General features: G+C 60.1%; 63 protein-coding genes, 1 other RNA gene and 1 riboswitch (2 of these 65 only partly in view). Of the genes, 20 read left to right on the forward strand and 44 right to left on the reverse strand.

Annotation, left to right across the window (positions count from 1 at the left end):
* The 8 genes from lafS to lafA (M2366_RS12565) form a co-directional block, all read right to left on the reverse strand.
* Nucleotides 1–389, reverse strand: partial view of a lateral flagellar system RNA polymerase sigma factor LafS gene (lafS, locus tag M2366_RS12530; RefSeq protein ID WP_042041830.1) — the 5' portion only. 322 nt of this gene lie to the left of the window's left edge; only the first 389 of its 711 coding nucleotides appear in the window; the start codon lies at nt 387–389; its stop codon lies off the left edge, out of view.
* Nucleotides 390–396: 7 nt separating this feature from the next.
* Nucleotides 397–855: a lateral flagellar basal body-associated protein LafF gene (gene lafF, locus M2366_RS12535; RefSeq protein WP_042041832.1), complete on the reverse strand. Its 459-nt coding sequence runs from the start codon at nt 853–855 to the stop codon at nt 397–399.
* Between the two features lie 31 nt (nt 856–886).
* The gene (locus M2366_RS19850) at nt 887–1,987 is read right to left on the reverse strand and encodes a flagellar hook-length control protein FliK (protein WP_310508871.1); all 1,101 of its coding nucleotides are present in this window, start codon (nt 1,985–1,987) and stop codon (nt 887–889) included.
* On the reverse strand, nt 1,978–2,316 hold the full coding sequence (locus tag M2366_RS12545; RefSeq protein ID WP_259269874.1) for a LafX: 339 nt from the start codon (nt 2,314–2,316) through the stop codon (nt 1,978–1,980). Before M2366_RS12545 ends, M2366_RS19850 begins: the two co-directional genes overlap by 10 nt.
* Before the next feature lie 125 nt (nt 2,317–2,441).
* The gene (gene lafC, locus M2366_RS12550; protein ID WP_259236835.1) at nt 2,442–2,834 is read right to left on the reverse strand and encodes a lateral flagellar export chaperone LafC; all 393 of its coding nucleotides are present in this window, start codon (nt 2,832–2,834) and stop codon (nt 2,442–2,444) included.
* A 39-nt stretch (nt 2,835–2,873) separates the two neighbouring features.
* On the reverse strand, nt 2,874–4,157 hold the full coding sequence (gene lafB, locus M2366_RS12555) for a lateral flagellar capping protein LafB (RefSeq protein ID WP_259269875.1): 1,284 nt from the start codon (nt 4,155–4,157) through the stop codon (nt 2,874–2,876).
* Nucleotides 4,158–4,276: 119 nt separating this feature from the next.
* Nucleotides 4,277–5,143, reverse strand: a complete 867-nt coding sequence (lafA, locus tag M2366_RS12560) for a lateral flagellin LafA (protein ID WP_259269876.1) — start codon at nt 5,141–5,143, stop codon at nt 4,277–4,279.
* A 172-nt stretch (nt 5,144–5,315) separates the two neighbouring features.
* Nucleotides 5,316–6,176 (reverse strand): lateral flagellin LafA, encoded by an 861-nt coding sequence (lafA, locus tag M2366_RS12565; protein ID WP_259236832.1) that lies wholly within the window; start codon nt 6,174–6,176, stop codon nt 5,316–5,318.
* Nucleotides 6,177–6,412: 236 nt separating this feature from the next.
* Between lafA (M2366_RS12565) and fliB the strand changes: the two genes are divergently transcribed.
* Nucleotides 6,413–7,585, forward strand: coding sequence for a flagellin lysine-N-methylase (gene fliB, locus M2366_RS12570; protein WP_259236831.1), 1,173 nt, complete (start codon nt 6,413–6,415; stop codon nt 7,583–7,585).
* A 77-nt stretch (nt 7,586–7,662) separates the two neighbouring features.
* Here fliB and M2366_RS12575 read toward each other — a convergent pair whose 3' ends face one another.
* The 12 genes from M2366_RS12575 to lfgB form a co-directional block, all read right to left on the reverse strand.
* Nucleotides 7,663–8,667, reverse strand: a complete 1,005-nt coding sequence (locus tag M2366_RS12575; RefSeq protein ID WP_259236830.1) for a hypothetical protein — start codon at nt 8,665–8,667, stop codon at nt 7,663–7,665.
* 18 nt (nt 8,668–8,685) lie between these two features.
* Nucleotides 8,686–9,585, reverse strand: coding sequence for a lateral flagellar hook-associated protein LfgL (lfgL, locus tag M2366_RS12580; RefSeq protein ID WP_224431910.1), 900 nt, complete (start codon nt 9,583–9,585; stop codon nt 8,686–8,688).
* 77 nt (nt 9,586–9,662) lie between these two features.
* Nucleotides 9,663–10,982 (reverse strand): lateral flagellar hook-associated protein LfgK, encoded by a 1,320-nt coding sequence (lfgK, locus tag M2366_RS12585; protein ID WP_042041847.1) that lies wholly within the window; start codon nt 10,980–10,982, stop codon nt 9,663–9,665.
* A gap of 61 nt (nt 10,983–11,043) precedes the next feature.
* The gene (locus tag M2366_RS12590) at nt 11,044–11,436 is read right to left on the reverse strand and encodes a rod-binding protein (protein WP_042041849.1); all 393 of its coding nucleotides are present in this window, start codon (nt 11,434–11,436) and stop codon (nt 11,044–11,046) included.
* Between the two features lie 9 nt (nt 11,437–11,445).
* Nucleotides 11,446–12,552 carry a lateral flagellar basal body P-ring FlgIL gene (gene fgIL / locus M2366_RS12595; RefSeq protein ID WP_042041851.1) on the reverse strand — a complete coding sequence of 369 codons (1,107 nt, stop codon included), beginning with the start codon at nt 12,550–12,552 and terminating at the stop codon, nt 11,446–11,448.
* 8 nt (nt 12,553–12,560) lie between these two features.
* The gene (gene flgH, locus M2366_RS12600; RefSeq protein WP_042041852.1) at nt 12,561–13,232 is read right to left on the reverse strand and encodes a flagellar basal body L-ring protein FlgH; all 672 of its coding nucleotides are present in this window, start codon (nt 13,230–13,232) and stop codon (nt 12,561–12,563) included.
* The gene (gene lfgG, locus M2366_RS12605; protein WP_042041854.1) at nt 13,232–14,017 is read right to left on the reverse strand and encodes a lateral flagellar basal-body rod protein LfgG; all 786 of its coding nucleotides are present in this window, start codon (nt 14,015–14,017) and stop codon (nt 13,232–13,234) included. Before lfgG ends, flgH begins: the two co-directional genes overlap by 1 nt.
* Before the next feature lie 66 nt (nt 14,018–14,083).
* Complete coding sequence (gene lfgF / locus M2366_RS12610; RefSeq protein WP_042041855.1) at nt 14,084–14,818, reverse strand: lateral flagellar basal-body rod protein LfgF; 735 nt, start codon at nt 14,816–14,818, stop codon at nt 14,084–14,086.
* A 9-nt stretch (nt 14,819–14,827) separates the two neighbouring features.
* Nucleotides 14,828–16,030, reverse strand: coding sequence for a lateral flagellar hook protein FlgEL (gene flgEL, locus M2366_RS12615; protein WP_259269877.1), 1,203 nt, complete (start codon nt 16,028–16,030; stop codon nt 14,828–14,830).
* 18 nt (nt 16,031–16,048) lie between these two features.
* On the reverse strand, nt 16,049–16,726 hold the full coding sequence (locus M2366_RS12620) for a flagellar hook assembly protein FlgD (RefSeq protein ID WP_224431908.1): 678 nt from the start codon (nt 16,724–16,726) through the stop codon (nt 16,049–16,051).
* Between the two features lie 2 nt (nt 16,727–16,728).
* On the reverse strand, nt 16,729–17,151 hold the full coding sequence (gene flgCL, locus M2366_RS12625; protein ID WP_042041861.1) for a lateral flagellar basal body rod protein FlgCL: 423 nt from the start codon (nt 17,149–17,151) through the stop codon (nt 16,729–16,731).
* Between the two features lie 2 nt (nt 17,152–17,153).
* Complete coding sequence (gene lfgB, locus M2366_RS12630) at nt 17,154–17,543, reverse strand: lateral flagellar basal body rod protein LfgB (protein ID WP_042041862.1); 390 nt, start codon at nt 17,541–17,543, stop codon at nt 17,154–17,156.
* A gap of 169 nt (nt 17,544–17,712) precedes the next feature.
* On the opposite strand from lfgB, the gene flgA reads away from it, so the two are divergent.
* The 3 genes from flgA to M2366_RS12645 all read left to right on the forward strand — a co-directional run bounded on the left by flgA (nt 17,713) and on the right by M2366_RS12645 (nt 19,203).
* Entirely contained in the window at nt 17,713–18,408 is a 696-nt protein-coding gene (flgA, locus tag M2366_RS12635; RefSeq protein ID WP_259269898.1) for a flagellar basal body P-ring formation chaperone FlgA, read from the forward strand.
* 79 nt (nt 18,409–18,487) lie between these two features.
* A complete protein-coding gene (gene flgM, locus M2366_RS12640) occupies nt 18,488–18,760 on the forward strand; it encodes a flagellar biosynthesis anti-sigma factor FlgM (RefSeq protein WP_224431907.1) in 273 nt (90 codons plus the stop codon).
* The gene (locus M2366_RS12645) at nt 18,757–19,203 is read left to right on the forward strand and encodes a flagellar protein FlgN (RefSeq protein ID WP_042041866.1); all 447 of its coding nucleotides are present in this window, start codon (nt 18,757–18,759) and stop codon (nt 19,201–19,203) included. The genes flgM and M2366_RS12645 overlap by 4 nt, the downstream gene beginning before the upstream one ends.
* A 24-nt stretch (nt 19,204–19,227) precedes the next feature.
* Here M2366_RS12645 and M2366_RS12650 read toward each other — a convergent pair whose 3' ends face one another.
* From M2366_RS12650 to rsmI, 16 genes are all read right to left on the reverse strand, one after another.
* Nucleotides 19,228–19,638 carry a flagellar FliJ family protein gene (locus tag M2366_RS12650; RefSeq protein WP_042041867.1) on the reverse strand — a complete coding sequence of 137 codons (411 nt, stop codon included), beginning with the start codon at nt 19,636–19,638 and terminating at the stop codon, nt 19,228–19,230.
* Nucleotides 19,639–19,647: 9 nt separating this feature from the next.
* Nucleotides 19,648–20,982 (reverse strand): lateral flagellar FliI-like assembly ATPase LfiI, encoded by a 1,335-nt coding sequence (gene lfiI / locus M2366_RS12655; protein WP_042041869.1) that lies wholly within the window; start codon nt 20,980–20,982, stop codon nt 19,648–19,650.
* Entirely contained in the window at nt 20,975–21,667 is a 693-nt protein-coding gene (locus tag M2366_RS12660; protein WP_042041870.1) for a FliH/SctL family protein, read from the reverse strand. Before M2366_RS12660 ends, lfiI begins: the two co-directional genes overlap by 8 nt.
* A gap of 12 nt (nt 21,668–21,679) precedes the next feature.
* Nucleotides 21,680–22,708: a lateral flagellar motor switch protein FliGL gene (gene fliGL, locus M2366_RS12665; RefSeq protein WP_042041871.1), complete on the reverse strand. Its 1,029-nt coding sequence runs from the start codon at nt 22,706–22,708 to the stop codon at nt 21,680–21,682.
* Nucleotides 22,695–24,374: a lateral flagellar M-ring protein FliFL gene (gene fliFL, locus M2366_RS12670; RefSeq protein WP_310508872.1), complete on the reverse strand. Its 1,680-nt coding sequence runs from the start codon at nt 24,372–24,374 to the stop codon at nt 22,695–22,697. Before fliFL ends, fliGL begins: the two co-directional genes overlap by 14 nt.
* Nucleotides 24,375–24,448: 74 nt before the next feature.
* Nucleotides 24,449–24,775 (reverse strand): lateral flagellar hook-basal body complex protein LfiE, encoded by a 327-nt coding sequence (gene lfiE / locus M2366_RS12675; protein WP_084218181.1) that lies wholly within the window; start codon nt 24,773–24,775, stop codon nt 24,449–24,451.
* Nucleotides 24,776–24,786: 11 nt separating this feature from the next.
* The gene (locus M2366_RS12680; RefSeq protein ID WP_370736605.1) at nt 24,787–26,052 is read right to left on the reverse strand and encodes a sigma-54-dependent transcriptional regulator; all 1,266 of its coding nucleotides are present in this window, start codon (nt 26,050–26,052) and stop codon (nt 24,787–24,789) included.
* 246 nt (nt 26,053–26,298) lie between these two features.
* A riboswitch (cyclic di-GMP riboswitch) is annotated at nt 26,299–26,386 on the reverse strand.
* Nucleotides 26,387–26,581: 195 nt separating this feature from the next.
* Nucleotides 26,582–28,657 (reverse strand): lateral flagellar biosynthesis protein LfhA, encoded by a 2,076-nt coding sequence (gene lfhA / locus M2366_RS12685; protein ID WP_224431905.1) that lies wholly within the window; start codon nt 28,655–28,657, stop codon nt 26,582–26,584.
* Between the two features lie 3 nt (nt 28,658–28,660).
* Complete coding sequence (flhB, locus tag M2366_RS12690) at nt 28,661–29,797, reverse strand: flagellar biosynthesis protein FlhB (protein WP_042041878.1); 1,137 nt, start codon at nt 29,795–29,797, stop codon at nt 28,661–28,663.
* Entirely contained in the window at nt 29,794–30,576 is a 783-nt protein-coding gene (gene lfiR / locus M2366_RS12695) for a lateral flagellar biosynthetic protein LfiR (protein WP_042041879.1), read from the reverse strand. Before lfiR ends, flhB begins: the two co-directional genes overlap by 4 nt.
* Nucleotides 30,573–30,842, reverse strand: coding sequence for a flagellar biosynthesis protein FliQ (gene fliQ, locus M2366_RS12700; protein WP_042041880.1), 270 nt, complete (start codon nt 30,840–30,842; stop codon nt 30,573–30,575). The genes lfiR and fliQ overlap by 4 nt, the downstream gene beginning before the upstream one ends.
* A gap of 2 nt (nt 30,843–30,844) precedes the next feature.
* On the reverse strand, nt 30,845–31,576 hold the full coding sequence (gene fliP / locus M2366_RS12705) for a flagellar type III secretion system pore protein FliP (RefSeq protein WP_224431903.1): 732 nt from the start codon (nt 31,574–31,576) through the stop codon (nt 30,845–30,847).
* Complete coding sequence (lfiN, locus tag M2366_RS12710; protein ID WP_042041883.1) at nt 31,576–31,953, reverse strand: lateral flagellar motor switch protein LfiN; 378 nt, start codon at nt 31,951–31,953, stop codon at nt 31,576–31,578. Before lfiN ends, fliP begins: the two co-directional genes overlap by 1 nt.
* A gap of 7 nt (nt 31,954–31,960) precedes the next feature.
* A complete protein-coding gene (locus tag M2366_RS12715) occupies nt 31,961–32,833 on the reverse strand; it encodes a FliM/FliN family flagellar motor switch protein (protein ID WP_224431902.1) in 873 nt (290 codons plus the stop codon).
* A gap of 219 nt (nt 32,834–33,052) precedes the next feature.
* An RNA gene (gene rnpB, locus M2366_RS12720) (RNase P RNA component class A) lies at nt 33,053–33,438 on the reverse strand.
* A gap of 195 nt (nt 33,439–33,633) precedes the next feature.
* Entirely contained in the window at nt 33,634–34,476 is an 843-nt protein-coding gene (gene rsmI / locus M2366_RS12725; RefSeq protein ID WP_259269878.1) for a 16S rRNA (cytidine(1402)-2'-O)-methyltransferase, read from the reverse strand.
* Between the two features lie 79 nt (nt 34,477–34,555).
* On the opposite strand from rsmI, the gene M2366_RS12730 reads away from it, so the two are divergent.
* From M2366_RS12730 to dolP, 4 genes are read left to right on the forward strand one after another with little or no spacing between them, the layout of a single operon-like run.
* Complete coding sequence (locus tag M2366_RS12730; protein WP_259269879.1) at nt 34,556–36,499, forward strand: penicillin-binding protein activator; 1,944 nt, start codon at nt 34,556–34,558, stop codon at nt 36,497–36,499.
* Nucleotides 36,411–36,812, forward strand: a complete 402-nt coding sequence (locus M2366_RS12735; RefSeq protein WP_042041886.1) for a YraN family protein — start codon at nt 36,411–36,413, stop codon at nt 36,810–36,812. Before M2366_RS12730 ends, M2366_RS12735 begins: the two co-directional genes overlap by 89 nt.
* A 9-nt stretch (nt 36,813–36,821) precedes the next feature.
* Nucleotides 36,822–37,412 (forward strand): SIS domain-containing protein, encoded by a 591-nt coding sequence (locus tag M2366_RS12740; protein WP_005891102.1) that lies wholly within the window; start codon nt 36,822–36,824, stop codon nt 37,410–37,412.
* Nucleotides 37,413–37,416: 4 nt separating this feature from the next.
* A complete protein-coding gene (dolP, locus tag M2366_RS12745) occupies nt 37,417–37,995 on the forward strand; it encodes a division/outer membrane stress-associated lipid-binding lipoprotein (protein ID WP_042041887.1) in 579 nt (192 codons plus the stop codon).
* Between the two features lie 66 nt (nt 37,996–38,061).
* On the opposite strand, the gene M2366_RS12750 is transcribed toward dolP, so the two are convergent.
* The 8 genes from M2366_RS12750 to zapE all read right to left on the reverse strand — a co-directional run bounded on the left by M2366_RS12750 (nt 38,062) and on the right by zapE (nt 44,230).
* Nucleotides 38,062–38,487: a ClpXP protease specificity-enhancing factor gene (locus M2366_RS12750; protein ID WP_042041888.1), complete on the reverse strand. Its 426-nt coding sequence runs from the start codon at nt 38,485–38,487 to the stop codon at nt 38,062–38,064.
* Nucleotides 38,484–39,113, reverse strand: coding sequence for a stringent starvation protein SspA (sspA, locus tag M2366_RS12755; RefSeq protein ID WP_005891096.1), 630 nt, complete (start codon nt 39,111–39,113; stop codon nt 38,484–38,486). Before sspA ends, M2366_RS12750 begins: the two co-directional genes overlap by 4 nt.
* Before the next feature lie 87 nt (nt 39,114–39,200).
* A complete protein-coding gene (locus M2366_RS12760; protein ID WP_224431899.1) occupies nt 39,201–39,935 on the reverse strand; it encodes a cytochrome c1 in 735 nt (244 codons plus the stop codon).
* Nucleotides 39,932–41,149 carry a cytochrome bc complex cytochrome b subunit gene (locus M2366_RS12765; RefSeq protein WP_042041891.1) on the reverse strand — a complete coding sequence of 406 codons (1,218 nt, stop codon included), beginning with the start codon at nt 41,147–41,149 and terminating at the stop codon, nt 39,932–39,934. Before M2366_RS12765 ends, M2366_RS12760 begins: the two co-directional genes overlap by 4 nt.
* Nucleotides 41,150–41,151: 2 nt before the next feature.
* Nucleotides 41,152–41,742: a ubiquinol-cytochrome c reductase iron-sulfur subunit gene (gene petA, locus M2366_RS12770; RefSeq protein ID WP_042041892.1), complete on the reverse strand. Its 591-nt coding sequence runs from the start codon at nt 41,740–41,742 to the stop codon at nt 41,152–41,154.
* Between the two features lie 288 nt (nt 41,743–42,030).
* Complete coding sequence (gene rpsI, locus M2366_RS12775; protein WP_005891084.1) at nt 42,031–42,423, reverse strand: 30S ribosomal protein S9; 393 nt, start codon at nt 42,421–42,423, stop codon at nt 42,031–42,033.
* A gap of 15 nt (nt 42,424–42,438) precedes the next feature.
* On the reverse strand, nt 42,439–42,867 hold the full coding sequence (gene rplM, locus M2366_RS12780; protein WP_042019612.1) for a 50S ribosomal protein L13: 429 nt from the start codon (nt 42,865–42,867) through the stop codon (nt 42,439–42,441).
* A gap of 268 nt (nt 42,868–43,135) precedes the next feature.
* Entirely contained in the window at nt 43,136–44,230 is a 1,095-nt protein-coding gene (zapE, locus tag M2366_RS12785) for a cell division protein ZapE (RefSeq protein ID WP_259269880.1), read from the reverse strand.
* A gap of 139 nt (nt 44,231–44,369) precedes the next feature.
* Here zapE and M2366_RS12790 point away from each other — a divergent pair, with 139 nt between their 5' ends.
* From M2366_RS12790 to M2366_RS12845, 12 genes are all read left to right on the forward strand, one after another.
* Entirely contained in the window at nt 44,370–44,750 is a 381-nt protein-coding gene (locus tag M2366_RS12790) for a YhcB family protein (RefSeq protein ID WP_259236819.1), read from the forward strand.
* Nucleotides 44,751–44,831: 81 nt separating this feature from the next.
* On the forward strand, nt 44,832–46,190 hold the full coding sequence (locus M2366_RS12795; protein ID WP_042041895.1) for a DegQ family serine endoprotease: 1,359 nt from the start codon (nt 44,832–44,834) through the stop codon (nt 46,188–46,190).
* 110 nt (nt 46,191–46,300) lie between these two features.
* Nucleotides 46,301–47,425 carry an outer membrane-stress sensor serine endopeptidase DegS gene (gene degS / locus M2366_RS12800; RefSeq protein WP_042041896.1) on the forward strand — a complete coding sequence of 375 codons (1,125 nt, stop codon included), beginning with the start codon at nt 46,301–46,303 and terminating at the stop codon, nt 47,423–47,425.
* 328 nt (nt 47,426–47,753) lie between these two features.
* Nucleotides 47,754–48,125: a transcriptional regulator gene (locus M2366_RS12805; protein ID WP_042041897.1), complete on the forward strand. Its 372-nt coding sequence runs from the start codon at nt 47,754–47,756 to the stop codon at nt 48,123–48,125.
* Nucleotides 48,126–48,491, forward strand: coding sequence for a glycine-rich SFCGS family protein (locus tag M2366_RS12810; protein WP_259269881.1), 366 nt, complete (start codon nt 48,126–48,128; stop codon nt 48,489–48,491).
* A complete protein-coding gene (locus tag M2366_RS12815; RefSeq protein ID WP_042041898.1) occupies nt 48,491–48,787 on the forward strand; it encodes a DUF4312 family protein in 297 nt (98 codons plus the stop codon). The genes M2366_RS12810 and M2366_RS12815 overlap by 1 nt, the downstream gene beginning before the upstream one ends.
* Nucleotides 48,788–48,811: 24 nt before the next feature.
* Nucleotides 48,812–49,588: a DUF4311 domain-containing protein gene (locus M2366_RS12820; RefSeq protein WP_042041899.1), complete on the forward strand. Its 777-nt coding sequence runs from the start codon at nt 48,812–48,814 to the stop codon at nt 49,586–49,588.
* A 10-nt stretch (nt 49,589–49,598) separates the two neighbouring features.
* Nucleotides 49,599–50,249 (forward strand): DUF4310 family protein, encoded by a 651-nt coding sequence (locus M2366_RS12825; RefSeq protein ID WP_042041900.1) that lies wholly within the window; start codon nt 49,599–49,601, stop codon nt 50,247–50,249.
* Between the two features lie 50 nt (nt 50,250–50,299).
* Nucleotides 50,300–51,436 carry an amidohydrolase/deacetylase family metallohydrolase gene (locus M2366_RS12830; protein WP_259269882.1) on the forward strand — a complete coding sequence of 379 codons (1,137 nt, stop codon included), beginning with the start codon at nt 50,300–50,302 and terminating at the stop codon, nt 51,434–51,436.
* Nucleotides 51,420–52,535, forward strand: coding sequence for a DgaE family pyridoxal phosphate-dependent ammonia lyase (locus tag M2366_RS12835; protein WP_259269883.1), 1,116 nt, complete (start codon nt 51,420–51,422; stop codon nt 52,533–52,535). Before M2366_RS12830 ends, M2366_RS12835 begins: the two co-directional genes overlap by 17 nt.
* Complete coding sequence (locus tag M2366_RS12840; protein WP_259269884.1) at nt 52,535–53,275, forward strand: 2-dehydro-3-deoxy-phosphogluconate aldolase; 741 nt, start codon at nt 52,535–52,537, stop codon at nt 53,273–53,275. Before M2366_RS12835 ends, M2366_RS12840 begins: the two co-directional genes overlap by 1 nt.
* 125 nt (nt 53,276–53,400) lie before the next feature.
* On the forward strand, nt 53,401–55,001 hold the 5' portion of the coding sequence (locus M2366_RS12845; RefSeq protein ID WP_259269885.1) for a transcription antiterminator. It continues 304 nt past the right edge of the window; the window shows 1,601 of its 1,905 coding nt (coding positions 1–1,601); it begins with the start codon at nt 53,401–53,403; its stop codon lies beyond the right edge, outside the window.

Consider the following 55,001-nt stretch of genomic DNA (forward strand, 5'->3'; position numbering starts at 1 on the left):
TCGGCCAGCTCTTGCTCGGTCGGCGCGCGCCCTGCGCTATTGTGCAGCTCGCGCTGGGCCTGGTTGTAAACATGGACCTGCTGGCGCAGTTGGCGTGGTCGCCAGTCGAGACGACGCAGCTCGTCGAGCATGGCGCCACGGACGCGCTTGAAGGCATAACTCTCGAACTGCTGATCCGGCTCACCATCATAGCGACGCCAGGCCTCCAGCAAGCCCATCATGCCCACCTGCTCCATGTCATCCTGATCGAAACTGGCAGATACCTGGCTACGCAGGTGACTGGCCGCCCGTTTGACCAGGGGCAGATAGCGCATCAAGATGGCCTGCTCGCCTAAGATGGGCCTCTTGGCGGCGAAGACATCTGGCTGCTCCCACTCCGAATGACTCATCGCGGACCTATTGCACCAACACCTTGGTGATCAGCACTTCATCCAGATAGGTCTGATAACCATATCCCTGTAACGTCGTGGTCAACTTGCCAAGCAGCGAGCTCTGCAGGACGCTGATGTTCTGCAGCTCCTGCCGCACGTTCTCCAGGGTCCGATGGCTGAAGTACTGCACCATGGCGTTGCGGATCAGGGGTTTGAGCTCTTCCAGCACGGTCAGTTGGGCCGGATTGTGGGTCACCAGGGCCAGTTCCAGTACCAGATAATGGGTCTGGGCCCCGCCCTCCAGGCTGATGACGAAACGCTCCATGGGTTTGAACAACGGCGTCGCACTGAGTTCAGGCTTGGCCTCGGTCAGACCGAGCCAGACCCCGATCTGCTCCCGCTTCAGATAAGCGCCATAAGCTAGCACCAGCAGTAAGCAGCAAGCCGCCACTATCACCATCAACCACTTGAAAAATCGCCGCATCGTATCTCGTTACCTTGTTGTTCGGTTGCTATCAGACCAGGGTGTTGAGCCAATCTCGGCCCCGGGTGTCGGTCGGTGAGGGTTCATCGGCCCAGTCGCGCCGCCCGGCCAGTACCTCGTCCTGAGTCCAGGCCTGACGCCGCTCCTGCTCGCCCCCCTGACCCACATTGACCTCGACCCCACCGGCATGATGGGGTGCCAGGCTCATGCGCAGCCGTTCCATTGACTGGATAAGGGCGTCACGCACCGCCGGATTAGCCACATTCAGCTGCACACTGAGCTTGTCGCCCTCCATCCGAACCGTGAGCTCAAGGCGCCCCAGCTCAGGGGGGTCCAGGCGAATATGAGCCTGCTTTATCTGATGGTTGACCTGCATCTCGACCTTGTCGCGGAGCAGATCGACCAGTTGCTGGCCCCATTGAGACTGGTTGTCTGCCAGCTTGGCCGGTGCCCATTGATACTCGGGACCGCGAGCCAGCTGCAGGGTGGTGAGGGTGGGCACCTGCATCCCTTTCGATTCGACCCCCTCCCCTTTGGGCAGATCCCCCCCCAACGCAGCGATCAGGGCGGGAGGCAAAACGGGTAAGGGACGGGCGGTAACGGCTTCACCGGCGCGGGTTGTCGCGGGAGTCTGATGCTCAGCCTGGCTGGCTTGACCGGCCAGATCGGCGAAGGCACCTTGACGCAGCTTGAGCCTCGCCTGCAGCGTCTCGAATGCGAGCGATGGTACATCCGGCAACAGCGGCCGATCCTCCCGAGTAGAGACAAGTGCCTGGGTTACCTGCGTCGGGCGCGACTCCGCGCTGAAAGTCAGTGTCTCCACCCCGGCACTGCGCCGGGAGAAGCCGCTGCTCGTGGATGCTGTGAAACCTGTCATGGGGTCTTGCTGCAGGAAAACAGCGAGGGCGGCGGCCAGCGCCTCCTCATCATGGTGACCTGCTTCCGGCGGGGCCTCCTCATTACCTTGTTCTTGAGACAGCGTTGGCAAAGGAAGAGGCGATACCTCAGCGTGGGGGCTGTCGAGCGGCAGGTAACCCTGTTCGGGCTCCACCGGCTGGCGACTACGAATAGTGCCCTGCTCTGGGGACGCGGCGGCCAGTGTCGCCTGCTCCAGATGGCGGATCACAGCCATGACTGCACCTCGTCATAGGCTTGCATCCCTTCGCGCCCCTGACTGAGTCGTTGCCACTCTTGCTGACGGGTCTCCAGCTCGGCCCGGCACTGGGCAAGCGCCTCGCCATGCCAGGCCTTGACCTGCTGACGGACAGGCTGCAGAGCCTGCCAAAGGGAGGGCGAGTTCGCCAGTGCGCCGCAAAACTGTGCCAACCGCTGATCGGTCAAGCGCACCGCATCCCACTGACCGGCCTGGGCCTGCTGTTGCAACTGACGACCCAGAGCCAGCAGCTGGCGCTGGCGAGTCTCATACTCGATGCCGGGTATCGATGGCTTTTTGACGGGCATGGCAAGGGCCTTAATGAGTGGTAGCACATAGCCACTAGCAAGGAGTGGGCCATAAAATAAATAATAATTATCAATGGATTAGGATGTCGACATGGGAATGGCGGGAAGTGCTGCTTCCGCCTGCTTCACCCCTTGTGAGCCGCCATGGCTTCCCAGCCCTGTTTTAGCTCCTGCAGAATGCGTCGTACATCGGCGAAACCAGCCAAATCATTGCTGACGCTGATCTCGAACAGGCGCTGGCCGCAGTAGTCATAGAGACGGTGCAGGTTGGCCGCAAGCTCCCCCCCCTTCTCCATGTCGAGGGCGCTGTCGAGGCCACCGAGGATCTGCAGGCACTTGTTGATGGCCTGCCCCTTGCGCTCATACTGCCTGGCCTGGATATGGCCTTCGGCCCGGGCTATCTCATCGAGCAGGCCATCCATCAACATCAGCACCAGCTGATGGGGATCGGCGCTGGCGGCCTTGGCCTGAGTGGCGGCAAATTGATAGGCATCGTAGCCATCTTGGTGTTCAAACATGGAAAACTCACTTAGTCAGAATAAAGCGCGGGCATCGACTCACAAAGAACCCATGGTCTGCATCATCTGGTTCATGGTGGTGAATTGATTGAGGTAGCGCTTATACGTGGATTCCATGCGCCGATCCAGTGCCTCCATCCGCTCGTCCAGACGGCGCTGGTTGTTCTCAAGACCCGTCTTGCGTCCTTTGAGCATCCCATCCCGCTTGGTGTAAGGATCCATGGCGTTACTCATCCGCTTGAGCAGACCATCATCCCCCATCAATGCCTTGCCAAGCAGCTCGGGATCCTTCTCCAGCGCCTTGTTGAAGTCAGTCTCGTTGAACGCCAGCTTGCCCGCCTTATCCGTCTTGATCCCCAAGCTATTCAGGGTCAGGCCATTGGGCAGATCCCGTACCTTGGCAGCCAGCAGGCTCTTGAGGCCGCGCACCCCACTGTCCGAGGCAAGGGCTCCCGGCGCCTTGGGATCGCTGGCGGTCATCTTGGCCAACTCGCCCACCAGCTCGTTGTAGCTGTCGACAAACTGCTTGAGGGAGCCGGTCACGGCCTCGGTATCTTGACCAATGGTGACCTGCATCGGGGGATCCCCGGCCGCCTGCACCTTGGTCAGCTCCAAAGTGAGACCATCGACCACATTCTCTATCTTGTTGCTGGCAGAGGTGATAGTGAGCGGGCTATCCCCCCCCATCCGCAACTTGGCATCCTGCGCCTTGGTGATGTCGGTGCGAGCCGCCAGCGCAGTGGCAAAGGCACTGGCCGGATCGCCGCTGTAACTCAGATTGATGACGTTCTCCTCCCCCGTCTCCTTGCCGGTCAGTACCAGGTTGACCTTGCCATCGGTGCGCACCAAGGTCGCCTTGACCCCGGGGTTGTCCGTGGCATTGTTGATGTGGGTGACCAGATCCTTGACGGTCGCCCCCGCCGGCAGGGCGGCCAGGTCCACGTTCAGGGTCTTGCCCTTCACCGCCAGAGAGAGAGTGCCACTCGCCGGCAGGAGATCCGTGTCGCTGCCGAGCTGCACCCCCAGCTGATGAGCCTGAGCCAGCTGCTCGACGAAGAAACTGTATTGACCCGAGCTCGCCTTGCCGTTGCTGGTGACCGTCATGAAGCCCTCCTGGGACATGGTCGCCTTCTGGGCCTGCAAGGTGGAAGCCTTGTTCAAGTCCTTGAGCATGGTCTGGAAGGTGGAGAGCTTGGTGTTGAGCGCGCTCAACGCCGTCTGCTGCCCCTTGACGCTCGCCATCTGGCGATTGAGCAGGGCATCCATGTTCTGACGCTCGGCGGCAACCAGCTGAGAGGCCATGGAGGAGGGATCTATCTGCATCTTGTTACACCCTTGAGACTAGGTTCATCCGGCATGTCGATTGGAAAACACAGGCACCTGCTTTCCGATGGACAGGCGATAAAAACAGGCCGCCCGGACAGGGCAGCCCGTTAACACTATTAACGCAGCAGGGAAGTGACCATGCCGGTCATCTGGTTGGAGTTGGAGAGCACGGACATGCCAGCTTGCATCAGCATCTGGTTCTTGGTCATGTTGGTGGTCTCCTGGGCGAAGTCGGCATCCATGATGCGGCCGTTCGCCATGTCGGTGTTCTCTTTCATATTGGAGAGGTTGTTGACCGTGTGCTCCAGACGGTTGATGTTGGCACCGAACTGGGAACGGGCGGTACCGATGGCGTCCAGGGCGTCTTCCATCTTGGTGATCTGCGCATTGAAATCGGTGGACTTCAATACGGTAGCGGCCACATCGGCGTCCTTAAAAGCAGTTTCAGTATCATCGATAGCTTTGTTCACTGCTTTAACATTGGTGCTGGCATCAACATCCAGTTTCTCCCCAGCAGAGCCACCAATCTGGAAGGTCACAGCGGCAGCGCCAAACTTGCCAGCATCGCTGATCAGGTCCTGGCCGCCAAACTTGGTGTTGTCGCTGATGTTCTTCAGTTCGGCGGTGAGTTCCTTCATCTCTGTCCCCATGGCCAGGCGATCTTCCGCACTCGAGGTACCGTTGGCGCCCTGGGTGGCCAGATCCTTCATGCGCTGGACGATATTGGTCATCTCGTCCATGGCCCCTTCGGCGGTCTGCATCATGGAGACGGCATCCTGAGCGTTGCGCATGCCGACCTTCTGACCGTTGGACTGGGCTTGCAGACGGGTAGCCATCTGCAGACCGGCGGCATCATCGGCGGCGGAGTTGATGCGCAGACCGGTGCCCAGACGCTGCATGGCGGTGCCCAGCATCTTGTTGGTGGTATTGAGCTGGCTCTGAGTGGTCAGAGAGGCAAAGTTGGTGTGAATGGACAAACCCATGATGTACTCCTCGAAAAGCTGCGATGCAGCGGGTAACCCTGTAGGGAGGAGAAGCGACCGGGGGCGGCCAAGACTTGAATGGATTACTGAAAAAATACGGGAAAAGCGGAAACGGTCAGGAGGGGAGGAAGTGGAAAAAGGCACTCATCCCGGGGGATGAGTGCCACAGGTATCAACGCAGCAGGGAGGTGACCATGCCGGTCATCTGGTTGGAGTTGGAGAGCACGGACATGCCAGCTTGCATCAGCATCTGGTTCTTGGTCATGTTGGTGGTCTCCTGGGCGAAATCGGCATCCATGATGCGGCCGTTCGCCATGTCGGTGTTCTCCTTCATGTTGGAGAGGTTGTTGACCGTGTGCTCCAGACGGTTGATGTTGGCACCGAAGGAGGAACGGACAGAGCCGATTTGATCAAGCAGGTTAGTTGTGGCGGTAATCGCATCACTGGCTTTGGTTTGATCACCTATACCAGCGACAATATCAGCGTCCGCAATACCCTTAGTTGCTGTAGTGCCGGTCAGATCCTTCATGGCGGTTGCTACATCAACCTTCAGTGTTTCAGTGCTAGAGCCACCAATCTGGAAAGTCACACCAGTGGCAACCTCAAACGACCCACCCTTCAACAATTTCTGGCCACCAAAGCTGGTGTTACCAACAATATTACCCAACTCCTTGGTCAGTTCGCCGAACTCGGCGTTCAGGGCGGTGTAGTCTTCGGCGCTGGTAGTGCCGTTGGCACCCTGGGTGGCCAGGTCCTTCATGCGCTGGACGATATTGGTCATCTCGTCCATGGCGCCTTCGGCGGTCTGCATCATGGAGACGGCATCCTGGGCGTTGCGCATGCCCACTTTCTGGCCATTGGATTGGGCTTGCAGGCGGGTAGCCATCTGCAGACCGGCGGCATCATCGGCGGCGGAGTTGATGCGCAGACCGGTGCCCAGACGCTGCATGGCGGTGCCCAGCATCTTGTTGGTGGTATTGAGCTGGCTCTGAGTGGTCAGCGAGGCGAAGTTGGTGTGAATGGACAGACCCATGGTCGTTTCCTTGAGTGAGATGCTGCCGGGCAGCTGATTGGTTGACTCCCTTCAAGAGCGACCGCCCGGCGGTGAAAATGAAATGACGGCCGCACTTTTTTAAAATTTTCACCCGCCCAAGCCTGGGTGCATCGCTTGCCACTTCGGGCACCCTTCTTGCAGTACGTCGGCCACAGCGATCGATGCGGGCAGCCGCCCGTGCGATCATGAGGTTCAAGCCACGCAAGGAGATCAGAATGGCCCATACCCTGCTTACCCCCAGGTACTATCAGCAATTCCAGTGCATCGGCGATCGATGCGAAGACAACTGCTGTCATGGTTGGACCATTTCCATCGACAAGCAGACCTATCGCCACTACGTCAGCCACCCTGATCAACTCATCCAGAGCACCGCCAAACAGCATATCCAGAAGGTGAAAAAATCCGATGCTCATTGGGGCACTATCCGCATGGATAAGACGGGAGCCTGCCCCTTCCTCGACGGAACAGGATTGTGCAATGTCCACAAGCAGGCGGGCCCCGAAGCCCTCAGCCACACCTGCAAGAGCTACCCCAGGCAGCAAACCCAGTTGGGTGATCAGCACAGGCGCAGTCTGATGCTCTCCTGCCCCGAAGTCAGCCGCCGGGTGTTGCTCGACCCCCAGGCCATGGCGATGGAGGCAACCCCCTTCATCGGCAAGGGCAAGCCCAAGGCCATCGCTCCTGCCCAGGCCTCCTTGCACATGTTGAGCATCGACGTGCTGCTGGCCGATGCCATGACGGTGGAAGAGCGGCTCTGGTTGATTGGCATGCTGGTACACAGAGATGAGAGCAAGGTATCCAACCAGGCCTTCCTCGAGCAGATGGTGCCTATGATAGAGCAGGGCCAACTCGCCACGGCCTTCGCCCAGCTCCCCTTCATTGGCAAGATCCAGTGGTGGGCGCTGCGCACCCTCACCCATCTGCTGATGCTCAACAACCAGCACCAGCAGCGCCGTGGGCGCGTGACCATGAGCCGCTGTCTGGAGACCATCAATCGGGTGCTGGAGGGCGAGTATGATGAACACAAACTCGCCAGCCTGCATCAGTGCTGGCATGAACGGGTTGCCCCCTTCCTGGCCGAACGACCCCATATTCAGCAGAACCATCTGCTCTATTACGTCTATCACAACCAGTTCCCGGCCCAGGGACAGAGTCCGCAGCTGGCCTATCGCCTGCTGATCGCGGACTACTTCCTGCTGCGCAGCTACCTGTGCCTGCTGGCCATGGGGGATGCGCCCCTGACCGAGGGGGATGTCACGGACCTCTTCTACAGCTATCACACGGTTCGCCAGCACAACGCGACCTTCCTGAGCACCCTGGAGAAGGGGTTGGAAGATTCCGGGCTCGCCAGCGACCTGACCCTCTACGCCTTGCTCAAGACGGGATAATCCGGGAGCGGGGATGCCAGAAACGACAACACCCCGGGTCACGGGGTGTTGTCTGTGTCACCAAATGCACGACGCGATCAGGCCAGCAGCGCCACCACATTCTGGCGGGAGACATTGGCCTGGGCCAACAGGCCCGCCATGGTACCGGCAAAACCGCCATCCTTGAGCTGGCTGCTCAACTTGCTTTGCAGCTGTTCCAGCTCATCGAGCTTGAGACTCTGGCTGCGGGATTTCACCTTGTCCAGCTGCTGGACCATCTTCTGGCGGAACTGTTTGAGTTCGCGAACCGACTGCTCTATCTCGCCGAGCAGCTTGTGCAATCTGCGCTGCTCCTGCTTGATCTCACCGCGCCCCAGCCCCTCACCCAGCAGGCTCAATTGACCAGGGTGCTGCTTGAACTTGACCGGCACCGGGTTACCGGCCGGGATCCGGATCCCTTCACCACTGATGAGGACAGGTTCATCCAGTTTGCGTCTCTGCGCCTCAGGCAGACTCAGCTCCAGCTTGCCCTGCTCACTCATCCTGGCCTGGATCTGCTCCTTGTTCAGGGCCTGATCCAGCCGCTTGATCACCTCTTGTCCCTGGGCTCCCGCCGGAATCAACACTTCCACCGCGCTGTTGCTGACGGGAAAGGCCAGTACCAGTCGCTCGGCCGTCGGTTTGGCCGTCAGCAGCTCCAGATGATCGACCCCATAATGAACCCGGCTGCCCGCACCATTCAGCAACCTCGGCTTGAGGGCATCCGTCAAGGGGGCATCCTGACTGGTCAGTTTCTCTTCGAGGGCGCGCAGACGCTGGACTATCTCCCCCCCGGCACTCGTGGTCTGCGAGAGCTGCCGCTCCAGGCGCTTGAGCTCGCCCCACACCTGACCGAGGGCCTGCTCGCCACCCTGAGCATGGGCGATACGTTGCTGGGCCGTGCCAATCAGCGCCCAACGTTCCAGCCTCGCCACATTGGGGTGACGATCCATGGCGACCGGCTGGCGACTCTTGTTCTTCCCCTGAACAGATGCCTGACCGCGCAACTTGAGCTGGGCGGAGGCTTCGGCCACACCGCCCGGTCTGGTCTGCTGGATCTGCATCTTGGGTCCTTATCCGGGTCAGGGAATGTAGTTGAACAGGCTCAGGCCATTGACCTTGGCAAACGCCTGCTGCTGGACCTGAAGAGCCATCAGCACATGGGCTTGCTTGGTCACCGCCTCGGCATAATCGAGGGACTCTATCTGATTGCTCACTTCCTTGCTATAGATGGTCTTCTCGGCATGGCTCTCGTCGATCTGGTCGAGCAGATTGATGCGGGCGCCTATGCCGCTCACCATCTGGCTGATCTCATCTTGCAACAGCTGACTGCGATCCAGCATGGCACCCGCCTCTGCATTGGTATCACCGGTCGAGCTCTCCAGCAGCGTCACCAGATCGTCCAGCTGTTTGAAGAAGTCCCCGCCCTGAATGAAGAGGCTATCGGCGGTGTGATTGAGGCCGACCGTCACCCCCTTGGCCACCACCACCTCCCGCACCAGGGCATCCCCCTGATAGAGGTAGTTGCCACCCGCATCCTTGACGATGGCGGTCTTGTCGACCTGACTGCCCGCAAACAGGCTGGAGCCACTCTCGTTGCGGCCATTGGCCAGATCGAGCAGACCCTCCTTGAGCACCGCCAGCTCGCTGGCAACCGCAGCCCTGTCATCGGGGGACATGCTGCCGGTGGCCGCCATCTGGGTCAGGTCTCGCAACCGCATCAGCATGTTGGTCATGGTGTCGAGCTGCTGCTCCCCTTGGGATAGCTGGCTCTTGGCATTGAAAATGTTCTTCTGGTACTGGGCCATGGCCGTCTGCTCTTTGTGCAGCCCCTGCAGGCGCACGCTGCCGATGGCGTCATCCGATGGCTGCAGGATCCGCTTGTTGCTCGCGATCTGACGATCGAGCCGCGCATAGTCACCGAAGCCCTGTTGCAGGTTGCCGAGCATGCTGAGCTGGATCTGGTTGGTACTGACACGCATGGAGAGTTCCTCAGAACATGTTCAGGAAAAAGGTGAAGAGCGGGTGCTGGTCGGCGCTGACAATCATGGACTTAGCCTCAGAACATATTCAGGAGAGAGGTGAATAGTTGATCCGAGGTGCTGATCACCTTGGCATTGGCCTGATACGCCTTGGTGTAGGCCATCACCTTGACCCCTTCCTCATCGGTATTGACGCCGCTGACACTGCTCAGCTTGAGGGAGAGTTGTTGCTCCAGGTTGGCGTTGGCATCCAGTTGGGCCTTGGCCTGGCCGCTCTGCACCGCCATCTGGCCAAGCAAACTGCCGTAGGCGTCATACTGGCCATCCTTGATGGTGATCAGCGCCTGCAGATTACGGTTGTCGCCCGGGCCCCCTCCGACCTGGGCGAAGGCGAGATCGTCCCCTTTAAAACCCGACGCCAGCTTGAGCGTGCCGGCAGGGTCCAGCGGGTCATAGACGAACAGCGGCTTGCCGGTGCCGCCATTGAGGTCTATGCCGTTCATCTGCTTGGCATTGAATTCATCGGCCAGCTTGCTGGCTATCTGGCCCAGCTCATCCCGGGTCGGACGCAGTACCTCGGCACGGTAAGCGAGCATGCCGGCCAGGGTGCCGCCACTGAGCTTGGGCACCTCGAACGTCTGGGGGCCAAAGCTCAGGGAGAGCTGGTCACCCTTGATGGTGAGGCTGCTGCTGCTCGCGCCCAGCACCAGGGGTTGTCCCTGAGGCAGGCTGAGTGCCACGGATCCATCGCTCTGGCGGTTGACCCTGACCTCCATCAGGGTGGAAAGCTCGCGGATCACCTGATCCCGACTATCTTCCAGCACCGAGGTATTCACCCCTTTCGAGGATTGATCGCCGATCTGCTTGTTGAGTTCGGCCACCTGCCCCAGGTAACTGTTGACCTGACTGACGCTGCCGTTGAGCTGATCGTCGATCTGCTTCTCCTGAGTCAGCAGGCTCTCGCTTAGCTGATTGAAACGGTTGGCAAGCGCACCGGCCGAGCTGACAATCTGACTGCGCTGGGCCGGGGTTTCCGGACTGTCCAGGGCCGCACTGAGTGAGGCAAAGAAACTGTCGAGTCCCTTGGCAATATTCATTGATTCGCTGCCAAGCAGTTGCTCGGTGGTATTGATGTATTGATGAAAGGAGTAGGCAGATCCCAGGGAGGAGCCGGCACGCCAGTGCTGGGCCACCAGATAGTCGTCGGTGATGCGGCGCACTCCGACGACTTCAACCCCCATGCCGTTATCCAGCCGACCAAAACCAGACAGGCTGCCCATCATGGCCTCCTGGCGCGAATAGCCGGTGGTATTGGCGTTGGCAATGTTCTGGGCGCTGACATTCAACGCTATCTGGGCGGCGTTGAGACCACTGAAGCCGATATTGAGCAGTGACATCTGTCAGCGTTCCTTCTGTTGGCAGGTTGGCGATAGGGATAGAAGCGGGTATGCCTTGGCATCACCCCGGTTTCTTCATCCGGGTCAGGGGTTGCTGGAAAGCCACCAGGCCCTGTTCCTGTGAAGCGACCATGGGCTCGGGATTCTTTAATGCGGGATCCAGTTGCCTGACCATCTGCTCCTTGAGCCCCAAACCACCGCGCTGCACCAGGCTCATGGCGAGCTGACTGTCATACATGTCGCGATAGAGCCCCTCGCCCTTGATCAGCTTGTCATCCTCGTCTTGCAAGGCATCGGTCGCGGCTCGCATGTGCTTGAGCACCGTCTGCAAAAAGCCAACCTCGAACTGGCCGGCGGCCGCCTCCAGGGCGGCCCGCTGATCCGGGTTGCTCTTTATCTGCTGCAACTCATTGAGATCCTGATAAAAACCAGGTTCTGATGTGATTCTAGTCATGATAGGTCCTCAGATGACCACCAGCTCGCCTTCGAGGGCTCCCGCCTCATCGAGGGCTTGCAGTATGGCCATGACATCATCCGGGGTGGCTCCCAGGGAGTTGACTGCCTTGACGATCACCTCGAGGGAGGTGCCTTCCGGCCAGACAAACATATTGTTGCGCTCCCGATCAACCTGGATCTGGGAGTTCGGTGTGGTGGTGGTCTGCCCATTGGAGAAGGCGTTGGGCTGACTCACCGTCTGGCTCTCGCCTATGGTGACAGTGAGACTACCATGGCTGACCGCCGCCTTGCGCACCTTGACCCCCTGCCCCATCACCACGGTGCCGGTCCGGCTGTTGAACACCACCCTGGGCCGCGCCTTGCCAAGGTCAATCTGGATGTCCTCGAGCAAGGCCATGAAGGAGATACGCTGGCTCTCATCCTTGGGGGCCGCCAACTGGATGCGGCCCGCGCTCACCGCCCTGGCCACCGGCCCCAACTGGGCATTGATGGCGCGCTCCACGTTGCGAGCGGTGCGGAAGTTGGGTTGATGCAGGTTGAGGGTCACTTCAGGCTTGTCGGCGAAGCTGTTGACCGCCTCCCGCTCTATGATGGCGCCATTGGGGATGATACCTGCGGTCGGGACATTGATGGTGACCGAGGAGCCGGACTGGCCTTCGGCCTTCACCCCGGCGACCACCAGATTGCCCTGGGCGACCGCATAGACTTCACCGTCAATACCCCGCAGTGGCGTCAACAGCAAGGAGCCGCCACGCAGGCTCTTGGCATCGCCGATGGAGGTGACTGTCACGTCCACCAGCTGGCCCTTGCCCGCCAGGGCAGGCAGGGTCGCCTGCACCGACACCGCGGCCACGTTCTTGAGCTTGGGATCGATATCGTCAGGCAGCTGCACACCGAACTGCTTGAGCATGTTGGCCATCGACTGACCGGTGAATTTGACCTGGCTGCGATCCCCGGTGCCGGACAGACCGACCACCAGGCCATAGCCCACCAACTGGTTGGGGCGCAGTCCCTGCACGTCCGCAATGTCGAGCAGAGCACGTTTGCTGGCCGGTGCCGCCGTCGCAAGCAGGGGCAGAACCAGGCAGAGCAGGGCAGGAAGCCACTTTTTCATAAGAGTCCTCAAAATGGCGCAAAGGCTGAGCTGAAGAAGCGGCTCAACCACCCCATCTGGTTGCTGTCTGCCAGGGCACCTCGCCCGGCATAGGTGATGCGGGCGTCGGCGATGCGCTGGGAAGAGATGCGATTGCGCTGATCGATGTCTTCGACCCGCACCATGCCGCCGAGCCGCACATACTCGTCCCCCTGGTTGAGACGGATCCACTTCTCGCCGCGGATCCCTATCACCCCATTGGGCATCACCTCTGCCACTGTGACCGTGATGGCACCGGACAGGGTGTTTTGCTGGCTGGACGTCGCGCCGCCGTCAAAATCCCGGTCAGCGCTCAGGGTCGCCCCCCAGTCGGTGCGCACCTCACCGCCGATGGACGGGGCCGGTACATTGAGACTGCTGCTCTTGCTGGTACTGGTATTGGCCTTCTTGCTGGATTGGGTTCGCTCCTCCAGCATGACGGTCAAGATGTCGCCGACCCGATAGGCGCGCCTGTCCTGAAACAGGGTGAACATATAGTTGTCGCGATAGAGGCTGCCATCCTCGCCACTGGCCGCCACGGGCAGATTGGGACGCGAGGGGGCCCACTGCTCTTCACCCGGCTCGGGGGCGCGCAGCTCATAGGTGGCGCAGCCACCGAGCAGCAACACCAGCCAGAGGCTCTGCCTGAACACGCTCATCATCACAGGGCCTGGGTCACGAACTTCAGCATCTGATCCGCCGCCGAGACCACCTTGGCATTCATCTCATAGGCGCGCTGGGTGGTGATCATGTCGACCATCTCTTCCACCACATTGACGTTGGAACTCTCCAGGGTGTACTGCTTGATGGCCCCCATGGCATCCTCGCCAGGCACCCCTTCGATCGCCTCACCGGAGGCTCCGGTGGCCCGATACAGGTTGCCGCCCAGCGCCTCCAGACCGGCCGGATTGGCGAAGTTGGTCAGGGTGATCCGGCCGAGCTCCACGTTCTCCTGCTGACCCGGCAGAGTGGCACTGACGGTGCCATCTGTGCCGATGGAGACCTTGGTGGCATTGTCCGGGATCTGGATCTGCGGCAGCATGGGCAGGCCATCGGCATTGACCAGCAACCCCTCGGCGCTGCGATGCCACTGGCCATTGCGGCTATAGGCGGTTTCACCATCCGGGCGCTCGACCCCGAAGAAACCCGCCCCGACCACCGCCATGTCCAGCTCCTGGTTGGTATTCTGGAACTGACCCGAGGTGAATACCTTCTGGGTCCCGACCACCCGAACCCCGTTCCCCATCTGGATGCCGATCGGCGCCAGATTCTGTTGATCCTGCTGGGCACCCGGTTGGCGCTGGACCTGATAGAAGAGGTCTTCGAAAGCAACCCTATCTCGCTTGAAGCCGACCGTGTTGACGTTGGCCAGGTTGTTGGAAATGCTGGCCATCTTGGCATCTTGTGCCGACAGGCCGGTCTTGCTGACCCATAATGCTGCGTGCATCGACTCTCTCCACTGCGTTCATGAGGACCCGGCCAGGGGCCGGATCCGAAATATTGCCCCTGAGGGTTAACCCTGGCCCGAGATGAGGCGGGCGCCCTGGCGGGCCTGATCGTCTGCCGTCTTCATCAACTTGACCTGCAATTCGAAGTTGCGGGTCAGTGCCATGCTGCCGATCAGCTCGTCGACCGCGTTGACGTTGCCCCCTTCCAGGAAGCCGGAGGCCATCACCACCTCTTCACTCGGCTCGGCATCGCCGCCCTGGCGCAGGCGAAACAAGCCATCCAGTCCCTTGACCAGCTCGCTGGCCGCCGGATTGACCAGCTTGAGCCGTCCCACATCGAGGCGGGCGCCCCCACCGGGAGGCGTGATGCTCAGGGAGCCATCATTGCCGAAACTGAGATCCCGATAGGCCGGCACCACCAGTTCACCGCCATCCCCCAGCACGGGGCGGCCATTGAGGCTGAGCAGGCCATCGGCATCGACTTCCAGATTGCCGGCCCGGGTATAGGCCTCTGCACCATCTGCCGTTTGCACCGTCAGAAAACCCTCACCACGCACCGCCACGTCCAGCTTGCGATCCGTCTGCATCAGGGCACCGGCTCGAAAGTCGGTGCCGGCTACCTCTTCCCGCGCCATGACGCGGCTCTGGTAACCATCCCCGCTCAGGGCGTAAGCGGAGACCCGCTCGAAGTCGGCTCGAAAACCCGCCGTGTTGAGGTTCGCCAGGTTGTTGGCCCGGATCTGCTGGGCGACCAGGGAGTGCTGGGCGCCGGACATGGCGGTGTAGATTAGCTTTTCCACGGATCAGCCTCAGAAGGAGTTGAAGAGCACCTGGGTCATCTTGTCTGCCGAGCTGATGCTCTTGGCGTTCGCCTGGTAGTTGCGCTGGGAGGTCATCAGGTTCACCAGCTCACCGGTCAAGTCCACGTTGGAGCCCTCGTAGGCGCCCGAGGTCAGCGAACCCAAGGTGCCGCTGCCCGGGGCACCGACCACTGGCTGACCGGAGGAGAAGGATTGCTGCCAGGTGGTGTTGTTGCTCTGCAGCAGACCATTGGGGTTGGCGAAATTGGCCATGACCACCTGCCCCTGCAACAGGCTCTGACCATTGGTGAAGGTGGCGTAGACGCCGCCATCCCCATCGATGCGGACCCCGGTCAGATCGCCGGAGGTGTAACCGTTGGACTGGTTGCGGCTGACGTTGAAGTCGGAGGCATACTGGCTGAACTTGCTCAGACCGATGTCCAGGGTCATGGGCTCCGCACCCTGCGGTGTCAGGGCCAGGGTCGCCTTGTCGGCACCGCTGCCCACCGCATCAAAAGAACCATCCGTATTGAACTTGAGGTTGGTGGTGGTCCCGTTGGCGACGCCATCGACCGTGTAGTGCACCTGCCAGTCGTTGCTGCCAACCTTGACGAAATACTGGGTGACATTGTGTTCGCTGCCCAGGGAGTCAAACACCTTGCTGGACTGGGAGAAGTTGTAGCCCTCCGCCTTGCTGGCATCGAACGGATTGAGCGTGGTGTCTATGTTGCTGGCATCCGCCTTCAGATTGCCCACAAACTCCAGGGAGTCGGAGGCCTTGGCGGGCAGACTGCCGGTACCCACCTGCAGATCGCCCACAACCCCCGTCTGCAACTGACCGGCGCCGTTGACGGTATAGCCTTGCAGGCGATCCCCGGTCGAGGTGGTGAGGTAGTTGTTGGCATCGCGCTGGAACATGCCGGCACGGGTGTAGGAGGTCTGGCCGTTGCCATCCTTGAGCTGGAAGAAACCATTGCCGGAGATCGCCAGATCCAGACCACGGCCGGTGCGCATCAGATCGCCGTTGCGATCGAAGTTCTGGGAGACGTTGTTCATCTCGACCCCACCCGCCTGGCCGCCACCATAGATGGCTGCAAACTCGGCACGGCTCGATTTGAAACCGGCGGTGCTGACGTTGGCCACGTTGTTGCTGATGACGCTCAATTCCTGGTTAACGGCGCGCAGGCCGCTCAGTCCGATACTAAAAGACACTGTGTCGCTCCTATGGGCTTATGCCGATTTGCCAAACTGGATGGCGCTGAACAGGGGGACTTCCCCAACGCCCGCCACCTCTAACATGATGTCGCCGGTACCGGGCAGGGTGACCCTGTCCACCGTACTGGAGACATAGTGCTTGCTCTGCACCTTGCTCCCGGCCAGGGAGGCTTTCACCTCAAAGCTGTACTCGCCGGCGGGTAATACCGGCAGGTCGTAATCGATGCCACCAGCCTTGCTCTCCCCCCAGTTGCGGGTCGCAACCAGGGTGCCATGTTGATCAAATACCTTGAGCTCGACCTGGTCGGCCGCGCCACCCAGCTCAATCTGGCCCCGTATCGCCTTCTCTGCCCCCTGCTTGAGGGAAGCAGTCGGCACCATGACATCCCGACCGATCAGATCCGTGCTCTGCAGCACCTGCTGGGTATCCATCATGGCGATGGACTTTTGCTGCAATACCTTCAACTGCTCGACCCCCTCTACCATGCTGAACTGGGCCAGCTGGGTGACGTATTGGGAGCCGTCGAGGGGATTGGTGGGATCCTGATTCTGGAGCTGGGCCACCATCATCTGCAAAAACTCGTTGCGCAGCTGCATGCCACCGCTCGCCGTGCCGTTGCCAGCGATGTTGTCATCCAGGCTCTGACTGGTGCTGCGGGCCGTGTCCAGGCTACTGACCTGAGGAAGGCTCATGATCAGACCTGCCCGAGACGCAGGAGACCCTGCTGCATGCTGGAGATACGATTGATGACCTCCACCGAGGTCTCAAAGCCGCGCGAGGCACTCATCATGTCGGCCATCTCCTCCACCGCATTGACGTTGGAGTGGTACACGAAGCCATCCTCATCGGCCAGGGGATTGGTCGGCTCCAGCCGCCGCTCAATCTGGCGATCGGATTGCACTATGCCGGCAATCTGTACCTGGGCGGCCCCCATGCCATCGGCATCCTGAACCCGCTGATACAGGGTGGAGAACACCGGCTTGATGGCACGAAAAGCCTCCTCTTCCCGTCCCGCCACGCTATCGACGTTGGCAAGGTTGGAGGCGACGGTATCGAGACGGACCGTCTGTGCCCGCATGGCACTGCCGGCGATCTCATAGATTCGATTGAACGACATGATTAACGGCCCTCGATCGCCTTGGCGATCCCGCTGAGTTTCATATTGAGGAAGGTCAGGCTGGTCTGAAAATCGGTGGCATTGTTGGCAAACTTGCTCTGCTCCACACTGAGCTCGGCGGTGTTGCCATCCATGGAGACCTGGTAAGGCATGCGGTAGAGGGGATGCTGCATATCATCCTGCAGACGCCCCCCCGCAATGGCACCGCTCTCTTCCTTGGCCGCCACTTGCTGTGCGACCCGACCCAGAATGCTCTTATAATCCACGTCCCTGGCCAGATAGCCCGGGGTATCCACATTTGCCAGATTACCTGCGAGGATACGCGCCCTATCCGTTCGCACATTCAGGGCATAGGGATGTACCCCCAGCGCACTGTCAAATGAGATACTCATGCTTCATCCTCTCGTCAGCGAAATAGTCAGACCCGTGCAGGCCATATCAAGACTCATGCCAACCATGAAAAATCACCCCGTTCGCCCTATGGCGTGGCCTCATACCCTGCCTGGCACGCATCAGGGGGAAGCTGGCTTTCCCGGCAGGAAGTGGAGCGGCCTCTTGTTGATGCTGCTGCTCGCCCTGTCTCCCGGGGTGCAAGCCCAGACGGAGACACTGGATATCACCGCCCTGGAGCAGACCCTGCGCCAACAGGCGCAACGTCAGCTCGACGATTATCTGACCCTGCAACGCTGGCAGGCCAACCGCGTCGATTATCAAGTCTGGCTCGCGCCAGCGGCGGCGCACCTGCCCCCTTGTCGACAAGCCCTCGGGTTGCAGGCTGGCGGTCTCTATCGCCAGCCCTGGGGTCGGCGCCCCTACCTCATCAGCTGCGGCGATCCCCAATGGCAACTCAGGGGCAGGGTCGATGTCAGCGTCTTCATGTCGGTCTGGGCCACGGCCCAGGAGATAGCCAAGGGGCACCCCATCCAGGTCGCCGATCTGGTTGCCAAGGAGCTGGAAGTCAGCCGCATTCAGCGCGGTTTCACCCCGGCGAGCCTCTCCTTGCTCGAGCAAAAAAGCGCTCGCAGGCTGCGCACGGGCCAGCTGATCGGTGAACTCGACCTGCAGAAACAGTGGGCGGTGCGCCAGGGGGAAGGGGTACTGATCCGGGCGGGTCAGGGCAGCTTTGCCGCCACGACACGGGGGGAGGCGCTGGAAAATGGCGCTATCGGCGAGGGTATCAGGGTACGCAACAACAGCTCGGGCAGAGAGATCCAGACCTGGGTGCTGAGCAAGGGCGAGGTGGAGACACGATTTTGAGTGTTTTGAGCGAACAGTCCATTCAAGTTATGCTGACCCCCGGTCGCTTTACTCCAGTAGACCATCAGGAAGTGAACATATGAAGATCACCCGCGCCGACCTCATCCCGACTCAACCTCTGACTCAACGCAGGCAGGATGCGGCCCCAACGCCAAACCCACCTCGCCAAAGCGGTGAGAGCCAGATCAGTGCCACTGCCCAGACCATGGCACAAGCCAGTATCGCCCTGGCCGACACCCCGGATGTCGACATGGCCAAGGTCGAGCAGATCCGTCAGGCCATAGGGGAAGGGCGTCTGAGCCTCGACATGGATGCCTTGAGCCAGGCCATATTGGAACTGCACCGTCGATGAGCCAATCCGCCAGCCCTCTGGATGCCAAACAGAGAGTCAAGCAACTGCTGCTCGGCATCCAGCGGGATCTCGGCCGCTATGGCGAGTTGCAGCAGATGCTGCAGCGCCAGCATCTGCTGCTGGCGACCCACGAAGTGGATGCCTTGACCCAGCATAATCTGCAGCAAACTGAACTGATGAAGCAGATAGAGCAACAGGCTCAGCAACGCTGCCAGCATCTGCTCGCCCTGGGCATGGCGCCCAATGAGCAGGGCATGGCCAAGCTGATCGCTCGCCTGCCCGCTCAGTTGCAACACACCATGACGGGCCAGTGGCAACAACTCGAGTCCAGCCTGCGCCAGTGCCAACAGCAGAACGATCGCAACGGTCGCCTGCTGGCGGGACAGATTGAAACCCTGCATACCCTGCTCGGTCAGCGCCAGGAGTATGGCCAGGAAGCCTGAACCTCAGGCTCTTCCCCCCCTGCGTCAACTACCCCGGGTACGATGGCGCAGGCCGCTTATCTCATCGAGCAGACGCTGCTCCTGTGACTCCCTGAGTCTCCTGTCCGCCAGTGCCCGCCGATCCAGCACCCCTTCCAATCCCTTCACGCGCCCGAACTGCTGGCGCAATTGCAACTCATGGCGATCCAGATCGAGGCGCGCCATCGCCGATTGCTGAACCTGATGGGCGTGCAAGCGGCGCAGCTGGGCATCCATCTGCTGACGATTTTGCAGCAACAGAGGGTGGAAACCCTGCCCCTGACCCAGGCTGGCGATCACCTCCTGCAATCTGAATGCCCGCAACTCCTCACGCTGAGCCAGCTCACGCAGCCGCTGACGCTCCTTGCCCATCTCGTCCAGCGCCTGCTGTTGTAAACCCAGATATGCATTGAGCACTGTCTCTCCTTAGGCCGGGCGGCCAAGCGCCTGGCGCAACCCGGCAGGGGCCTCGGCCAAGGGGGTCACTTCATGGATCCCTTGCTGCAGCAGCGCCGCGATGGCGGGGTAACGCTGCACGGCCTCATCCATCTGGGCATCCGCCCCCGCCTGATAACCGCCAAGAGGCAGCAATTCGCGCACCTGCTGATAACGCCCCCACAGCTGGCGCAGGGTGACCGCCAGGGATTGCCACTCGGCCGGTACCACCTGAGGCATGACCCGGCTGACCGAGGCACCGATGTCGATGGCCGGATAGTGGCCCTCTTCGGCCAGGCGCCGGGTCAGCACTATGTGGCCATCCAGAATGGCGCGGGCCGCATCCACCACAGGATCTTGCTGATCGTCCCCTTCCGCCAGCACCGTATAGAAGGCGCTCAGGCTGCCATTGGGATCGACACCGTTACCGGCCCGCTCCACCAGCTGGGTCAACATGCTGAACACCGAAGGCGGATAACCCCGGGTGGCGGGTGGCTCACCGATGGCCAGGGCTATCTCGCGCTGGGCCTGGGCATAACGGGTCAGGGAGTCCATCAGCAGCAACACGTCCTGGCCCTGCTCGCGAAAGTATTCGGCGAGGCGATGACAAAGCTGAGCCGCGCGCAGCCGCATCAGCGGGGATTGATCGGCCGGTGCTGCAATGACCACGGCCCGCGCCAGCCCCTCGCGGCCCAGGCTGTGTTCGATAAACTCGCGCACCTCGCGCCCTCGCTCGCCGATCAGACCGACGATGACGATCTGGGCCGTGGTGTTGCGGGTCATCATGCCAAGCAGCATGCTCTTGCCGACCCCGGAGCCTGCGAATAACCCGAGCCGCTGACCCTTGCCGACCGTGAGCAAGCCATTGATGGCACGCACCCCGACGTCGAGGGGCTCGCGCACCGGGGTACGCTGCAGGGGATTGGGGGGGGAACTGAACAAGCTGACACGCTCCCCGGCGTCTGGCAGCGGGAGGCCATCCAGAGGCTGCAACAAACCATCGAGCACGCGGCCAAGCAGGTGATCGCCGACCCGGATCGTCTCCTCACCCGAGATGGGCAACACCCTCGCCCCCGAGTAGAGGCCACTCATGGCCTGCAACGGCATCAGGTAAGAGACGTCGCGATTGAAGCCGACCACCTCCGCCAGCAGATAGCCCTCGCCTGCGGTATCCACCCGGCAGCGCTGGCCCATGACCAGCTGGCAGCCAACCACTTCCAGGGTGAGCCCCGTGACCCGCACCAGCCGGCCATAACGGCGAAAACCGGGGGCGGGCTCAAAGTCATCCAGTGCCGAACTGAGCGCCTGCTGCAAACGCTTATCCATTCAGGCTGGCATCCAGGGCGCTGTTGATCTTGTCAAGGCAGGCGTCGAGCCGCTCCGCGGTATTGACCTCAATCACAGCCGCCTGAGTCTCGAGCCTGGCATCCCCCATGGCCAGGGCCGCATCCTGCTGCAACGGCCAGCCAGCGCAGCGGGTCACGCCGAGTTCGGCCAGACGGCGCCTGTCTCCCTCATTGAGGTAGATGACCAACTCTTCAGGCTGGCTCGGCAGGCTGGCCAGCGCCTGCTCGACTTGCGTCAGCACTTGCTGGGGGTTGAGGGTGAACTCGGCCTGGATGACCCGCCGCGCCACCTGCTCAACCAACTGAGCCAACACCTGCTTTTGCTGCAACATGCGGGCCTGGCAGAGGCTATCCCACTGTTGCTGCAATTTCTCAAAAGGCACCATGGCCTGGTCGAAGGAGCCGCGTCCTTCGGCCAATCCCTGGGCAAGGCCCCGGGCCTGGCCCTGCGCCACCCCCCGACTCTCTCCCTCAATCAGGCCGCTGGTGAGTCCCTGCTGGTAACCTTCCTGATAACCCAGATCCTGGCCCTGCTCCAGCCCCTGCTGGTAACCGAACTCGAACTGCTCCTGCTCGCTCGGCTCCCCCTCTCCGACCTGGCCGAGTTGCGGGAAACGGTAGCGACGGGTCGCCCCCGGGGCCAACTTGCGCATCTTGTTAGGCATGCTCGTCTCTCATCAGTTGACCGTGGGCTCTTCGAACAGCTGGAACTCGACCTCGCCCTGCTCGACCAGTTCGCGCACCAGTTGCATGATGTCGTCCCGTGCCTGTTCCACCTTGCGCAAAGAGACGCTGCCCTGATCCTGGATCTGGGCCTCGAGGGACTGGGCCATCCGCTTGGGCATGGCACCGAGCACCACCTTGCGAAAGCTGGTCTCGGTGTTCTTCAGAGCCAGGGCCAGCAGATCGGCGGGTAACTCCTGCACCAGGCGCTGCAAGGTGTCGTCGCTCTGACGGCGCAGGGCCATGAAGTCGAACATGTTCTTCTCTATTTCGAGGGCCATGTCGCCATCGCGCTCACGCAGCAGGGAGAGCATCTGCTCCTTGTTGCCCTGATAACGATTGAGGATATCGGCAACCTGGCGCACCCCGTTGACCTTGGCGCCGGACTGATCCGCCACATAGGCCAGACAGCGATCCAGGGTGAGTCGCAGCTCATCGAGCACATGCTCGCTCACCGAGCTGAGTCCGGCGACCCGAACCAGCAGGTCATCGTGGAGCGAACCTGGCAAGGCATCGAGCACTGCCGAGGCGGTCTGGGGCGGCAGGAAGGCCAGCAAGACGGCCTGCATCTGCGGGTGTTCGTTGCGAAAGAAGCGGGCAAGCACCTCGGCAGGCACCCACTGCAGACGCTGGATATCCTGGCTCATGGCGTCGCCATACAGGCTATCGAGCAGGCTGCGGGAGAGCCGTTGGCCCAGGGCAAGATCCAGGGTCTGCTCCAGATAATCCCGGGAGGCGCTGGCGATGCCGCTCTGCTCCCGGTACTGGATGAAGAACTGCTGCAGGGTCCACTTCGCCTCGATGGAGCTGACCCCGGACAGGCCCGCCATCTTGGAGATGAGCCGTTGCACCTCGTCGCGCGACAGCTTCTGCATCACCTTGGCGGCCGCCTCTGTGCCCATGCTGAGCAACAAGATGGCCGCCTTCTCCAGGTTGTCTATGTCGATGTCCACTGCACTCTGGTTCATGTTAGCGTTGCTCATTACTGCTCACCCATGCCTTGACCACTTCGGCCACCCGGGCCGTGTCTTTGTCCACCAGCAGTTGCAGGTGTTTCAACTGCACCTCGAGTTCAGAGCCCGGCTCGGGTAGCGCATCGAGGTCCAGGGCGCTGAAGTGAGGCCCCTGCTCATCATCGGTACGGATGAGACCTTTACTGTGAGGCGCCGCCAGCGTCTCATCGGTCCGGCGCTGTAGCGGCAGGCCGAGTTCGGGTTCCCGCTCCTCCTGCTCCTCTTCGTCCGGCACGACCACTGGCTGCTGGGTACGCACCAGATGCTTGACCAGGGGACGTATCCCGAAGAACACCAGAGTCAGACCCAGCAGGCCGCCGACCAGGTAACGCAGGGAGTCCTGCCAGTACGGGGTCTCCCACCAGCTGGATTCGGGAGGGGCGACCTGCACCTCGTCGGTGAAATTGAATACCTGCAGGCTGATCTGATCGCCCCGACCGGTATCAAAGCCGACGGCCCGCTCCACCATCTGGCGGATCTGGCCAAGCTGAGCCTCATTCCAGCCCTCTTTCGGCGCAGTCTGCTCGTTGAGCAGCACCGAGACGTTCATCCGCTCGAGTCGCCCCTGCTGATAGCGGGTATGCACCACGGTGCGGCTATTTTCGTATTGGCGACTGCTCTCCTGGCGCTCGGTCCGGCTGTCGTTCTTGGGGGCCTGTTCCGCGGGTGCCGCGGCGGCACCATCGGCCGGTTCGGCCTGGGGTGCCGTCTCGGGTGGCCGATTGGACAGGGCTCCCGGGATCCCCATGGCCAGGGCATCGACCGTCTTGTCGGACTTGTTGGTCTCCTGGGTGATCACACCTTGCGGATCGAACTGCTGCTGAGTCTCTTCGACCGCATTGAAATTGACGTCTGCGGCTATCTGCACCCGGAAGTTGCCCGTGCCCAGCATGGGGTAGAGCATGTCAGTGGCACGCTGGCGTATGTATTGCTCCAGCTTGCGCACGTATTCCATCTGCTGCACGCTCTGTTTGCCAAAGCCCATCTTGTCTCCCAGCTCGCTGCTCAGCAGCTGGCCAGCCTGATCGATGATGGTCACGGCGCCCGGTTTCATGCCGGAGATGCTACCGGCCACCAGATTGGCGATGGCCTCAACCTGACCCGCTTCCATCGATTGACCCGGTTGCAGATCCACCATGACAGAGGCACTGGGCTTCTCTTCATCACGACCGACAAACAGGGTGCGCTTGGGAATAGCCAGATGGACACGGGCACTGCGCACCGCGTTGAGGGAGATAATGGTACGCGCCAGCTCCCCTTCCAGGGCGTGACGATAACGCGCCCCTTCCATGAATTCGCTGGTGCCAAGACCCGTGACCGCATCCAGCCCTTCCAGGCCAGAGGGCATGGCGGCACGGACCCCACGCGCAGCTAGCGCCATACGAATGTGAGCCAGTTGACTCTCTGGCACCAGTACCTGCCCGGAGCTTTTCTCAAGCTGGAAGGGGATCTGCTCTTTCTCCAGCATCTCCATGATATTGGCGGTGTCGTACAACTCCTGCTTGCCGTACAGGGGCACGTAGTTCTTGCTGGAGGTCCAGAGGATGACCACTATGGTCCCCGCCACGGTGGCGGCCAACAGGGCTATGGTCAGGATGGATTTATTGTCGCGAGAGAGGCTGCGCCAGTTCTTCAGCCACGCCTGTATGCGCTGCTGCATGCTGACGGCCTCCCGTGGCGAGCCGCTTACCAATTCAGTCATCAGTAACCTCAGAGCGGCATGCGCATGATGTCATCGAAACCCGTCATCAGCTTGTTGCGCACCTGCATCAGGGCGGAAAAGCTAAGACCGGCTTTCTGACTGGCCACCATGGCCCCGACCAGATCATCGCTCTGGCCCGCATCGACCGCCGTCATCAGACGGGAAGAGATGTTTTGTTGTTCGTTGACCCGATTGACCACGTCTCGCATGGCATTGCCGAAGGAGACTTCCTGACCGCCCTGGAGCTCGATGTGAGGCTCCTGGCTCGCCACCCGCTTCAGCTCCTGCATCTGCTGCAACAGAGTGGTCTGTGACGACATCATTTCAATCTTCACTGGGTTATCCCTCAATTTTGAATCTGGAGTTCAATGTCTATGCCCTGCTCACGCATCGCCGCCAGCTTGTAGCGCAATGCCCGGGTCGTCATGCCCAGGGCCTCGGCCGTGCGGGTTCGATGGCCGCTACAGCGGCGCAGGGTCTCTAATACGAACTGAAACTCGGCATGGCGGCGGGTCTCCATCAGCCCTTCAGGGGCCAACAAAGGCTCGACCAAACCGGGTTCTGCGGCCCCCGGCTCACGGGGCAGCATCAAATCGATCGCTTGAATATGCAATCCTCGCGCCATGATGAGCGAACGCTGAATGACATTGTCGAGCTCGCGCACATTGCCGGGCCAGGGATAAGCAAGCATCTGCTTGCGTGCCAGCTCGCTCAACCAATGACCCTGTCTGGGTGCATAGCGGGCGATGAAATATTCAGCCAGCGGCAGGATATCTCCCGGCCGTTCACGCAACGCAGGCCAGCTCATGGGCAGCACATCGAGGCGGTAGAAGAGATCCTCGCGAAACAGCCCTGCGGCCACCAGGGTCCGCAGATCCTTGTTGCTGGCCGCGATGATGCGTACATCCAGGTTGATCAGTTGATGGCTCCCCAGTCGCTCGACCTGGCGCTCCTGCAACACCCGCAGCAGCTTGGCTTGCAGTGCCAGGGGCAGTTCGGAGATTTCGTCCAGCAACAGGGTCCCCCCCTGCGCCTGCTCGAACTTGCCAGGCTGGGCCGACACCGCCCCGGTGAAGGCCCCCTTGGCATGGCCAAACAGGATGGACTCGATCATCGACTCGGGGATGGCGGCGCAGTTGATGGCGACAAAGGGGCCATCACAGCGGTTGGACATCTCATGGATGTACCGTGCCAGACGCTCCTTGCCGGTCCCGGATTCACCACCGATGAGAATAGTGGCCGAGGTCTTGGCGGCCCGGCGGGCCAGCTGCAATACCTGACGACTGGCACTCGACTCAGCAATCAGATCCGGGATCGGCTGGCGCAGGCGCAAGGCTCCCCGGATCGCATCCAGCATCTGCTGTCGCCCGAAGGGTTTGATTATGTAATCGATGGCGCCGGCCCCCATGGCCTCGGCCGCCAGATGCCCCTGATGCTCATTGACCAGGATGACACTGTCGGTGTCGGTCAATTTGCCCAGAAAGCCCTTGAGGTTGTCGATGGGCGTGCTCACGTCCAGCAACAGCAGATCGACCCTGTCATTGGCAAGGCTGGCGCATGCCTGCCTTGCCGAGTCGACGATAGATACCCGATATCCCGAACTCTCCAGCATGATCAGTATCTCTTCCCCGGCAGAAGAGTCTGGCTGCAGCAATAACAGATGAGGGAGCCCCCCAAGGCCTGGCGGCGTCGGGGTACATTTCAGAGAAACATCCGAAAGCATATGAACCTGAACCTGTGATTGTATTGTCGTCAATCAACAGAACTGAAATGTCAAAACCGAGGAAAGAGGTGGCCGCCGCCATGCATCTGCGTGCATGTCGGTTTGCTATAGGCGTCATTCGTGACGGTACCTATCCCTGGTAACCCCGCTATCATTGGCATTCCCGCCATTAGACCGGAGGCTTTGCGTCCTGACTTTTCAGTTCAGTTTGCCTTTTTCATGCGATATGCCCTTATGCAAAAGGACAGCCAGACAGCGGTTGTCGCAGCCTGGCAGCACGTATCAAATTATTATATTTATCAGTATGTTTTGGCGGCAAGCGTCAAAACACGGCGCATCATAACAAGTTGAGAAGACAGTTCAAGCACAGATGCGGAATAAGATTTTCCTATCTGACTGAGATCAAGGGCAATTCTCTTCACCCCAGGGTACCGACCACTTCCACCCTCAGCTCCTCCGGGATCTCGTTGTAAGAGAGTACCTTGAGCCCCTTGGCGAAGGAGGTGGCATAACGGGACAGCAAAGGTCTCAGTTGGGGCATCACCACCAAGACTGGGGCATGGCCCTGCTGCTGGAGCTGCTCCTTGACAAGGGGCATATTTTGTTGGAGCTGAGCCAGCAATTGGGGGTCAACCGGGAAACTGTCCAGCGCCACCTTGCCCTGTTGCTGAGCCTGATTCATGGCCGCCAACAGTGTCTGCTCCAGCCGTTCATCCAGCGTAAAGGTGGCCAGCAGCTCACGCTGTCCTATCACCTGACGCACTATCTGGCGCTTGAGGGCGCAGCGCACGTCCGCCGCCAGCAGCACGGGATCCTTGGTCAGCTCGCTCGCGTCGAGCAAGGTGGTCGCTATGGTGCGGATGTCGGTCAGGCTCACCTGCTCCTTGAGCAGTTGCCGGAACACCCGAAGCTGCTGCATCTGGGTCAGGGCGAGGTTGAGCTCCTCCGCCAGACGGGGAGACAGGGTCGCCAGGTATTGACCCAGCTTGCCGACTTCATCGTGGCCGAACAGGGTGTCGAGCTGTTCACGCAGCAGCTTGCTGGCATGGGTCGCTATCACGGTCGCCGAGTCCACCACCGAGTAACCCAGATTGAGTGCCTTGGCCTTGTGGTCCGGGGCTATCCAGACCGCGTTCATGCCGTAGGCGGGATCCTGGGTCAGCTCGCCGTCCAGGGCACCGTAGGTCTCGCCACTGCTGATGGCCATCAGCCGCTGGCAATCCACCTGCCCGCTCGCCATGGGCACGGAGGAGAGCCGGACTCGGTATTGATCGGGTTGCAGCTGCAGGTTGTCACGCACCCGGATCTCGGGCAGCAAGAAACCATACTGCTCGGAGAGGGTCTTTCTGATGCCCCGCACCCGCACCAGCAGCTCGGCGCCCTTATCCGCCTCGGCCAGGGGAACCAGCTTGTAACCAAGCTCGATGGCGATGGGATCGACATAGGGCAGATCCTGCCACTCCAACCCCTGATGTTCAGGCAACACCAACTGCTGACTCAGTTGCTCGGCGGCATCGAGCGCCGGATCCTGCTGCTGTCGCAGGCTCACCCGCCAGCCGGTCCAGGCCAGGACGGCGGCAAAACTGACGAAGGCCAGCATGGGCATGCCGGGCACAAGACCCAGGATCAGCATGATGGCGGCAGCCGTGTAGATGACCCTGGGCGACGCCAATAGCTGCTGGCCCACCTGATCGGACATCTCCCCCTCATCACTGACCCGGGTCACTATGATGGCGGCTGCGGTAGACATCAGCAGGGAGGGGATCTGGGCAACCAGACCGTCCCCTATGGTGAGCAGGGCATAGCGCTGGAAGGCCTCTGCCACCGGCAGGGCATGCTGAAAGATACCGATGGCGAGACCGCCAACCAGGTTGATGATGAGCACCAGCAGCCCGGCGATGGCATCCCCACGCACGAACTTGGAGGCACCATCCATGGCCCCGTAGAAGTCGGCCTCGCGGGAGATCTCTTCCCGCCGGGCCCGGGCCTGGTGTTGATCCATGATGCCGGCATTCAAGTCGGCATCTATGGCCATCTGTTTGCCCGGCATGGCGTCCAGGGTGAAGCGGGCCGACACCTCTGATATCCGTTCGCCACCCTTGGTGATGACCACGAAGTTGATGATCATCAAGATGATAAACACCACCAGGCCAACCACATAGTTGCCGCCGATGACCACCTCGCCAAACGCCTGGATGACCTTGCCCGCCGCATCATTGCCCTCATGGCCATTGAGCAGCACCACCCGGGTCGAGGCGACGTTGAGGGAGAGCCTCATCAGGGTCGCCACCAGCAGCACGGTCGGGAACACGGAGAAGTCGAGGGGACGGCGGGCCGAGACCGAGACCAGCAACACCATGATCGCCAACACTATGTTGAAGGTGAACAGGCCATCGAGCAGCCAACCCGGCAGCGGCAGTATCATCATGGCCAATATGGCCAGCAGCATCAGGGGGATGGCCGTATAGGACTTGGTCAGGGTACGCCAGTTCACAACTTACCTCTCGGGTTGACGCAATTCAGGGGGCACATGCAGGGGGGCTAGCGGGCCGGGCTGCTTGCCCCGCCCAGCCTGATAGGCCTGCAACTGCAATACATGGTTCAGGACATAAGCCACCGCGGTATAGAGACCGGCCGGGACCTCCTGATCGATTCGGGTCGAGTAGTAGATGGCTCGAGTCAGCTCAGGCAGGCTCAACACCATCTTGTCGTGCTGCTTGCCCACCTGCTTGATCCGCTCGGCCATGCTGTCGACCCCCTTGGCGATCACATAAGGGGCATTGGCGCGGGCGGGATCGTATTTGATGGCCACCGCATAGTGGCTCGGGTTCACCACTATCACATCGGCCTGGGGCACCCGCTTCTCGATGCGGGCCCTGGCCAGCATGGCTTGTACTTGACGGATCTTCGCCTTGATCTCCGGGCGACCCTCGCTGTTCTTGTGCTCATCCTTGACCTCCTGCTTGGTCATGCGCAGTTGTTTCTGCATCGACCAGCGTTGGTAAGGCACATCGAGCAGGGCGATCAGCATCTGAACGGCGCCAAGCAGGATAAAGGCCTGGGAGAGGATCCCCAGCGCCTGCTCCATCGCCATCTGGGGCGGCATTCGATTCATTTGCAACAGGGTCGGCCACTGATGCTGCAATAACAGGGCCAAGGTTGAACCAATCAGCACTATCTTGAGAATGGACTTGAGCAGCTCCATCAGGCTATGGGTGGAAAACATGCGCTTGAGCCCCTTGAGCGGATTGAGCTTCTCACCGCTGGGCATCAACTTTTTCCAGGTGAACACCATACCCCCCGGCACCATGCTGACCAGGATCAGCATCAGTGCCAGGAAACCGAACAGGGGCAGCAAGGCCATGAGCATGCTGAGCAGGGCCTCCCCGGTCCAGCTCATCATCATCTGGGGATCCCGCGCCCCCTGCCAGTCGAAACGGATGGGACGTTTCATCAATTCGGCGAAGAAACTGCCAAGGCCGGGCACCATCCACTGCATGGCGAGGCCACCGAGCAGCAGCAGACCCGCCGAGCTCATCTCCCGGGAGCGGGCAATCTGCCCCTCATCCCGAGCCTTGCGCTGTTTCTGGGTGGAGGCCTGCTCAGTTTTATCCTGAGCGCTGGTCTGACTCATTGCACACTCAATCCCTGCAACTGCTCCAGCACATGGCTGACCAGATCGAGATAACGAGCAGGCACCCCGCTGATGGAGAGCGCCATGGTCAGCAACCCCAACAACAGCGTCATGGGGAACCCCAGGGAGAAGATGTTGAGGGAGGGGGCCGTGCGGTTCATGACCCCGAAGGTGAGATTCACCATCAGCATCGCCACCACGGCAGGCAGGGTCAGGATGAGGGCGGCCCCGATACTCCAGCCAAACAGGCCGATGACCCCCTTGATATCGAGCAGGTAGAGCGAAGAGCCCGGCGGCCAGCTGCGCAGACTCTGCACCAGCACCTCCAGCACCACCAGATGGCCATTGAGGCCGAGAAACAACAGCGTGGCAAAGATGAGCATGATCTGGCTGATGATGGGCGCCGATTCACCATTGCTGGGGTCATTCATGACCGCCATACCCAGACCCATTTGCATCGACAGTATCTGGCCCGCCATGGTCATCACCATGAACAGCATCTGGACGCAGAGCCCGAATAACAGGCCGAACATCAACTGTTCCAGCGTGACCAGGATAGCCTGTGCCGAGAAGGGGTCTATCAGCGGCATGGCCTTGAGCATGGGGGCCAGCAGCAGGCTGAGCAGGAAGGCGAGCAACAGCCGGATCTGGGGCGGCACCCGGCCATCCCCGAAGAAGGGCATCACCCAGAAGGCGGCGCCGATACGAATGAAGGGCCACCACCACTGTCCCAGCCAGGCCGTCAGCTCGGCCGCACTGACCGAGATCAGCGAGTTCATCCGATAAGCCCGGGGATCTTGGCAAACAGCTCATTGAAGAGGGTGGTGATCTGGGCCAAAAGCCAGTGACCAGTGAAGATCAGCGTCAACAGCGTCACGATGAAACGGGGCAGGAAGCTGAGGGTCTGTTCCTGGATCTGGGTCGCCGCCTGAAACACACTCACGATGAGTCCGACGATCAAGCCGGGCACCACCAGCACAGAGACCATGATCACCACCAGATTCACTGCGCCACCCACCAGACTGACGCTCTGCTCGGGGGTCATGGTCAGCCCCCTCCGAAGCTGGCGGCCAGGGTGCCGACCGTCATCGACCACCCATCAACCAGTACGAATACCATCAGCTTGAACGGCAACGAGATGATGAGCGGCGACAGCATCATCATCCCCATGGCCATCAAGACGCTGGCGACCACCAGATCGATCACCAGGAAGGGGATAAACAGCATGAAGCCTATCTGAAACGCGGTATTGAGCTCGCTCAGCACGAAGGCGGGCAACAAGACACCGAAGGGTATGTCCGCCTTGGTGAGGCTGGTCGACTCCCCCGAGATCCGCAGCATCTGCTCCAGATCCGGCTCCCGGGTCTGCGCCAACATGAAGCGCCGCAAGGGTTGCTCGGCACGGCTTATCCCCTCGGACAGGGTGATTTCGTCGTTGTCATAGGGCAGGAAGGCGTTTTCGTACATCTCGGTCCAGACCGGACGCATGATGACCAGCGTCAGGATCAAACTGATGCCGATCAGTACTCGGTTTGGTGGGCTCTGTTGCAGACCCAGCGCCTGGCGCAATATGGCCAGCACTATGATGATGCGGGTAAAGCTGGTCATCATCAGTAACAGGGTCGGCAACAACCCCAGCAGGGTCATGAAGAAGAGGATCTGCAACTTGATGTTGTAGTCCTCGCCCCCTTCGGCGCCAGGCGCGACCGAGAAGAGGGTCATGTCCGCACCCCAGCTGGGCAGGGCGACGAGCAAGAGCAGCGGCAGCAGGACGCGCATCAGTCGTCCATGCCACCCAGCAGCTTGGTGTCAACCACCTCGACCAGACGCAGGCCATACTTGCCATTGACCACCACCACCTCACCACGGGCCAACAGTTTGCCATTGACCCGGACATCCAGCGGCTCACCCGCCAACTTGTCCAGCTCGATGACAGCCCCCTCTTCGAGCTGCATCAGATCCCCAAGCGGCACCTCTGCACTGGCCACTTCCAGGGTTACCTTGACCGGGATCTGGCGGAAGAAGGAGAGATCCCTCGGCTTGCCGCTACCGGTCGGCGCCAGGTAATCGGCCGCACTCGGCATGCTGAGTTCGTCATCAAACAACTGATCCAGGCTGTCCAGATCCAGGGGATCATTGATGTTATGTTCGTTCATCTTGTTCTTACTCCTCTATCACTGCCGTTACCTGATACACCAGGCTGCCTTTTTGCTCGGCAATGCGTCCATTGAAACAGGGGCGGCTGCCGATCAGGGCAGGCACCAGGTCAGGCATATCCAAGGCCAGCACATCACCAACCTGCAAGGTCTCCAGATCAGCCAGGGTCATGGCCATCTGTCCCATCACCACCCGCAATTGCACCGGCAGGTGAGTCATCGCTTGTTCCAGCTCACCGCGAACAGGGCGTTGATCGGTCAGTTGCGCCTCGGTTTCGGCCTGCAGCCACCACAACCGCCACTGATGGTTATGTTCTCCCAGACTCAGGGTCGCCTGGCTGGACCAGAGCGCAGGCCCCACTGGCAGCACATCGGCAGGCACGGGGGTGAGCTGCCAGCCCAGATCGCCGAGTCCCATGCAGGAGGAGAGAATATCGACCTGGTATTGGCAGAGTCGGTGCAACAGGCGCTGCTCGGTATCACTGAGGGATTTGGCCTGACTCGGCTCCTCACCCGCTTGCAGCTGTCCTCCGAAGAAGATCACGGCGAGACGATAGATGACGGACGCTGAAATGGAGAAAAACACTCGGTAGCGCTCGTCACGCTGGGCCCTGGCTTCGAGCCAGAACTGCTGATCTTCAGGAGGGAAATGGCCGGCACTGACGAAATCCTGAAACACGAGATCGCACTCGGCGCTGTTGAACAGCTGGGCCATGCACCCGGCAGCCTGCAAGGAGAAGCTGGCCAAGTGGGCATTCATCTGCTTGAGATGACCCTGTTTGGCTCGCTCGACACCGAGCAGATCGTAGCGAGGAAGCCCCCGTCCCTGTTCGGCCGGCAGCAGCCGGGAGGGTGTTAGCGTTAGGCTGCTAGCTGACATTGCGAATTCACCTTAACCATGTTCATGCCACCCTTAACCCACATCAGGGTGACGGGGCAGGTGGAGAAAAGGGGACTAGTCGACTTGAAGCGACCAAAATGGGCGGGAACTGTATTACAAAATGAAAAAAGGTGCTATCGACCCAGGCAGGCCCATAAAGAAAAATCCCGGACCAGAAGGTACCGGGATTCTTGTGGGTAACAGAGTACCCTGAAATTAGGTCGGAGTCGGCCTGTAAGCCGGGTTCTGTTCCGGGTTGCCCCGGTGACAATCATTCCTCTAGGCCAGCAATCGCTCACTGGCTCAAGCAACCTACCCGCCCCCAACGCGGGCCGCGCCAATAGGGGCCTATTTGGTCTTGCTTCGGGTGGAGTTTACCGTGCCACGAACTGTTGCCAGACGCGCGGTGCGCTCTTACCGCACCCTTTCACCCTTACCTGATCCCTTGCGGGCCATCGGCGGTTTGCTCTCTGTTGCACTGGTCGTAGGCTCACGCCTCCCAGGCGTTACCTGGCACCCTGCCCTATGAAGCCCGGACTTTCCTCCCCTCCGCCCGTCTGCCCCGAAAGGCACAACGACGAAGCAGCGATTGTCCAGCCGACTCCGGGCGCGGATTATAGCGCTGTCTGCTGGCCGGGGTAAACCGGCAATTGTCGATAGTGGCATTTATTCACGGCTTGATGCCTCCTGTCAGAGTGACATGACCATTGGTCAGCCACCCTCAACCTTGCTGAAAGGCTCCCGTTGCCACACCCGGGCGTGGTCGTGAAAGATCAGCTGCGTCAAACCGACCAGGCTACTTATTCTTTCTGGTGGTGATCCAGTCCGTACTTGTAGAGGGCGTTCTTCTTCACCCCATGGATCTCGGCGGTCAGCGCGGCCGCCTTCTTGAGGGGCAGTTCGGCCACCAGCAGACCCAGGGTGCGGATCGCATCAAAGGGCAACTCTTCTTCCACCTTGCTGGCGCCGGCCACCACCAGCACGATTTCACCGCGGCAACGGTTTTCGTCTTCCCCTAGCCAGACCAGCATTTCGGAGGCGGGCAGACCGTGGATGGATTCAAAGGTCTTGGTCAACTCGCGGCACACCACCACCTGGCGCTCCCCCAGGATGCGAGCAATCGCTTCTACCGTGTCCTGCACCCGGCGCGGTGACTCGTAGAACACCAGGGAGCGGGTATCTTCGATGACGGCCTGCAGCCGGTCGTCACGCCCCTTGGCTTTCGCAGGCAAGAATCCCTCGAAGGCGAAACGGTCGGTGGGCAGGCCAGCAGCACTGAGCGCCGTGATGGCCGCGCACGGGCCCGGCAGCGGCACTACCTTGACCCCGGCTTCGCGACAGCGGGTGACCAGGTGATAACCGGGGTCGCTAATCAGCGGCGTGCCCGCATCCGATACCAGGGCTACACTCTTGCCTTCCTTGATTTTCGCTATCAACACCTCGGCCTTCTGCTGCTCGTTGTGATCGTGCAAAGGGAAGCAGCTCACCGAGATCTGGTAGTGTTTGAGCAGTATGCCGGTGTGGCGGGTATCCTCGGCCGCCACCAGATCGACCCGGCGCAGAATATCGAGGGCGCGCTGGGTGATATCGGCCAAATTACCGATGGGAGTGGGGACTATATAGAGGGTTGGGGTGTCACTCATGGGATCTCCGAGCATCCCGACAATTGTGTCGCCATATTGGCCCGTTTACACTATGGGTAACTTCAACACTGGTCGGGGAATGAACTTGAACCGGGTTACAAAGCAGCTAAGTGTATCACGACTCTTCGGCATCCTACTCGCAGCTATCCTGCTTGCGGGTTGCGCGTCGGAACCCAATCAACCCTCTGGACAGGCAGGAGGCCTCTCTGGCTTCGCCACACTGACCCAGAATCCGGAGGCCTATCTGGCCAAGGTGGATCCGGCCAAGCCGGATGAAGCCTTCATCTGGCAAACCTTGGCTGCGCGCAGCTATCTGGCTCAAGGCCAGCTCAACCCGGCGCAGGCCTTGCTGCAACAGCTGCAAAAACAGGCCAAGACACCACAACAGCAAGCCCAGGCGCAATTGCTAGAAGCCCATGTGCTCCTGGCCCAGGGCAATGCCAACCAGGCGTTGATCTTGCTGGAAGGCAAGCCGGCGGTGGAGCTTGATGCCGATACCCAGCGTGACTGGTATCGCCAGCGCACCGTGTTGCAGCTCGACATCAATAACAAGTTTGGTGCCGCCAAATCCCTGATCTTGCTGGAGCCCTATCTGACCAAAGAGGAGGTTGCCACCAATCACAAGCAGATCTGGTCCCTGCTGAAAAGCATGACCCCCACCACCCTGCAAGCGCTGGAAGAAGCACCGGCACCCGATGTGACCACCGGCTGGCTGCGACTGGCTGCCCTAGTCAACGAGTTTGGTGCTCAGCCGAGCCAGCTGGCTCGTCAGTTAGATGGCTGGAAGCGTGACTTCCCAAACCATCCTGCCCAGCAGGACATGCCGGCCGGTCTTGGCGACTTGGCCAGTACCACTGGCCTGGCTCCTCAGCAGATAGCCGTTTTCTTGCCACTGTCCGGCAATCTGGAGCCCCAGGGTTCGGCAATCCGCAACGGTATGCTGATGTCCTACAAGGAGAATAACGGCCAATACAGCCTGAACTTCTACGACACCCAGACCAAATCCGTTGGTGAGCTTTACCAGCAAGCCATCCAGGATGGTGCCGACATGATCATCGGTCCCTTGCTCAAGGACAGGGTCGAGGAGCTGCTCAAGCTCAACCCGACCGTGCCCGTGCTCGCCCTGAACGAGCTGGACAAACCGATCGTCAATGACAGCACCTTCTACTTCTCCCTCTCGGCCGCCGCCGATGCAAGTCAGGCTGCCAACTACTTGTTTGGCCAGGGCTATCGCAAGCCCCTGCTGATCGCCACCCAGGGCCGCATTGGCTATGGCAGCATCAAGGCGTTCGAGCAGACCTGGAGCGGTCTGAGTCAGGACAAGCCCGTGGTCGCGACCTTTACCTCCCGCAAAGAGGTGCCGGGCATGGTGAAAAATGCCTTGAGCGGTCGCTCCACCGCCCGGGCGGGCGAGGTCATGCAGCTCTCCGATGAGACGCCGCGCAGCATCGATGTCGTCTATCTGATCGCCAACAACCTCGAGACCCGCATGGTCAAACCCTATGTGGATATCTCGGTCAATCCCATGGGTAGCCTGCCGATCTTCACCGGCCCCCGCGGTTATGACAGCGGGGCCACCGAGGCAGCCTCGGAGCTCAATGGTCTGCGCATAGGCGATATGCCGTTGATGCTGGGTGAGTTCAACGAGCTGCGCGGCAAGGCCCAGCTGCTCTGGCCACAGACTCAGGGTGACCTGCTGCGCCTGTTTGCCCTGGGCTATGACGCCGTCAGCCTGAGTCCTAACCTGATGCAGATGCGCGCCGTCGGCGCCATGAAACAGCCGGGTTTGAGCGGTCAACTCAGCATTAGTCAGGATGGCGTCGTACAGCGGGAGCAGAGCTGGGCCACCTATCAGGATGGCAAGCTGCTCGATGCAACGGGTAACCCCATCGGCATGGAGCAAGCCACGCTCCCTGACACCCCGGAGTCCAGCGATGAAGAGCCGGCTCAAGCCCCTGATACAGCACTGCCTGAACCTGTTTCAGACGACAGCGACACCACAGCGCCCGGGGCAGCACTTTGAGTTAGTCGCCGCCGACTGGTTGCAGGCCAAGGGCCTGCAACTGATTGAACGCAACTATCACTGTCGCGGTGGCGAGCTGGATCTCATCATGCGCCAGGGTGATACCCTGGTGTTTGTCGAGGTTCGATATCGGGCCAATAACGACCATGGCGGTGCCGCCGCCTCGGTCACCCCGGCCAAACAGCGCAAGCTCATGCTAGCCGCCCGCCACTATTTGACGCACCATGGCATCAACGAGGCCAGCCAGGCCTGTCGATTCGATGTGCTGGCGTTCGAGGGCAACCAGCCTGACTGGATCCAGAACGCTTTTTAAGAGGATCCCATGACAGATCGCATCAAAGAAAACTACACAGAAAGCATTCAAACCAAGATCGCCGCCTCGGAGGCGCTACCGGATGCCATCCATACTGCGGCGCAGATGATCACCATCTGCCTGCTCAATGGCCACAAGGTACTCGCCTGCGGTAACGGTCCCTCCGCCGCCCTGGCGCAGCTGTTTATCAGCGAGCTGGTCAACTGCTACGAGACACAGCGCCCCTCCCTGCCTGGCATGGCACTGACCGCGGACATGGCGACCATCAGTGCCATCGCCACCGATCACGGCTTCGAAGAGGTGTATGCCAAGCAGATCCGCGCCCTGGGTCAACCCGGTGACATCCTGGTGGTCATTACCACCTCCGGCCACAGCCGCAGTCTGATCAAGGCGGCCGAAGCCGCCCTCTCCCGTGACATGACCATAGTGGTGCTGAGCGGCGGTGACGGCGGCGAGATGGCCGGTCTGCTCGGTCCAAACGATGTCGAGATCCGGGTTCCCTCTGCCCGTCGACCACGCATTTTGGAAGTCAACCTGTTGACCCTGCATTGCCTCTGTGATCTCATCGATCAGACGCTTTTCCCGCAACAAGAGGACTGACATCTTGAAAAAAACCACGCTGACCCTGACCCTGGTGGCCGGAACTCTCCTGCTGCAAGGCTGTGCGGCCGTGCTGGTCGGTGGTGCCGCCGGTACCGCATCCAGCGCCGGCGATCGCCGCACCCTGAGCACCCAGTGGGACGATCAGGCCATCGAGTTGAAAGCGTCCAACGTGCTGGCAGACAACAAGCAGCTCTCTGCGGCCAGCAAGATCAGTGTCTACAGCAATAATGGCCGCGTGCTGCTGGTCGGTCAGACACCAACCGATGCTTACAAGCAGACCGCAGGCCAGTCGGTTGGCCGCATTGAGGGCGTTCGTCACGTCTACAACGAACTGCGCCTTGGCAAACCGGTGAGCATAGGTACCCGCAGCAACGACTCCTGGATCACCTCCAAGGTGCGCACCGACATGCTGGCCGCCAAGGACTTCGACAGTGCCAAGGTCAAGGTGGTGACAGAGAACGGCGAGGTCTTCCTGATCGGTCTGGTAACCCGTAAAGAGGCGGAACAGTCGGTCGAGATTGCCCGCCACGTCAGCGGTGTGACCCGGGTCATCAAGGCGTTCGAATACGCTCAGGACTGATGCGGGTCCCGCATCCGAAATAAAAAAACGCAGCCGATTGGCTGCGTTTTTATTGATTCAACAAGGTTACTTGATGACAGTGAGACTCGGCCTGCCCGTGGGGCGCGGCGGTTCAGGCTCAGGTTGCGCCTGATCTTCCGCCTGCTCCAGCCAGAGGTCATAAGCTGGCTCGGGCGGGAACAGAGTACCAACACCGTTCTCTCTGGCATGGATGGCCACTATGGCCGCCATGGGAATATAAACCTGCTGGGACACGCCACCAAAGCGGGCGCTGAAGCTGATAGCATCATTATCCATGTGGAACTGCATCACCGCTCGCGGCGCTATGTTCAGCACTATCTGCCCATCTTGGGCAAATTGCAGCGGCACCTGCACATGGGGAATGTTGACGTTCACCACCAGGTGAGGCGTCAAGTCATTGTCCAGCAGCCAGTCAAAGAACGCCCGCAACAGATACGGGCGGCTCGGGGTCATTGTCGGTTCCATACTCATATACCGGAGCGGATCTCGCGCTCAGCTTCAGTGAGCGATGCCTGGAAGGACTCACGCTCGAACAGACGAACCATATAGGCCTTCAGCTCTTTCGCGCCACGGCCACCCAGATCGATCCCCAGGCTCGGTAAACGCCACAGCAATGGAGCCATGTAGCAGTCAACCAAACCGAACTCTTCGCTCATGAAATAGGGCATTTCACCGAAGATGGGGGCGATGGCCAGCAGATTGTCACGCAACTCGTTGCGTGCCGCCTCGACATCGGTGCCAGCCATGATCTTGTCGGCCAGACTGTACCAGTCCAGTTCGATGCGATGCATCATCAGACGGCTGTTACCACGGGCAACCGGGTAGACAGGCATCAGTGGTGGATGGGGGAAGCGCTCGTCCAGATACTCCATGATGATGCGTGAGGTATAGAGTGCAAGCTCACGATCCACCAGAGTCGGCACCGAGTTGTACGGGTTCAGCTCAGCCAGTTCATCCGGCAGGTTGCTCGGGTCAACCTGGCAGATATCTACGCTAACACCCTTCTCCGCCAGGACAATGCGCACCTGATGGCTGAACATATCGTTGGCACCGGAAAACAGCGTCATTACCGAACGCTTATTGGCAGCTACAGCCATTGAACCCTCCCGTCATTAAAAAGCAGAAACGGCAATGAAGTAACTTGGACCTCATTGCCGTGCATTATATTACTCGGATCTGGTCGCTTAGTGAACGTCGCGCCAGAATTCCTTCTTCAACAGCACAGTGAAGATGAAGAAGATCGCGATAAAGCCCAGCACCCAGAAGCCCATGCGTTCGCGCTCCAGTTTGACCGGCTCAGCCGAGTAGACCAAGAAGTTTACCAGATCCAGTACCGTCTGATCATATTCTTCGTTGGTCATTTCGCCATTGCCGTCGGATTTGATGCCAATGGTCTCCTGCACCTCTTGCCCATCGACCAGGCGGGTCTCCTGTTCCAGACGTGGAGTACCCTGCAGCGGCTCCAGCACATGGGGCATGCCCACAGAGGGGAACACCAGGTTATTCACCCCGAATGGGCGCGTCGGATCCACGTAGAAGGAGCGCAGGTAGGTGTAGATCCAGTCTGCACCACGCACCCGGGCAACCAGCGTCAAGTCCGGTGGCGGTGCACCGAACCAGCGGGCAGCATCCTTCTCGGCGATGGAGCTCTTCATCAGATCCCCCACCTTGGCACCGTTGAAGATGAGATTGTCCCGCATCAGATCCTCGGGTATATCCAAATCCTCAGCCACCCGGTTGTAACGCTGATACTGGGTGGAATGGCAGCCTGCACAGTAGTTCATGAAGGTGGTCGCGCCACGCTGCAAAGACGCCTTGTCGCTCAGATCATAATCAGCCTTGTCCAGGGCCACACCATGAGTGGCCGCCATCGCCAGTCCGGGGAGCAGAGCCAGCACAGCAAAGATTATTCGTTTCATTTGAATGTGATCCTCTCCGGCAGCGGCTTGGTATTTTCGTTCTTGCTATAGAAATAGAGCAGGACAAAGAACCCGAAATAACCAAGCGAACAGATCTGGGCAAGCAGGGTCAGTGTCGGGGTGGAGGGCAATACGCCAAGCACACCGAGAATGACGAAGCAGACCACAAACTGGGCGATGTTCAGCTTGTGCAGGATGCTGCGGTAGCGTACCGAACGCACCTTGCAGCGATCCAGCCATGGCAACAGGAAGAGCACGACGATGGAGAGGCCCATCATGATGACACCGAGCAACTTGTCCGGCACCGCACGCAAGATGGCGTAGAAAGGAGTGAAGTACCAGACAGGGGCGATATGCTCCGGGGTCTTCAGACCATTCGCCACTTCAAAGTTCGGCTTTTCGAGGAAATAACCCCACATGTCCGGCTTGAAGAAGATGATGGCGCAGAAGAAGAACAGGAACCCGGCCACACCTATCATGTCCTTGACGGTGAAGTAGGGATGGAAGGCAACGGCATCCAGCGGCCAGCCATTCTCGTCCTTGTGTGCCTTGATCTCGATCCCGTCCGGGTTGTTGGAGCCCACCTCATGCAGTGCCAAAATATGCATGGCAACCAGCAACACTATGACTAACGGCAATGCGATGACATGCAGTGCAAAGAAGCGGGTGAGTGTTGCCCCCGAGATAACGTAGTCACCCCGGATCCACAGGGTCAGATCGTCACCGATCACCGGGATGGCACCAAACAACGAGATGATGACCTGAGCGCCCCAGAAGGACATCTGCCCCCAGGGCAACAAGTACCCCATGAAGGCTTCCGCCATCAATACCAGGAAGATCAGCATGCCGAAGATCCACAGCAGCTCACGGGGTTTCTGGTAGGAACCATAGATGAGGCCACGGAACATGTGCAGATAGACCACCACGAAAAAGGCGGAGGCGCCGGTACTGTGCATGTAGCGCAGCAGCCAGCCGTAATCCACATCCCGCATGATGTATTCGACAGAGGCGAAAGCACCCTCGGCCGACGGGTTGTAGTTCATGGTCAGCCAGATGCCTGTGACTATCTGGTTAACCAGCACCAGCATGGCAAGGGACCCGAAGAAGTACCAAAAATTGAGGTTCTTCGGGGCCGGGTACTTGGCCATGTGGTCGTTGTACATGGCTGTGAGCGGAAAACGATAATCGATCCAGCCCATCAATTTGGCAAACATGGTCAGGCCTCCTTGCCATCGGCACCGACCAGGATGGTGGTGTCGTTGAGATACTGGTACGGCGGGATCACCAGATTCAATGGGGCAGGAACCCCCTGAAACACGCGACCGGCCATGTCAAACTTGGAGCCATGACAGGGGCAGAAAAAGCCAGAACTGACCCCTTCGACCTGTTCACCGAAGCTGTCCGGCAGATAAGACGGGGAGCAACCCAAATGAGTACAGATACCAACAGCCACGAAGATTTCCGGCTTGATGGATCTGTATCCATTATGGGCATAGTCAGGTTGTTGGGGCTCATCGGACTTTGGATCGCGCAACAGGTTATCGTGCGTCGGCAGGCCATCCAGGATCTGCTTGGAGCGATTGACCACCCAAACCGGTTTGCCGCGCCATTCAACGCGAATGAGTTGACCCGGCTCCAACTTGCTAATGTCGACTTCAACCGGAGCGCCAGCAGCCTTGGCCTTGGCACTCGGGTTCCATGATTTTATAAACGGCACTGCGGTAAAAGCAGCCCCTACCCCACCAACGGCGATCGTTGACCAGGTAAGAAATCTGCGGCGGCCGGTATCAACTGGCGCATTGCTCATCCAAAAACTCTCCCATGTGGACTCGGCGCATTCTTATAATGTCCCTGTTCCCCTGTGACAACAGTGGCGGAAGCAGGAGTTACAATTGTCACAGAAAAATCGAGGAAATTTTAAAGAAAAGATAACAAATTGACAAGAAAGAGAAGCGAAGGGCAAAAACAATAAAGACACAATTTTTTGTCTTTTGTGACGTGAGGTTAGCAATGGCTATCGAAACGTTACCAATAAAAAAAGCCTGGCGGCTGCCAGGCTTTTTTAACACTCGAAAGAGTGAGTACCAAAAGCGAATTAACGCTTGGAGTACTGCGGACGCTTACGAGCTTTGTGCAGACCGACTTTCTTACGCTCAACCTTACGGGCATCACGAGTAACAAAGCCTGCTTTACGCAGTTCACCGCGCAGGGTCTCATCGTACTGCATCAGAGCACGAGTGATACCGTGACGGATCGCACCAGCTTGACCGGAGATGCCACCACCGTTAACGGTGATGTACAGATCCAGTTTCTCGGTCATTTCAACCAGTTCCAGCGGCTGACGAACTACCATACGGGCAGTCGGACGACCGAAGTACTGCTCCAGGGAGCGCTGGTTGATTACGATTTTACCGCTACCCGCTTTGATAAAGACGCGAGCAGTGGAGCTTTTGCGACGGCCGGTACCGTAGTATTGATTTTCTGCCATGTTGCCAGTTCCCGATTAGATATCCAGTACTTGAGGTTGCTGAGCAGCATGAGCATGCTCGGCGCCTGCGTAAACTTTCAGTTTACGGAACATGGCACGGCCCAGAGGACCTTTCGGCAGCATGCCTTTGATAGCAGCTTCGATTACCATTTCCGGTTTACGCTTGATCAGCTTGTCGAAGCTGATTGACTTGATACCACCCGGGAAACCGGAGTGAGAATGGTAGATTTTATCGGTAAATTTCTTACCGGTAACATGCACCTTCTCAGCGTTTACAACGATGATGTAATCACCGGTGTCAACGTGCGGAGTATACTCAGCTTTGTGCTTACCACGCAGACGAGAAGCAATCTCAGTTGCGATACGACCCAGAGTTTTACCTTCTGCGTCCACAATGTACCAGTCACGTTTTACGGTTTCTGGCTTGGCAACGAAAGTTTTCATTAAGTTAAACCCAATTACCTGTTACAGACCCAATTGCTTATGGGGGCTCGCCCACAAGCAACAAACGATGGCCTACCTGTACCCCTTCGAATACAAGTAAAGCTTTAAAGTATTGCTGTCTTATCGACAGCTGTAACGTGGGCCGGGCGATTATAAGTGAAGTTGCCTTAAATATCACCTGCTAATTTCACTGCCATGACGCTAGCAAATGTCGCCCGACCCTACCTGCCGCAGATGCCCATCCGACTGGCAGGCGCGGGTATTGTGACTAAGGAAGGTGCACTCTGGCAAGGTATTCGTGCGATTGCATCTCCTGCAGTCGTGAAAGGCAGCGTTTGAACTCGAAGCTGAGCAAACCTCCGCTGTAGAGTTCCGCCATGGGGACGGCTGCCGAAATGATGAGCTTGACGTGACGCTCATAGAACTCGTCAACCATGGCAATGAAACGCCGGGCTGCATCGTCCGACCCCGCCCCCATTGGTTGTACCTCGGCCAGCAACACGGTATGAAACAGCCGTGACAGCTCGATGTAATCCCCTTGAGAGCGGGCGCTCCGACAGAGTTGATCGAAGCTGATGTAGAGCAGTCCCTCCTCGGCCCCCAGTGTCTGCAACTGACGATGATTCACTTCGATGGCCAATGGCACTGGTTGCTTCTGCCCGGTCAGTTGCTGGAAATAGCGCTCCAGGTTCGATCTTGCGTCCCCGTCGAGGGGATGGTGATAGATCTCTGCCTGCTCCAATGTCCGCAGCCGGTAATCGACTCCCCCATCGACATTGAGGATCTCGCAATGCTGTTCGATCAACGCGATGGCTGGCAGAAAGCGCGCCCGTTGCAGCCCATTGCGGTAGAGATCCTTAGGGGGAATATTGGAGGTCGCCACCAGCACGACGCCGTGGCCAAACAGCGCCTGAAACAGGGTGCCCAGCAGCATGGCATCGGTGATGTCCGAGACAAAAAACTCATCGAAACAGATGATGTCTGTCTCGCTGGCCAGCTTGCTGGCAATGAGTTCCAGTGGATCGGCCTGACCGGTCAAGCCGCTGAGTTCATCATGAACCCTGTGCATGAAACGGTGAAAATGCACCCGTAACTTACGATCCCCGGGCAGGGCCTCAAAAAAAATATCCATCAACCAGGTCTTGCCCCGGCCGACCCCACCCCACATATATAATCCCCGGACAGGCGTGACGGCTTGCGGTTTTTGCAACCAGCCCAGCCAGCCACGGGATCTGGTCGGAGTCGGGGGAGCGCACAAATCCTGATAAAGTCGCTCCAGATGTGCCACTGCCATCGCCTGGGCCGGATCGGCCTGAAAATCAGAGCGTTGCAGATCTTGCTGATATTTTTGCTGCGGGGTCATCCTGTCAAACGTCTCCAAGTCCCTGAATAGAGGACAAAAGGGTATCACGGCCCCGGGGTGCACGGTATAGTGCCACCAGGGTTGACGGCCATTCTGGGCCATCATCCACATGTTGAATTAGCTGTAACAAGGAGCATCTATGAGTCTGTTAAATGGGATCCTGCTGGCCGTTGCCGCCCTGATTATCGGCGTCCTGATTGGTCGTTTCTCGGTACGTAGCCGTGATGCCGGTCGCCTCGAGCGCGAACTCAGCACGGCCCGCAAGGACATGGAGAGTTACCAGGGCCAGATCAACACTCACTTTGCCGACAGCGCCGCCCTGATGGAGCAGCTAGCCGAGCAGTACCAGACCCTCTACCGCCACATGGCCGAACAGAGCAAATTCCTGGCCAAGGCCGAGGAACCCCTGTTCCGCGAGCAAGAAGTCGAACCGACACAAACCAAGGATGAAGAGAGCCAGGGTCTGCCTCCGCGGGACTATGCCGGTAGCGCCTCAGGCCTGCTCAAGCAATCCAGCTGACACTTTCCTGGAACTAATTCCTTGATCCGTAGTCAGATTCTTGGCAAAAGCACTGTCAATTAACTGGGAGCTGTTATTCATATGCGTAAACCTCTTTCTCTGCTCAGCGTGCTAGCCCTCAGCGTCGGTATCGCCATGTCTGCGGCCCCTGCCCAGGCGGCACTGCCCTCCCTGATGGGAAATCAGGAGATCCCGAGTCTGGCCCCCGTGCTGGAACAGGTGACTCCTGCTGTGGTCAACATCTCTGTCTCCGGCAAGAAAGTCACCAGACAGCGTCTGCCCGAGCAATTCCGTTTCTTCTTCGGCCCCAACATGCCTGATGAACAGGTCAGCGAACAGCCTTTCCAGGCGCTCGGCTCCGGGGTCATCATTGATGCCAAGAAAGGCTATGTGATCACCAATGCTCACGTGATCCACGAAGCGGACGAGATCAAGGTCAGCCTCAAGGATGGCCGCGAATTCACGGCCAAGAAGATTGGCGAAGACAAGCAGTCCGATATCGCCCTGCTGCAGATCAAGGCGGATGACCTGACGGCCATCAAGCTGGCTGACTCCGACGAACTGAGAGTCGGGGATTATGCCCTGGCCATCGGCAACCCCTTCGGCCTGGGTCAGACCGTCACCTCAGGCATCGTCTCCGCCTTGGGGCGCAGCGGCCTGAACATCGAGAACTTCGAAAACTTTATTCAGACTGACGCGGCCATCAACTCGGGCAACTCGGGTGGCGCCTTGCTCAACCTGCGTGGGGAGCTGATCGGCATCAACACCGCCATCCTGGGTCCGAATGGGGGCAACATCGGTATTGGCTTCGCCATTCCATCCAACATGGTGCGCGACCTGTCCGATCAGATCATCAAGTTCGGTGAAGTGCGCCGTGGCCAGCTGGGCATCACAGGTGCCGAGCTGACCTCGGATCTGGCCAAGACCTTCGGCTCAACCAAGCAGAATGGTGCCTTCGTCAACCAGGTCATGCCGGGCTCCTCCGCCGACAAGGCTGGCATCAAGGCCGGGGACATCATCTCCAGCATAGATGGCAAGCCCATACGTTCGTTTGGGGAACTGCGTGCCAAAATCGCAACCATGGGTGCCGGCAAACAAGTCACCCTGGGCATAGTGCGTGATGGCAAGGAGCAGAGCGTCAAGGTCACCCTGAAACAGGCCGATGACAGCGAGGTGCGTGCCAGTGCCCTGCATCCGGCTCTGGAAGGCGCCAAGCTCAGTACCACCACGGACCCCGTGGCGGGTGTTGCCGTCTCCGAGATAGATCCGCGCTCTCCGGCAGCCGCTTCCGGCCTGCAGAAGGGCGACATCATCATCGGGGTCAACCGGCTGAGAGTGAATGCCCTTGCCGACCTGACCAAGGCGTTGAAGAACAAGCCGGATGTGCTGGCCCTCAACATCCAGCGCGGCGACTCCTCGCTCTACCTGGTGATCCGCTGATCCCTTCATGAGCATGCATTAACCCCCATCACCCGCGACCCAGGTCGCGGGTGATTTTTATGCACCGTTAGTGTTATTCTCTGCTGGCAGCGAGCCGCAATGAGAATGAAATGAAAATCCCACCTCTGATCAGTTACTTGGGCAAGTCAGTCGCCTTTGGCCTCACGGTCGCGGCCCTATTGCTGTTGTTCTTCCCCAGCCTCAGAGGCGGTGCCCTGCTGCCCGACCTCATCAGTAACAATCGGGAGATGAGCTTCTCCTATGCCGCCCACCGCGCAGGTCCTGCCGTGGTCAACATCTACACCCGCAGTTTCGCTGGCAATCGTGGCGAGAAGGCCGAGCTCAGGCCTCAGGGGCTGGGTTCCGGGGTCATCATGAATCCCCGTGGCCATGTGCTGACCAACTACCATGTCATCGCCGATGCGGACCAGATCATTGTCGCGCTGCAAGATGGCCGGGTGTTCAGCGCCGAGCTGGTCGGTACCGACAAGCTCACCGATCTCGCCGTGCTCTATATCGAATCAGACAACCTGCCGGTGATCCCCCAGGATCCCGATCTGCGCCCGGACGTCGGGGACGTGGTGCTCGCCATCGGCAATCCCTATAACGTCGGCCAGACCATCACCCAGGGCATCATCAGTGCCACCGGTCGCCTCGGCCTCTCCAGCATGGGGCCCGACAGCAATGGCCGCCAGGATCTGCTGCAGACCGATGCCGCCATCAACGAGGGCAACTCGGGGGGGGCCCTGGTCAACGCCAATGGCAATCTGGTCGGTATCAACACCGCCGCCTATCACCTGAGTGGCAACCAGGAGAGCTATGGCATCAGCTTCGCCATCCCCTATCGCCTTGCCAAGCGCATCATGGACGAATTGATCAGCAATGGCCGGGTCATCCGTGGCTACCTCGGCATCTCCAGCGTCGAAATCAATCCCATCGTCGCGCGCATGATGAACCTTGGCGATCTCCGCGGCCTGGTGGTCGAAAGCCTGGACCCTGCCGGCCCTGCTGCCAAAGGGGGCATTCAGCGCGGTGACGTGCTGCTCAAGATCAACGGCGAGGCCATCAGCGGCGTCCGTGCCGCCATGGATAAAATTGTCGAGAGCCGACCCGGCGCCCAGATGAAGATCTCGGTGATCCGCGACGGCAAGCCCCTCGAACTGACGGTCACCATAGAAGAAGACCTGCGCTACCAGAACCAGCAAGGCAGCACCAGCGCAGCCAGCGCCAGCTGACACTTGCCCTGCGGCGGACGGGACTCATACCGTCCGCTCCTTCACCTCCATGCCCTCGCCGTCCTCCTTCCCTGATGTGAACAGGGTCACACTTCCTGCACCCGGCTTCGCCACGGCTTGCGCCACCGGGGTGTGAGGCGGCTCACATCCTCGGGCCCCTTGACGCCCATTCCCCGGATCCAGTTCAAGAAAACCCTCCCCTCAACGCCGATGATGGCGAATTTCCATTTGCTTGTGGAAAAAGCCTGCCTCCCTGTCCATTCCGGGGAGGCATAGGGTAAGCCCATGTCTCGTCGTCACCATCTCGTTGTCATCAGGAGAGAAGACTTTGCAAGCAAGTAGCCACAACCTCACCCCGGACAGCCCACAAATAGGGCGCAAGAGTACCGATACCCTGGCCAGAATCTATCCCCTGCTCGCCGAGCGCGGCATAGTCCCCAATGACGTCCAGCAGCAGATGCTCGCCTCCCACGTCAAGGCCATGGTGTGGCGCTCATACAGTGGTGAAGCACTGCCGGAGGTTGATCTCTCCCTGTTTGACGAGATCTCCCCCCTGTCCCTGCGACTGGCCGAACAGGTCGTCGCCTGGCTGGATAATCTGGCCTATGAAGAAGCCCATCTGTTGTCTGTCCACTTCGAAGTGGCCAAAGAAAACGAACTCAGCTCAGCTGCTCGACCAGTAACCACAGGAGATAACTAAATGTCAGCCATCAAACTCGTGATTGGAGATCGTCTCGGCAAGGGCCAGAAAGTCGGCGCCGGTGCCAGTGCGGCCGGGGCAGAGGTCACTGTCATCCCCGGTATGGCCGCGGACATGAAGCTCGGTGATGTGATGCACAAGGAGCAGGCGGATCTGGGCATCTCCTTCTGCGGCAGCGGCGGCGCTGGCGCCATCACGGCCCAGACCAAATACGGCTACAAGTGCCGCTATGGCATGCGCTCCGTCGAAGAGGGGGTCACCGCCATCAATGATGGCTGTGTGGTGCTGGGCTTTGGTTTCATGGACAAGGAAGAGCTGGGTCAGAAGCTGATTGAAGCCTTCGCCAAGAAACACGGTCGCGCCTGATGCAGCACCAGTTCACCAGCCAGGTGGTCGTGAGCGGCAAGGGGGCCACCCGGCAACAAGCCTTTGCCGCGGCCCTCAGCAAGGTGCAACAGAATCTGCTCAAGGAGACAGAGCAGGTGCTGCTGCGGGTTGAACCCCTCGCGGTCAAGGTGCTCAAGGCGGAAGAGTCGATTCGGGTCGAGAAGTTCCTGTTCTTCTTCCTGCCACGGACGCGACACGAATTTCGGGTCGAACTCGAGATCCAGGTCAGCATCAACGCGATCGATACCCGGCAGCTGGACTTCACCCGGGTGTAACGCAATTCACAAAGGATAAATTGCATGTTTCTCATCATTTTTATCAAGTCGCTGATCATCGGTGGCCTGGTAGGCGTCGGGGTCGGGGCCGGAGCGGCCCGCATGTTCCACGCGCCGACCGTACAGGGCATGGGGGCGTTTCGTACCCTGGGAGAGCTCAACTCCTGTGAAGGGGATCCTGCCTCCCACTTCTCCTTCGGCCTCGGCTTCTTCTTCAACGCCTGGGCCTCGACCGTGGCGGCCGGCGCCTTCACCCAGGACGTGGATCACCGCATCATCCCGCACTGGGCCACTGCCGTGCTGATGATCAAGAACCGGGATCTCGCCACCACCTTGCACGATCCCAAGAAGATGGCCATCGCCGGCGGCATCATTGGTGCCATCGTGGTCACCTTCCTCAACAGCACCGCCGCCGCCGTCCCCGAAGCCTTGCAGGTGACCGCCGTCAAGGTGCTGGTGCCCGCCGCCAACCTGCTGGTCAACACCATCATGCCGGTGATCTTCTGGCTGGCAGCCATAGAGGCGGGCAAGAAGTCCGGCTTCTGGGCCACCATCTTTGGGGGCCTGGCCCAGCTCATCATGGGTAACGCCGTACCGGGTCTGGTACTCGGCATCCTGATCGGTAAAGGGGTCGAAGAGAGCGGCTGGAACCACGTCACCAGGGTGATGATGACCGCCATCGTGCTGCTGTTCGTGCTGAGCGGATTCTTCCGCGGCTTCGACATGAAACTGATTGAGTCTTTCCACATGGGTATCCCCCTGTGGCTGGATAATGTCCATAACCTGCTTAGCAGCAAATAAGGGCTATCCCATGGATGAGAAACTGAGAAACAACTTCTGGTATGCCGACTGGTCCTTCCCCATCTTCGTGGGGCTGCTCTCGGCCGGTGTCTTTGCCGGTACCCACATGTACTACCTCTACGGGGTGGGAGCCTTCAACGAAGTGGCCTTCGTCTCCATGCTGCGCGCCGGCATTGATACCGGCGTCTACGGTGCTGTCGCCGCCTTTGGGGCCAGCTTCCTGTTCGCCCGCATCATCGAAGGCTCCCTGGTGGGGATACTCGATATAGGTGGCGCCATCCAGACCGGGGTTGGCTTGGGGATCCCGGCGCTGCTGATGGGCGCGGGCATCATGTACCCGGTGGAGAACTTCGGGGCGGCTCTCGCAACCGGCATGGCCGTGGGGGTCATCATCGGCGGCCTCATCATACTGGCCCGTAAATTCACAGTGAACCAGAGTGACTCCACCTACGGGGCGGATGTGATGATGGGGGCCGGCAACAGCTCAGGCCGCTTCCTGGGCCCCTTGATCATCCTCTCCGCCATCGGGGCTTCCATCCCCATCGGCCTGGGATCCCTGTTTGGTGCCCTGCTCTTCTACCTCTGGGGCAAACCCATCACGGGGGGGGCCATACTCGGCGCCATGTTGCTGGGCGCTTTCTTCCCGATCGCCATCTCCTGACCCTTCTGTTCGCCACCCGGGGGTGGCGAACAGAACCTGCGAGGCATCCTATGTACGACATCATCTTCAGACGAGCACGCCTGGCTTGCGGCGACCTGACCGATGTGGCCATCACGGCTGGCAAGATCGCCGCCCTCGGTCAGCTCGACAAGGTCCACGCCAGCCGCGAGCTGGATCTCGGTGGCAACCTCTATCTCAGCGCTGGCTGGATAGACTCCCACACCCACTGTTACCCCAGGTCCCCCATCTATCAGGATGAGCCGGACAAGGTAGGCGTCGAGTCCGGCGTCACCACCGTCATCGATGCCGGCAGCACCGGCGCCGACGACGTGGATGACTTCCAGGCCCTGACAGCCCATTGTCAGACCCGGGTTCATGCCCTGCTCAACATCTCCCGTATCGGTCTGCTGCGCCAGAATGAGCTGGCCAACCGCGCAGACATCGACCCGGCCCTGGCCCAGGCGGCCATCCGCCGTCACCCGGACTTCATCGTCGGCATCAAGGCTCGGATGAGTGGCAGCGTGGTGGGCGAAAATGGTCTGGACCCCCTGCGTATCGCCAAGCAGATCCAGCGCGACAACGGCAACTTGCCGCTCATGGTGCATGTGGGCAACACCCCGCCGGACCTGGATGAGCTGGTCGCCCTGCTCGGCGACGGGGATCTGCTGACCCACTGCTATAACGGCAAGCCCAATCGCATCCTCACCCCGGCCGGGGAACTCAGGCATTCCGTGCGCAGCGCCATGACCCGCGGCCTGCTGATGGACGTCGGCCACGGCGGTGCCAGCTTCAGTTTCGAGGTGGCGGAGCAAGCCATCCAGGCTGGCGTGCTGCCGGACACCATCAGCTCGGATATCTACTGCAAGAACCGCATCAAGGGCCCCGTCTACAGCCTGGCGCACGTCATGTCCAAATTCTTGGCCATCGGCCTGCCCCTGGAGCGGGTCATCTCCTGCGTCACCGACCGCGCCGCCGATGCCCTGCGCCTGCGCGGCAAGGGGCGCTTGACCCTGGGGGCCGATGCCGACCTGACCCTGTTCGAGCTGGCCCACCAGCCGCGCCTGTTCGCCGATACCGAGGCGCAGCACCGCAGCGGCGACCACCAGCTAATGCCTGTTGCCGCCCTGGTCGCGGGCAAACTGACTCTGACTCAACATGGGGAATCTCATCATGTCTTCCGTCTATGAAAAATATGATCTCAAACCTGTGATCAACGCCTCCGGCCGCATGACTATTCTCGGGGTCTCGACCCCGGAACAAGAAGTGGTCGAGGCGGTCAACTTCGGCCTGGATCACTACTTCGAAGTGAAGGATCTGGTCAACAAGAGCGGCGCCTATATCGCCCGCCTGCTGGATGTGGAAGACGCCGTGGTGGTCTCCTGCGCCTCCGCAGGCATCGCCCAGTCGGTGGCCGCCATGATAGTGCGCGGCGATCCCTACCGCCTGGAGCAACTGCACGCCCACCCGCATCAGGTGCCAAGCGAAATCGTGTTGGCCAAGGGCCATAACGTGAACTTCGGCGCCCCGGTCGGCACCATGATCAATCTGGGCGGCGGCAAGGTGACGGAAGCGGGCTATGCCAACGAATGCTCCCCCGCCCAACTGGCCGCCGCCATCAACCCCAATACCGCCGCCATCCTCTATATCAAGTCTCACCACTGCGTGCAGAAGAGCATGCTGTCGGTCGCAGAGGCAGTCGAGGTGGCCCAGGCTCACCAGTTGCCGCTCATCGTCGATGCGGCGGCCGAGGAGGATCTGCAGCTCTACTATCGACTCGGCGCCGATCTCGTCATCTACAGTGGCGCCAAGGCCATCGAGGGCCCGACCAGCGGCTTGGTGCTCGGCAAGCGTCAGTATGTGGAGTGGGTCAAGCAGCAGAGCAACGGCATAGGTCGCGCCATGAAGGTGGGCAAGGAGGGGATCCTCGGCCTGACCCACGCCATCGAACGCTATCTCGTCAAAGAAAAAGAGAGCGGCGCCGCCATGGTCGCCAAGATGACCCCCTTCATCGAGCGGCTCAATCAGCTACCGGGCGTCAGCGCCAAAACGGTGTGGGACAGTGCCGGACGCGACATCGCCCGCACCGACATCGCCTTCGACCACGCCAGACTCCCGATGAGTACGACCCAGCTGGTGCAGCGCCTGCAACAGGGCAACCCGGCCATCTACTGTCGCGGCTACAAGGCCAATGAAGGCCATATCGAGATAGATGTGCGCAGCGTCAGCCCTGCCCAGCTCGATCAGATCCATACCGCCATCGCCCAGTTAACCCAGGAGACCCGCTGATGTCCCTTATTCCCAACTACTACCTTGACCGTGTCTGCCTCAACGTGCTGGCCGGCTCCAGGCAAAACGCCGTCGATGTCTATGAAGCCGCCGAGGGCCATGTGCTGGTCGGCGTGCTCTCCAAGAACTACCCGGATGTGCCCTCCGCCGTCGCCGACATGAGTGAGTACGCCAAGCTTATCGACAACGCCCTCTCCATCGGCCTGGGCGCAGGGGATCCCCGCCAGTCCGCCATGGTGGCCGAGCTGGCCCGCCAGCTGCAGCCCCAACACGTCAACCAGGTGTTCACCGGGGTCGGCGCCAGCCGGGCCCTGCTCGGTCAGAGCGAGAGCCTGGTCAATGGTCTCATCTCCCCGACCGGCACCCCCGGCATGGTCAAGATCTCCACCGGCGCCCTCAGCGCGCAGCAGGCCGATGGCATAGTGCCCATCGATACCGCCATCGCCCTGCTCAAAGACATGGGCGGCAGCTCGGTCAAGTTCTTCCCCATGAATGGTCTCGCCTGCCGGGATGAGTATGTGGCGGTGGCCGAGGCGTGCGCCCGCCATGACTTCTGGCTGGAGCCCACCGGCGGCATCGACCTCGACAACTTCGAGGAGATAGTGCGCATTGCCCTGGAGGCCGGCGTCGCCAAGGTGATACCGCACATCTACAGCTCCATCATCGACCAGGCCAGTGGCGAGACCCGCCCCGAGGATGTACGCACCCTGCTCGCCACCGTCAAGGGCTTGCTGGCTTGATATCGCCATAGCCCCTGGTTAACACCCAACCCGACCCAGCTGGTCGGGTTGGGTTATTGAATGATTTGTCGATATGATCCCATCCCTCATCCCCTCATGGCCAGATCGGAGCGACCCAGACCCCTATGAAGTTTCCCACTCCCCGCCTGAACCAGTTGCTGGATGCCCTGCGCGATCAAGCCTTGCCCCAGGAGGAGCTCGCGCGCCAGCTGCAGGTCTCGACCCGCACGGTGCGCACCGATGTCTCTACCCTCAATGAGCTGATCGCCAACCACGGTGCCCACCTCATTCATCAGCGTGGTGCCGGTTATCGGCTCAAGATCTACAACCAGACGCTCTTCGATGCGCTGCTTGCCAGCCGCCAGCAGGAGGCGAGCCTGCCACGCACCAGCCGGGAGCGGGTGTTGCATCTGCAGATCATGCTGCTCAGCGCCGAGCAGGGGATCAGGCTGGAAGACCTGGCCGATACCTGGTATCTGAGCCGGGCGGCACTGCAGGGGGACATGGCCGAGGTGCGCGAGCGGTTGGCTCACTTCGGGCTGACCATAGAGAGCAAGGCTCGCCTCGGCATGCGCATCCAGGGCGAGGAGACGGCGATCCGCGCCTGCCTGACCCAGTTGCTCTATCAGGAGCTGCTCCATAACACCCAGTTGCAGAGCCTGCTGCCCACCCTCTGCCCCAGCAAGACCCTGGAGGTGCTCGGCAATCGGATCCACGAGCAGCTCAGCCACCACCAGTTGCGACTGACCGATGAGGGGCTGCAGCAGCTGACCATTTACTGCGCCGTCGCCTTGCTGCGTCTCGCCGCAGGGCATGAACTGGCCCAGTTCGATACCGAAGACTTGACCGACAGCATGTTGACGGCGGCCGAAGCCATCTTCGCGCAACTGCCCAGCCTGACCCGGCCGGGTGCAAGCGAGCTGACCTGTCTGGCCATCCAGATCCAGGCGCGGGTCATTGCCGATAACCCCCTGCTCAATCCGGTCATGGCCGCGGAGAGTGAACGGCTCGTCAGCCATCTGCTCGATTATATCCATCAGCATTTCCCCTATGACCTGCGCCACGACGCCCAGCTGCGCGGGGATCTGCTCACCCACATCAGCACCATGCTACTCCGGGTCAAATACCAGATAGGCAGTCACAACCCGCTGGCCGAGCACATCAAGCAGCACTATCCCCTCGCCTACGACATCACCCTTGCCGCCATCTCCGAGTGGATCAGGCAGACCCCTTACCGGCTCACCAACCACGAGATTGGTTACCTGGTGATCCACATAGGGGTCGGGCTGGAGCGTCACTACGACATCGGCTACGAGCGTCGCCCCCATGCCCTGCTGCTCTGCGATGCGGGCAATGCCACCTTCCGGGTACTGGAGGCCAGCATCAGACGTGAATACCCGCAACTGAGGTTCACCAGCCTGGATTCGGTACGCGACTACGAAGCCCTGGACAGGCTGGATCAGGATTTCGTGATAAGCACGGTACGGGTGAGCGAGAAGGGCATCCCAGTGGTACAGGTCAACCCTTTTCCGACCCAGTATCAGCTGGAGCAGCTCGGCAAGCTGGTGCTGATCGATCGCACCCGCCCCTACCTGCTCGACAAATACTTCAGCGAGCGCCACTTTCTTATTCTCAATGAAGCCATCAGCCAGAGTCAGCTACTGATGCGAGTCTGCGAGCAGTTGGAAGCGGAAGAGATGGTCGAGGCCGGTTTTCGCGCCTCTCT

Origin of the sequence: Aeromonas sp. BIGb0405 (assembly GCF_024807335.1) — a bacterium.
In the GTDB taxonomy this organism is placed as follows: Bacteria; Pseudomonadota; Gammaproteobacteria; order Enterobacterales; family Aeromonadaceae; genus Aeromonas; species Aeromonas rivuli.

Coding starts and splice junctions, on each gene's coding strand:
- fgIL (WP_042041851.1), bottom strand. CDS start 12,552: ATGAAAAAGTGGCTTCCTGCCCTGCTCTGCCTGGTTCTGCCCCTGCTT.
- lfgK (WP_042041847.1), bottom strand. CDS start 10,982: ATGTCACTGCTCAATATCGGCTTCAGTGGTCTCAACGCCGCCCAGATA.
- M2366_RS12545 (WP_259269874.1), bottom strand. CDS start 2,316: ATGCCCGTCAAAAAGCCATCGATACCCGGCATCGAGTATGAGACTCGC.
- M2366_RS12795 (WP_042041895.1), top strand. CDS start 44,832: ATGCGTAAACCTCTTTCTCTGCTCAGCGTGCTAGCCCTCAGCGTCGGT.
- lafF (WP_042041832.1), bottom strand. CDS start 855: ATGCGGCGATTTTTCAAGTGGTTGATGGTGATAGTGGCGGCTTGCTGC.
- M2366_RS12810 (WP_259269881.1), top strand. CDS start 48,126: ATGTCAGCCATCAAACTCGTGATTGGAGATCGTCTCGGCAAGGGCCAG.
- M2366_RS12840 (WP_259269884.1), top strand. CDS start 52,535: ATGTCCCTTATTCCCAACTACTACCTTGACCGTGTCTGCCTCAACGTG.
- sspA (WP_005891096.1), bottom strand. CDS start 39,113: ATGGCTGTAGCTGCCAATAAGCGTTCGGTAATGACGCTGTTTTCCGGT.
- M2366_RS12835 (WP_259269883.1), top strand. CDS start 51,420: ATGTCTTCCGTCTATGAAAAATATGATCTCAAACCTGTGATCAACGCC.
- M2366_RS12830 (WP_259269882.1), top strand. CDS start 50,300: ATGTACGACATCATCTTCAGACGAGCACGCCTGGCTTGCGGCGACCTG.
- M2366_RS12820 (WP_042041899.1), top strand. CDS start 48,812: ATGTTTCTCATCATTTTTATCAAGTCGCTGATCATCGGTGGCCTGGTA.
- M2366_RS19850 (WP_310508871.1), bottom strand. CDS start 1,987: ATGGCTGTGATCCGCCATCTGGAGCAGGCGACACTGGCCGCCGCGTCC.
- flgM (WP_224431907.1), top strand. CDS start 18,488: ATGAAGATCACCCGCGCCGACCTCATCCCGACTCAACCTCTGACTCAA.
- lfgB (WP_042041862.1), bottom strand. CDS start 17,543: ATGAGTATCTCATTTGACAGTGCGCTGGGGGTACATCCCTATGCCCTG.
- M2366_RS12680 (WP_370736605.1), bottom strand. CDS start 26,052: ATGCTGGAGAGTTCGGGATATCGGGTATCTATCGTCGACTCGGCAAGG.
- M2366_RS12660 (WP_042041870.1), bottom strand. CDS start 21,667: ATGCCTAACAAGATGCGCAAGTTGGCCCCGGGGGCGACCCGTCGCTAC.
- lfiI (WP_042041869.1), bottom strand. CDS start 20,982: ATGGATAAGCGTTTGCAGCAGGCGCTCAGTTCGGCACTGGATGACTTT.
- lafA (WP_259236832.1), bottom strand. CDS start 6,176: ATGGGTCTGTCCATTCACACCAACTTCGCCTCGCTGACCACTCAGAGC.
- M2366_RS12730 (WP_259269879.1), top strand. CDS start 34,556: ATGAACTTGAACCGGGTTACAAAGCAGCTAAGTGTATCACGACTCTTC.
- M2366_RS12715 (WP_224431902.1), bottom strand. CDS start 32,833: ATGTCAGCTAGCAGCCTAACGCTAACACCCTCCCGGCTGCTGCCGGCC.
- M2366_RS12590 (WP_042041849.1), bottom strand. CDS start 11,436: ATGACTAGAATCACATCAGAACCTGGTTTTTATCAGGATCTCAATGAG.
- zapE (WP_259269880.1), bottom strand. CDS start 44,230: ATGACCCCGCAGCAAAAATATCAGCAAGATCTGCAACGCTCTGATTTT.
- petA (WP_042041892.1), bottom strand. CDS start 41,742: ATGAGCAATGCGCCAGTTGATACCGGCCGCCGCAGATTTCTTACCTGG.
- rpsI (WP_005891084.1), bottom strand. CDS start 42,423: ATGGCAGAAAATCAATACTACGGTACCGGCCGTCGCAAAAGCTCCACT.
- M2366_RS12735 (WP_042041886.1), top strand. CDS start 36,411: ATGAAGAGCCGGCTCAAGCCCCTGATACAGCACTGCCTGAACCTGTTT.
- fliQ (WP_042041880.1), bottom strand. CDS start 30,842: ATGACCCCCGAGCAGAGCGTCAGTCTGGTGGGTGGCGCAGTGAATCTG.
- lfgG (WP_042041854.1), bottom strand. CDS start 14,017: ATGCACGCAGCATTATGGGTCAGCAAGACCGGCCTGTCGGCACAAGAT.
- M2366_RS12750 (WP_042041888.1), bottom strand. CDS start 38,487: ATGAGTATGGAACCGACAATGACCCCGAGCCGCCCGTATCTGTTGCGG.
- fliP (WP_224431903.1), bottom strand. CDS start 31,576: ATGCGCGTCCTGCTGCCGCTGCTCTTGCTCGTCGCCCTGCCCAGCTGG.
- rsmI (WP_259269878.1), bottom strand. CDS start 34,476: ATGAGTGACACCCCAACCCTCTATATAGTCCCCACTCCCATCGGTAAT.
- M2366_RS12815 (WP_042041898.1), top strand. CDS start 48,491: ATGCAGCACCAGTTCACCAGCCAGGTGGTCGTGAGCGGCAAGGGGGCC.
- M2366_RS12760 (WP_224431899.1), bottom strand. CDS start 39,935: ATGAAACGAATAATCTTTGCTGTGCTGGCTCTGCTCCCCGGACTGGCG.
- degS (WP_042041896.1), top strand. CDS start 46,301: ATGAAAATCCCACCTCTGATCAGTTACTTGGGCAAGTCAGTCGCCTTT.
- M2366_RS12645 (WP_042041866.1), top strand. CDS start 18,757: ATGAGCCAATCCGCCAGCCCTCTGGATGCCAAACAGAGAGTCAAGCAA.
- M2366_RS12620 (WP_224431908.1), bottom strand. CDS start 16,726: ATGAGCCTTCCTCAGGTCAGTAGCCTGGACACGGCCCGCAGCACCAGT.
- lfiR (WP_042041879.1), bottom strand. CDS start 30,576: ATGAACTCGCTGATCTCGGTCAGTGCGGCCGAGCTGACGGCCTGGCTG.
- flgA (WP_259269898.1), top strand. CDS start 17,713: ATGCTGCTGCTCGCCCTGTCTCCCGGGGTGCAAGCCCAGACGGAGACA.
- rplM (WP_042019612.1), bottom strand. CDS start 42,867: ATGAAAACTTTCGTTGCCAAGCCAGAAACCGTAAAACGTGACTGGTAC.
- flgCL (WP_042041861.1), bottom strand. CDS start 17,151: ATGTCGTTCAATCGAATCTATGAGATCGCCGGCAGTGCCATGCGGGCA.
- lafC (WP_259236835.1), bottom strand. CDS start 2,834: ATGTTTGAACACCAAGATGGCTACGATGCCTATCAATTTGCCGCCACT.
- fliGL (WP_042041871.1), bottom strand. CDS start 22,708: ATGAGCAACGCTAACATGAACCAGAGTGCAGTGGACATCGACATAGAC.
- M2366_RS12825 (WP_042041900.1), top strand. CDS start 49,599: ATGGATGAGAAACTGAGAAACAACTTCTGGTATGCCGACTGGTCCTTC.
- lafA (WP_259269876.1), bottom strand. CDS start 5,143: ATGGGTTTGTCCATTCACACCAACTTTGCCTCTCTGACCACTCAGAGC.
- flgH (WP_042041852.1), bottom strand. CDS start 13,232: ATGATGAGCGTGTTCAGGCAGAGCCTCTGGCTGGTGTTGCTGCTCGGT.
- M2366_RS12790 (WP_259236819.1), top strand. CDS start 44,370: ATGAGTCTGTTAAATGGGATCCTGCTGGCCGTTGCCGCCCTGATTATC.
- M2366_RS12740 (WP_005891102.1), top strand. CDS start 36,822: ATGACAGATCGCATCAAAGAAAACTACACAGAAAGCATTCAAACCAAG.
- lfiN (WP_042041883.1), bottom strand. CDS start 31,953: ATGAACGAACATAACATCAATGATCCCCTGGATCTGGACAGCCTGGAT.
- fliB (WP_259236831.1), top strand. CDS start 6,413: ATGGCCCATACCCTGCTTACCCCCAGGTACTATCAGCAATTCCAGTGC.
- lafB (WP_259269875.1), bottom strand. CDS start 4,157: ATGCAGATAGATCCCTCCTCCATGGCCTCTCAGCTGGTTGCCGCCGAG.
- M2366_RS12765 (WP_042041891.1), bottom strand. CDS start 41,149: ATGTTTGCCAAATTGATGGGCTGGATCGATTATCGTTTTCCGCTCACA.
- lfgL (WP_224431910.1), bottom strand. CDS start 9,585: ATGCGTGTCAGTACCAACCAGATCCAGCTCAGCATGCTCGGCAACCTG.
- M2366_RS12575 (WP_259236830.1), bottom strand. CDS start 8,667: ATGCAGATCCAGCAGACCAGACCGGGCGGTGTGGCCGAAGCCTCCGCC.
- flhB (WP_042041878.1), bottom strand. CDS start 29,797: ATGAGTCAGACCAGCGCTCAGGATAAAACTGAGCAGGCCTCCACCCAG.